General features: G+C 40.6%; 37 protein-coding genes and 4 pseudogenes. 28 read left to right on the top strand and 13 right to left on the bottom strand.

Translation table 11 applies throughout. The features are described 5' to 3' along the window. Nucleotides 1–278 precede the first annotated feature (278 nt). The 10 genes and pseudogenes from ACTNES_RS05845 to ACTNES_RS05800 all read left to right on the top strand — a co-directional run bounded on the left by ACTNES_RS05845 (nucleotide 279) and on the right by ACTNES_RS05800 (nucleotide 11,178). Nucleotides 279–1,523: a TM7S3/TM198-like domain-containing protein gene (locus ACTNES_RS05845; RefSeq protein WP_441038834.1), complete on the top strand. Its 1,245-nt coding sequence runs from the start codon at nucleotides 279–281 to the stop codon at nucleotides 1,521–1,523. 369 nt (nucleotides 1,524–1,892) lie between these two features. Then, nucleotides 1,893–2,663: a CFI-box-CTERM domain-containing protein gene (locus ACTNES_RS05840; protein ID WP_441038832.1), complete on the top strand. Its 771-nt coding sequence runs from the start codon at nucleotides 1,893–1,895 to the stop codon at nucleotides 2,661–2,663. Nucleotides 2,664–2,728: 65 nt separating this feature from the next. Further along, nucleotides 2,729–2,965 (top strand): hypothetical protein, encoded by a 237-nt coding sequence (locus ACTNES_RS05835; protein ID WP_296156563.1) that lies wholly within the window; start codon nucleotides 2,729–2,731, stop codon nucleotides 2,963–2,965. An 83-nt stretch (nucleotides 2,966–3,048) separates the two neighbouring features. Continuing rightward, nucleotides 3,049–3,711 carry a hypothetical protein gene (locus ACTNES_RS05830; RefSeq protein WP_441038830.1) on the top strand — a complete coding sequence of 221 codons (663 nt, stop codon included), beginning with the start codon at nucleotides 3,049–3,051 and terminating at the stop codon, nucleotides 3,709–3,711. 21 nt (nucleotides 3,712–3,732) lie between these two features. Further along, the gene (locus ACTNES_RS05825; RefSeq protein WP_441038829.1) at nucleotides 3,733–6,402 is read left to right on the top strand and encodes an ATP-binding protein; all 2,670 of its coding nucleotides are present in this window, start codon (nucleotides 3,733–3,735) and stop codon (nucleotides 6,400–6,402) included. Nucleotides 6,403–6,429: 27 nt separating this feature from the next. Then, nucleotides 6,430–7,632 carry a hypothetical protein gene (locus tag ACTNES_RS05820; RefSeq protein WP_441038827.1) on the top strand — a complete coding sequence of 401 codons (1,203 nt, stop codon included), beginning with the start codon at nucleotides 6,430–6,432 and terminating at the stop codon, nucleotides 7,630–7,632. A gap of 55 nt (nucleotides 7,633–7,687) precedes the next feature. Next, nucleotides 7,688–8,431 (top strand): HNH endonuclease, encoded by a 744-nt coding sequence (locus tag ACTNES_RS05815; RefSeq protein WP_441038826.1) that lies wholly within the window; start codon nucleotides 7,688–7,690, stop codon nucleotides 8,429–8,431. Nucleotides 8,432–8,466: 35 nt separating this feature from the next. Continuing rightward, entirely contained in the window at nucleotides 8,467–9,651 is a 1,185-nt protein-coding gene (locus tag ACTNES_RS05810) for an SPFH domain-containing protein (protein WP_441038824.1), read from the top strand. A gap of 8 nt (nucleotides 9,652–9,659) precedes the next feature. Then, nucleotides 9,660–10,328: a hypothetical protein gene (locus ACTNES_RS05805; RefSeq protein ID WP_441038822.1), complete on the top strand. Its 669-nt coding sequence runs from the start codon at nucleotides 9,660–9,662 to the stop codon at nucleotides 10,326–10,328. 223 nt (nucleotides 10,329–10,551) lie between these two features. After that, a pseudogene (locus ACTNES_RS05800) lies at nucleotides 10,552–11,178 on the top strand (TatD family hydrolase). A 113-nt stretch (nucleotides 11,179–11,291) separates the two neighbouring features. Here the strand turns inward: ACTNES_RS05800 and ACTNES_RS05795 are convergent. From ACTNES_RS05795 to ACTNES_RS05755, 9 genes and pseudogenes are all read right to left on the bottom strand, one after another. Continuing rightward, nucleotides 11,292–11,609, bottom strand: coding sequence for a DUF6618 family protein (locus ACTNES_RS05795; protein ID WP_441038820.1), 318 nt, complete (start codon nucleotides 11,607–11,609; stop codon nucleotides 11,292–11,294). Between the two features lie 29 nt (nucleotides 11,610–11,638). Continuing rightward, entirely contained in the window at nucleotides 11,639–12,406 is a 768-nt protein-coding gene (locus ACTNES_RS05790) for an ExeA family protein (RefSeq protein WP_441038818.1), read from the bottom strand. After that, nucleotides 12,348–12,992: a DDE-type integrase/transposase/recombinase gene (locus ACTNES_RS05785; RefSeq protein ID WP_441038816.1), complete on the bottom strand. Its 645-nt coding sequence runs from the start codon at nucleotides 12,990–12,992 to the stop codon at nucleotides 12,348–12,350. Before ACTNES_RS05785 ends, ACTNES_RS05790 begins: the two co-directional genes overlap by 59 nt. An 82-nt stretch (nucleotides 12,993–13,074) precedes the next feature. Then, nucleotides 13,075–13,467, bottom strand: a complete 393-nt coding sequence (locus ACTNES_RS05780) for a hypothetical protein (RefSeq protein ID WP_441038814.1) — start codon at nucleotides 13,465–13,467, stop codon at nucleotides 13,075–13,077. An 82-nt stretch (nucleotides 13,468–13,549) separates the two neighbouring features. Next, entirely contained in the window at nucleotides 13,550–13,993 is a 444-nt protein-coding gene (locus ACTNES_RS05775; RefSeq protein ID WP_441038812.1) for a DUF6431 domain-containing protein, read from the bottom strand. A 293-nt stretch (nucleotides 13,994–14,286) separates the two neighbouring features. Then, nucleotides 14,287–14,961, bottom strand: coding sequence for a sensor histidine kinase (locus ACTNES_RS05770; protein ID WP_441038810.1), 675 nt, complete (start codon nucleotides 14,959–14,961; stop codon nucleotides 14,287–14,289). A gap of 192 nt (nucleotides 14,962–15,153) precedes the next feature. Continuing rightward, on the bottom strand, nucleotides 15,154–15,999 hold the full coding sequence (locus ACTNES_RS05765; protein WP_441038808.1) for a hypothetical protein: 846 nt from the start codon (nucleotides 15,997–15,999) through the stop codon (nucleotides 15,154–15,156). A gap of 361 nt (nucleotides 16,000–16,360) precedes the next feature. Further along, nucleotides 16,361–16,963 (bottom strand): bifunctional phosphoserine phosphatase/homoserine phosphotransferase ThrH, encoded by a 603-nt coding sequence (gene thrH / locus ACTNES_RS05760; RefSeq protein WP_347028814.1) that lies wholly within the window; start codon nucleotides 16,961–16,963, stop codon nucleotides 16,361–16,363. Nucleotides 16,964–17,092: 129 nt separating this feature from the next. After that, a pseudogene (locus ACTNES_RS05755) lies at nucleotides 17,093–17,266 on the bottom strand (DUF6783 domain-containing protein). On the opposite strand from ACTNES_RS05755, the pseudogene ACTNES_RS05750 reads away from it, so the two are divergent. The 7 genes and pseudogenes from ACTNES_RS05750 to ACTNES_RS05720 all read left to right on the top strand — a co-directional run. Beyond that, nucleotides 17,204–17,413: pseudogene (locus tag ACTNES_RS05750) on the top strand (DUF6783 domain-containing protein); the annotation flags it as partial. The pseudogenes ACTNES_RS05755 and ACTNES_RS05750 overlap by 63 nt on opposite strands. A 47-nt stretch (nucleotides 17,414–17,460) precedes the next feature. Next, nucleotides 17,461–17,964: a MarR family winged helix-turn-helix transcriptional regulator gene (locus ACTNES_RS05745; protein ID WP_441038805.1), complete on the top strand. Its 504-nt coding sequence runs from the start codon at nucleotides 17,461–17,463 to the stop codon at nucleotides 17,962–17,964. An 86-nt stretch (nucleotides 17,965–18,050) separates the two neighbouring features. Then, nucleotides 18,051–19,784 (top strand): ABC transporter ATP-binding protein, encoded by a 1,734-nt coding sequence (locus ACTNES_RS05740; RefSeq protein ID WP_441038803.1) that lies wholly within the window; start codon nucleotides 18,051–18,053, stop codon nucleotides 19,782–19,784. Then, nucleotides 19,777–21,649: pseudogene (locus tag ACTNES_RS05735) on the top strand (ABC transporter ATP-binding protein). Before ACTNES_RS05740 ends, ACTNES_RS05735 begins: the two are co-directional and overlap by 8 nt. A gap of 368 nt (nucleotides 21,650–22,017) precedes the next feature. Continuing rightward, on the top strand, nucleotides 22,018–27,207 hold the full coding sequence (locus ACTNES_RS05730) for a DUF7507 domain-containing protein (RefSeq protein WP_441038801.1): 5,190 nt from the start codon (nucleotides 22,018–22,020) through the stop codon (nucleotides 27,205–27,207). 159 nt (nucleotides 27,208–27,366) lie between these two features. Beyond that, nucleotides 27,367–28,572, top strand: coding sequence for an AfsR/SARP family transcriptional regulator (locus ACTNES_RS05725; RefSeq protein ID WP_441038799.1), 1,206 nt, complete (start codon nucleotides 27,367–27,369; stop codon nucleotides 28,570–28,572). A gap of 113 nt (nucleotides 28,573–28,685) precedes the next feature. Further along, nucleotides 28,686–29,693: a GTP-binding protein gene (locus ACTNES_RS05720; protein ID WP_441038798.1), complete on the top strand. Its 1,008-nt coding sequence runs from the start codon at nucleotides 28,686–28,688 to the stop codon at nucleotides 29,691–29,693. 483 nt (nucleotides 29,694–30,176) lie between these two features. On the opposite strand, the gene ACTNES_RS05715 is transcribed toward ACTNES_RS05720, so the two are convergent. Then, nucleotides 30,177–33,509, bottom strand: coding sequence for a TRAP transporter large permease subunit (locus tag ACTNES_RS05715; RefSeq protein ID WP_441038796.1), 3,333 nt, complete (start codon nucleotides 33,507–33,509; stop codon nucleotides 30,177–30,179). Continuing rightward, a complete protein-coding gene (locus tag ACTNES_RS05710; RefSeq protein ID WP_441038794.1) occupies nucleotides 33,510–34,052 on the bottom strand; it encodes a TRAP transporter small permease in 543 nt (180 codons plus the stop codon). A gap of 808 nt (nucleotides 34,053–34,860) precedes the next feature. Between ACTNES_RS05710 and ACTNES_RS05705 the strand changes: the two genes are divergently transcribed. The 4 genes from ACTNES_RS05705 (at nucleotide 34,861) to ACTNES_RS05690 (ending at nucleotide 37,736) form a co-directional block, all read left to right on the top strand. Continuing rightward, nucleotides 34,861–35,328 (top strand): DUF3990 domain-containing protein, encoded by a 468-nt coding sequence (locus ACTNES_RS05705; protein ID WP_291808414.1) that lies wholly within the window; start codon nucleotides 34,861–34,863, stop codon nucleotides 35,326–35,328. Then, nucleotides 35,312–35,755, top strand: a complete 444-nt coding sequence (locus ACTNES_RS05700) for a hypothetical protein (RefSeq protein ID WP_216458480.1) — start codon at nucleotides 35,312–35,314, stop codon at nucleotides 35,753–35,755. The genes ACTNES_RS05705 and ACTNES_RS05700 overlap by 17 nt, the downstream gene beginning before the upstream one ends. Before the next feature lie 134 nt (nucleotides 35,756–35,889). Next, a complete protein-coding gene (locus tag ACTNES_RS05695; RefSeq protein ID WP_441038791.1) occupies nucleotides 35,890–36,024 on the top strand; it encodes a hypothetical protein in 135 nt (44 codons plus the stop codon). Nucleotides 36,025–36,104: 80 nt separating this feature from the next. Continuing rightward, nucleotides 36,105–37,736 carry an AAA family ATPase gene (locus ACTNES_RS05690; protein WP_441038790.1) on the top strand — a complete coding sequence of 544 codons (1,632 nt, stop codon included), beginning with the start codon at nucleotides 36,105–36,107 and terminating at the stop codon, nucleotides 37,734–37,736. Between the two features lie 44 nt (nucleotides 37,737–37,780). On the opposite strand, the gene ACTNES_RS05685 is transcribed toward ACTNES_RS05690, so the two are convergent. After that, nucleotides 37,781–38,014 (bottom strand): DUF2798 domain-containing protein, encoded by a 234-nt coding sequence (locus ACTNES_RS05685; RefSeq protein ID WP_291808424.1) that lies wholly within the window; start codon nucleotides 38,012–38,014, stop codon nucleotides 37,781–37,783. Nucleotides 38,015–38,215: 201 nt separating this feature from the next. Here ACTNES_RS05685 and ACTNES_RS05680 point away from each other — a divergent pair, with 201 nt between their 5' ends. The 4 genes from ACTNES_RS05680 (at nucleotide 38,216) to ACTNES_RS05665 (ending at nucleotide 40,703) form a co-directional block, all read left to right on the top strand. Beyond that, on the top strand, nucleotides 38,216–38,317 hold the full coding sequence (locus tag ACTNES_RS05680) for a VOC family protein (protein WP_441038788.1): 102 nt from the start codon (nucleotides 38,216–38,218) through the stop codon (nucleotides 38,315–38,317). Nucleotides 38,318–38,427: 110 nt separating this feature from the next. After that, on the top strand, nucleotides 38,428–38,871 hold the full coding sequence (tnpA, locus tag ACTNES_RS05675) for an IS200/IS605 family transposase (RefSeq protein WP_119235485.1): 444 nt from the start codon (nucleotides 38,428–38,430) through the stop codon (nucleotides 38,869–38,871). A gap of 30 nt (nucleotides 38,872–38,901) precedes the next feature. Continuing rightward, on the top strand, nucleotides 38,902–40,230 hold the full coding sequence (locus tag ACTNES_RS05670; protein ID WP_412653427.1) for an IS200/IS605 family accessory protein TnpB-related protein: 1,329 nt from the start codon (nucleotides 38,902–38,904) through the stop codon (nucleotides 40,228–40,230). 155 nt (nucleotides 40,231–40,385) lie between these two features. After that, on the top strand, nucleotides 40,386–40,703 hold the full coding sequence (locus ACTNES_RS05665; RefSeq protein ID WP_441038786.1) for a VOC family protein: 318 nt from the start codon (nucleotides 40,386–40,388) through the stop codon (nucleotides 40,701–40,703). 129 nt (nucleotides 40,704–40,832) lie between these two features. Here the strand turns inward: ACTNES_RS05665 and ACTNES_RS05660 are convergent, their stop codons facing one another. Then, nucleotides 40,833–42,056 (bottom strand): dicarboxylate/amino acid:cation symporter, encoded by a 1,224-nt coding sequence (locus tag ACTNES_RS05660; protein ID WP_441038784.1) that lies wholly within the window; start codon nucleotides 42,054–42,056, stop codon nucleotides 40,833–40,835. 270 nt (nucleotides 42,057–42,326) lie between these two features. On the opposite strand from ACTNES_RS05660, the gene ACTNES_RS05655 reads away from it, so the two are divergent. The 3 genes from ACTNES_RS05655 (at nucleotide 42,327) to ACTNES_RS05645 (ending at nucleotide 45,916) form a co-directional block, all read left to right on the top strand. After that, nucleotides 42,327–42,719 (top strand): DUF3783 domain-containing protein, encoded by a 393-nt coding sequence (locus ACTNES_RS05655; protein ID WP_291809142.1) that lies wholly within the window; start codon nucleotides 42,327–42,329, stop codon nucleotides 42,717–42,719. Nucleotides 42,720–42,874: 155 nt separating this feature from the next. Then, a complete protein-coding gene (locus tag ACTNES_RS05650; protein WP_291809144.1) occupies nucleotides 42,875–43,798 on the top strand; it encodes a LysR family transcriptional regulator in 924 nt (307 codons plus the stop codon). A 237-nt stretch (nucleotides 43,799–44,035) separates the two neighbouring features. After that, nucleotides 44,036–45,916: a heavy metal translocating P-type ATPase gene (locus ACTNES_RS05645; RefSeq protein WP_441038781.1), complete on the top strand. Its 1,881-nt coding sequence runs from the start codon at nucleotides 44,036–44,038 to the stop codon at nucleotides 45,914–45,916. The last annotated feature ends 234 nt before the right edge of the window (nucleotides 45,917–46,150 follow it).

Here is a 46,150-nt window from a genome sequence, read left to right as displayed (position 1 = left end):
TTGTTTTTGACAATTCAATTATACCACATGCAAGTGATTTATGCCTTTTTTATGGGTTAAAATATTGATTTTTCAAGGTTTAGCACACCAAATGGTGTGGGAAGTTTGAGTAAAAATTAATAAATCCAATGAAAAGGACCCTCGTTCCATTATAAACACTTTGAGGAATGAGAGCAAGTGATATACTATTCATTACACAAATAGTGCTATTGATGCAAAGTGGTTTACCGCTACGTTAAAAAAAAGTATAATTAAAAGTAAAGGAAAATTGAGGGGGTATGAAAATGAATGCAGCTGATGTATTGATTATTTTAGTGGGGATTTTGTTTTGCTTTTTTGGAATTCGCTTTAAGAGAGGACTACAGATAGTGTATAGTTTCTGCTTTGGAATTGCGTTTGCCTATCTCATGATGTTCATATTGGTTATGAGCAGAACGGTTGATGATATCAACGATACATTTGCTATAATCATAGCACTGGCAGTCGGAGTCATTCTGGCAGTGATTTCCTGGAAATTGGAACGATTGTTGGTCACGATACAGGTGGTGTTACTTACCTTGATAATAACAATAATCATTGTAGGAATTGCACTTCAGGATATCAGCTTTGCAGCCGCATTTGTCATTGCTCTGATAGTTTCAGGAATTATGGGATATGTAACATGGCTGTATTACAGATATGCTTTTATCTGCGAAACTGCAATTGTAGGCGCAATCATGATAAATCATGTATGGCTGTTCGGAGATACTTCAGGTATTGTATATGGATATTATGAAGGTGGAAGCGCACTTGCAGTACTATTAACCATAGCCACAGCAGTTGCTGGAATCATTGTCCAGTCGAAATCATTGAAGAACATGGAAAATACAAGCCTTGGAAGTGGCTTAAAAAAAGTAGCATTTTCATTTGAATCTGTGGCAAGTATCTTCGCGGGTGCTGATGCACAGAAGCTTGGAAGTTCCAATCTTTGTACATATGAAAAGCTGATGGTGATTGTACCAATTATTACATTTGGAGTTAATGGTTTTTTAAATAGTATAAATTATGAATCAGAAGCATATGCAATGTTTTTAATGAATACAGGGGTTTTCAGAGCATATTTAGGTGTACTGTTGGAAGGTGTGTTCATTGGAGGCGTAATTTATTTTGTCATGTGTTATGAAACTAAAGTTTCAGCTATATATCAGTTATTTTATCTGGTAAGTTTTCTTGTATGGTTCATGCAGATGAGTAGTTATGATTACAGTTATGCGTTGAGCAATGGTATTGGAAACGCACTTGCCAATATTTTAAAATATTGTATTCCGTGGATTATTTTCTTGCTTCTGGATCGATGTATACACAATGATAAAGCAAAGATTATTACGATGTGTATTGTAGCGATTTGCTGGTTTCCTGCAATTAGTGAGTTTATGTGCTATCAATATTTTTCAGTGACGGTAGATATGTACAATTGTCTTCGGTGGATTGGAATAGTGGTAACGGCATTTGGATTAATGTATTTAAAAAAAGCAAGAAACTAAGAAGGAAAAATTACGTGATATGAAAAAGCCTGGAGGAGAAAGGGCAAGACGAAAAAGTAGAATGAGAAAATTGTTTGTCGTCTTGGTTCATACTGAATGGCTGGGAAAATTACTACAATAAGGGAGATAATCTATATTTGATGCAAGGCGTATTCCAGAATGTATCTTCGGATTCTGCTAATTCTGACATAAGGTATATGTTTCAATTTATCTTGAGGTGTTTGTAGAAATGCAAGTATATATTTTGTCACGAGTATCCTTTATATGCAGTTGGTGACAGAAAAAACGCTGATGGTGCAGAAGCGTTGAAAAAAAGAGCCAATTTTGTAAAATTGTATTAAAAACCAACAAAAGTCAGGTGGTGGAGAGATGGAATTAAAAGATGCAAAATGTCCTAATTGTGGTGGACAATTGAAATTAGATCCGAATCTCGAAAAAGGGATTTGTCGGTACTGTAATACAGAAATTCTGGTTTCAGAAGCAATACATAGATACAAGGTAGAGGTTGATGGGATTGCAACTATAAAAAGTTCCATGGTTCGTGCATCTAATCAGCTAGAAGACGGAGACTATGATGGTGCTATGAAAACATTTAAGCATATCATTGAAATAGATCCGGAAAATTCTGAAGCATATTATGAGATGTTTAGATGTTCTGTGGATATAGCTGCCTATTATAAAAATAAAAACGCTGGAATGCAAAGAACGATTCCGCAATATTATGAGGACTTGTCAGAAGCAGTGCAGAAGTATGGCCGTCGTGCAGTTCAGTATGCAGAAGAACCTGAAAGGTCACAATATGCTTCAGAGGTTAATCATATTGTAGATGATATTCAGGCATATGCGAATAATCAGTCAAATTCATCGAAAGGTGGCTGCTATGTCGCAACTGCTGTTTATGGTTCTTATGATTGTCCGGAAGTATGGACTCTTCGTAGATTTCGTGACAATACGCTTGCAAAAACATGGCATGGACGATTGTTTATTAAAGTTTATTATACAGTCAGCCCAGCAGTTGTAAGACTGTTTGGAAACACAGGATGGTTTAAGAAAATAGGGCGTGAAAAGCTTGACACAATGGTTGAAAGACTGCAGAACGAAGGTGTTGAGAGCACGCCATATGAAGATAAAAAATGGTAAAGTATTTCAGAACACCTGTCGGTTCATGAATATAATCAAGTTTTTACTGTTAGGAGGAAAGAGTTATGCAGTATAAATGTGTACCAGGACCAGGAGCCTTAGCTATAAAAAAATATGAACAGATGAAAGATGCAGTTGCTGCTTATGGCGACATTATTTCTCGTGAAGCAGTTGGCGGTTGGGAACTTCATAGTATCGTTCCGATTCAGATCACGAAAAAAGCTGGTTTTCTTGGAAAACTGATAGTCGGTCTCAGTGATGATAACTTTGAACTGAATATGCTTGTATTCAAAAAAGATTAATTAAAAGAATAAAGAAAGGTCAGATGTTCAGATGCTAGGGCAGGCTTTGCCGTCTGACATCTGACCTTTTTTCAGGTGCTGTTATGAGAGAAAAACGTATTCGTATTTTAATTATAAATAATTTGTTTGTTGCAGCAGGAAGTTTTTTATACTGGAAATTACCCGTAATTCAAAAAAACAATACGAATTGGATAAGCTATTCGTTTATCATATTTTTTTTCTTATTGTCATGGATTTGTCCGGGTATTTTTAGCTATTTGTCTTTGAAACAACATTTTGTAAAATGTGTTTCATCTATGACTTCAACTGTATTTCAGATAGCATTCTGGAGCAATGGTTTAATGATGCTTACGGATTTTGCCGAGGAAAAAATCAGAATCATACTTAATATTGGGTTCTTATGTCTGACTTTTATTTTTCTTTGCCTGGATGTGAGATTTGAGACAAAACCCATATCTGGTGTTCCATCAAAAAAAGAAATAAAAGTTATTGAAAGAGTACTTATGGAATTAGAGCTTATACATTCACTTTTTCCGGAAATGAGTGAATTCGAGATAGATGAAATGAAAGATGAGCTGAATATGATTTTAAAATCGGAAAAAACATTTGTACATGGGATGGAGCAAAATTTTTTAGAAGAATGCAGAACAATCAAAAATGCGGCTCTATGTAAAGATAAAGATACTGTTGAATTACACATGGCTATGCTGCATCAACTTGTATTGATTTCAAAGCAGGAAATATAAAGGCAATGGAGGAACGGATGTATGGATCAGAAAAAAATTGCAGAACTGGAAAACGGTCAGTTTGCAGGCATTCAGATAATTGAAATTACGCAGATTCCAGATGTGAATGTTCTTAAGAGTGGCGAATACCTGCAAGGGCAGTCTATAGAGGAAGAATACAGGCGTGACTTTGGCGCACTTTTAACAGAGGTGTATCAGACATATAATGTGCTTTTAAATCGTGATGAAGAGGCGGAAATAAGTCTGGAATTATTGTGGCTTACTGAACCTGTAGAAAACCAGCCATATAAGGCTAAAATAAGGATATTTCTGATTTTCCGTTCCCTATGTGGGAAAATAGAGACTGTAAAAGAAGAGCTGGACAGGCTGTTGTCAGCCAGTACTACCAGTTTAAAATTGCATAAGTACGGATTTGAAAATTATCCGTATGAAAATCTGGAGACTGTCCTGTCTAATATTCCAGAACGAGCAATCAGATCAATTGTAAGAGATGAACGGGAAGAGTACCTGCAAAATCGTATGTTGCCTTCCTGTTATGCATATGACCGTCTGGAAGCTTTTTCACCAGATTTGAGTGGTATGATTGGAAGTCTTATTGAACATCCATATAGTGCTGTCTCATTTAGCATTATGCCTACCAAATATGATGTAACAGAAATAGCTGCTTTAACACAGTGTACGCAGATGTTAGATACTTTAAGCAAGGGTGTAATGGCTCAAGGAATAGGAAATTTGAGTTTCTCAGCTGCTGAGATTATGGCCGATACATATAAATATTATCAGAGTAATAGAAATAATGCTCTGTTTTTATACAATGTTTTGATTTGGTCTGAGGAGTCGGCGGCTGAGGATATTTCCTCAAAAGTGCAAAGCATTTTTTCGTATGATCCCACGGTTTCTGTTAATTTAAGACAGATTTCGTTGGATTTCTTAAATATAGAAATTGCTGAGAATTATATGGCACTTCCCTGGTTTGCTAGCGAATTTATATCACAAACACAAAGAAGTTCATTGGTGAATTATGGAAATAAGTACCAGAATTTCTTTCGTTTTCCATATATTGTTACAGCTGAGGAAGCTTCGGGTTTTTTCAGACTTCCAATTGGTACGCAAAAAGTTGCAGCCGGATTACCGATAAACAGATCAGATTCAGGACGTAAAACCTATGGAGAAAATCTGATCAATGCCGGCGATATTGAAATTGGTAAGTTAAAAGCAACTGTAAAAGATTCTATAGGGATTTCATTGAAAGACCTGACTAAGCATATGCTTATTGTTGGAACCCCTGGTTCTGGTAAGACAACCTTTTCAGTCAGTCTTTTAGACAGATTGTGGAAGAAACATCACGTGCCATTTCTTGTAATAGAACCGGCAAAAAACGAATACAGAGCATTAGTCCAGAGCATTCCTGACATTCAGATATTTACACCTGGAAAAAACTTTATATCTCCTTTCGTGTTTAATCCGTTTGTTCCGCCTAAAAATGTAAAACTGGAAACATATAAATCAACACTAAAAACTGCTTTTTCTGCAGCAGTATCTATGACAACACCATTAGATAAGATTTTTGAAGAAACGATAAATAATTGTTATTCGGATTTTAAATGGTTGGATACATATACAATTGATGATAGGGGAGAAATCTTCAATATATGTGATTTTATTAAATGTTTTCAGAAAACATTTGATGAAATAGGATATACGGGGGATGCCAGGAACATAGGACGTGCAGGAGTTGTCAGGCTGAACAGTCTAATAAATTTGTTTGATAATTATTATTCTATTCCAATTCAGGATATTCTGGAGAAACCAACGATCATAGAATTAGCAGCGATTGAGAACAGCGATGAAAAGGCATTGATTATATCTCTGTTACTTCTTTCGATTTTAGCATATGTAAATGCAAATTATTTTGGTGAAGACAGTTTGAAAAATGTTATTTTACTTGAAGAAGCACACGTGCTTCTTGATGCAGAAGATAATGCAGGACAGGGTGAAGCTAATCCAAGCGCAATAGCGAAAAATCTGTTAAAAAGAATGCTTGCAGAGATTCGTTCATACGGTGTAGGCATTATTATTGCGGATCAATCACCAAGAAAGGTCTCGACAGATGTAGTTGCATTAACAGATATGAAAATGGTCTTCAGACTTGTCGAGTCAACAGACAAACAAATTATAGCTGATAGTATGAACATGGATGAAGCTCAAATAGGCAGGCTTTCCAGATTAAAACCAGGAGAAGCTTTTCTGTTTTTTAACAGGTTAGAGGAGCCTGAGGAAATAATTACTCCGGACTATAGATTAGAAAACAACATTTCCATAACATTGTCAGACGAAAATGTCCGGCAGTTAACTACATATTGGAAAAATCGCAGAGAAATGTTACGACCTTACCCAGAATGTAGTTACATTAATACATGTAAAGAGGGGTGCGACTATAACAGGAGAATATTAGCAAAAGAAATTGCAAGAAGAATATTTAATAAATACTTTAAGGTTGGGATGAAGGATTTTTCACCTTTGCTAAAAACATTTGCATCTATAACAAAAATTGTTAAAGCTGAATTGAATGGAGAGGAGTTTTCACCGGAACTGTTTTTGTGCGTTAAATGTCAGTTATGGAGAAAAATTCGTTATGGTACTGACATTCCAATTAAAAATATACAGATAAAAAACTCGCTTATGAAATAAAAGTATATTGAAAAAAGAGGTAGATATATGGGTGCTGAATTTGACGAAGGTGCAGATTTTTCTGGAAATATGGACTTGGGAAGCGATTTTTCTGAAAGTATAAATGACACGGGAGAGATTTTTGAAAGCCCGGAGGTATCAGAATATGCAAATACAGAGGAGTTTTCGGATGATATAGGGGAAGATATTTCTGATGAAGGAATGGAAGATGCATTTGAGTCCTCAGAATATGAAAATGATGCTACAGATGAAATATCAGAAGATATAGAAGAAGCTGACGATGCTTTGGATGATGAGATAGCAGAGGAAATCCCTGAGGACATCGAAGTAGAGGAACAGTTATCAGAAGATGACAATCTGGAAGAGGAGACTATATATGATGATAGTGATGTAATGAAAGAAAATAAGACAGCAATGCAAGAACTTTCATCATATATGAATGAACATAATTATGGACCAAATGATTTTGAGGAATATTCACAGGATCCAGAGTGGCAGAGACTGCATAAGGAGGCTTTTCCAGACTGGGAGGGAAGACTGGACATTTCAGTAGCAGAAGATATGGAAGAAAGTGATATTGCTATGAGTAGTGATGAAATAGCGGAGGAAATCCCTGAGGACGTTGATGATGAGGAACAGGTTGTAGAAGTTGATAATATGGAAACAGATACAGCTTTGAATAATGAGATGGATGGAGAAGTGGTGCAAGAAATCAGAGATAATGAAGATCTCGGACAAGATCTATTGAATAGATTTGAAACGTGTCAACACAAAAATGGCTCAGATTATTTCGTGAAGGGAGATAATTACGAGCAATTCGAAAATGATTATTATTCAGGTAATGGAGCTGAGTATACTGTTTATGATACACCGATAGAAAAGGAAGTTTCACCAAGTCAGATAGAAGGAATTCATCTGGGAAAAGAGGAGATAGAAAATCCATCAGTTTTTTGGAGACAACATGAAAATGGTGGTACCGCTGAAAGCTTTCAGAAAATTGCCAGCCATATACCGGAGGTCAGAGAACGACTTGAAGCGGGTGCAACATTGGATGATCTGGAGGACGATCCGGTGTTGGCGGATTGTGCCGGAATTTATTTCAGAAACAAGCCGGAAGTTATAGAAAGAAATGGGTATTATGAATTCAACAGCAATGGACGTCATCGAATTATGGCGGCACGAAGCCTGGGGTATGATATTCCGGTAAAAATTGTTGGAAAAAGGTCATGATTACAATAATTTATAAAATCGTTTTGTGATTGCAAGATGAGGTGATATGTAAAGTATGTCAGACTGGGAAATGGATAACGAATTTTCAGATATAAACAATGAGATGCTGGATGCAAGTGAATCAGAACTTTCAGAGAAGAACAGTGATATGTTGGAAATTCCAGAGGATACGGAAATTGAAGAGGAACAATTGATGGATTCAGAAGAAGTTACAGAAATTCCAGAGGATACAGACGATGAGCAAAAAACACTGTTTACAGAAGAAGAAATTCAGGAAAATATAAGAAGAACTCCTATTAATAATGGTGAATGGAGCGGAGAGCGTGGTGAAACATTGTGGATTCCGGCAGACGACAAGGTACAGGAACTCTTAGAACGGTATGAGGTAGGTGGCATTGAATATACAGATGGAATTCCGGATTTCAGTAAGCTGTCAGCATTCGAATACAATTTAAATGAAGATGAACTGAAAGAAAAAAATTCAGTGCAATTTCAAAGCTGTAATGATGGACTTTCGGATTATTTTTCAGATTTGGCAGATAGATATACTGGTGAAGAGTGTGATGATCCATTGAAAAATGCAGAGTATAAAGAAATATTAAAAGATACATTTAAATGTGATGAGAGTGAGATAAATAATATCCAGATAGCTCTGGAGCAGAGAGAAAAACCAGAGGGATACACATGGCATCATGCCGAAAGGGAAGGTGTTATGCAACTGGTGAAAACAGAAATCCATAATTCCGGCAGACATCGTGGTGGACAGGTAATCTGGAGTGGTGGTAATGAGAATCGATAATTGAAATTAAGAAACTTAAAACAGGAGGAATTAATATGGCTTTTTTTAGATATAATCCAAACGAAGTAGCATATGTTGGAGGGAAAAAACACTGGACGGATGTTATAAAGAACAGTGGTCCAGGAGAAATGCTTATATGGCGCCAGCCGGAAGAGGATTTTAATACAAATTCAACGCTAGTCGTTATGCCAGGAGAGCAGGCTTTTTTTGTTAACGGTGGTGTTGTAGAACAAGTATTTGAAGAAAGTGGAACTTATAAACTGAATACACAGAATTATCCTTTTATAAGTAGATTAAGAAATTCATTTTCTGGTGGAATCAGCACGTTTAACTGTATTATTTATTTTGTAAGAAAAGCTCACAGTGCGGAAATATTTTGGGGGACTAGTTCACCGCTTCAGGTGCGAGATAAATTACTGGGAATTGCTACGAAGATGAAAGCAAGAGGATCCTACAAGGTTTCTGTTGAGAATCCAGTGTTATTTATGGAAAAGTTGGTGGGAAATAACGTATCATTTCAGTCTCAGGAAGACCTTAATAGGTATTTTATGAATGAAATGCAGATGGGAATCCGGTCAACACTTACGAAGTTTTTAAATACGATTAAAATAGAATTGCTTGGAATCGAAGAGTATATTGTTGAGATTGCAGATGCTGTTTATCCTCTTATTCAGAAAATGCTGGAAGAGTATGGATTGAAATGTGAAAAATTTGTTATTGCTGCGTTGGAAATTGATGATGATGAACTCAGAAGACGATATGATGAAATTGGAATGGAAAAAATCGATAAATTACGCAACGCAACGGCTGATAGTGAAGTCGTAGATACATTAGGAGAAAAATGGAAAATATTACAGGCGGCAAGTATACTGAAAGATCTTGCAAATAATCCTGGTGCAGGGGGTGTAGCAGCAGGAGGTGCGGGTATTGGTATGGGAATAGCAGCCGCTGATATTTTTGGCGTTCTTGCACAGCAATTGATGGCACCAATGAATTTAGATAATACTCAGCGAACATCGACCCCATCTGATTCACGATGGACTGTAGGACCTGGCCGTTATTCAGTGAAAAAAAATGCAACAGAAAAACGACGGGAAAATGATGAATCCAAAAGAAGCCCTGTGGAAGTTTTAGGCGAATTGAAACAGATGTTGGACATGGGATTTATTACTAAGGAAGAATATGAGATCAAAAAAAAGGAAGTATTAAGTAGAATGTGAGGAGCATTATGAATAAAAAATCAGGACTCTGGATTGCATTAGATTCGGTTTTTATTATTGTATTTAATATTATTTTTTTTACAATGATATATGATGCAGTTTCGGCTGCAATATGGATTACGTATGTTTTTATTCATATTGCATATGCAATGCTTGTAATTACTCCATTACTGACACGGAAAGGGAAACATGCACATCTGTTTGGAACAACTATTGCGGCAGTCTCTTCGGTGTATTTTATAGCTGTTCTGATCATAGGTATAGTTTGTATTGCTGTTCGACCAGATACGGTAAAGTGGATAGTTATTGTTGAAATTATATTCCTGGGAATATATGCGGCTATTTTACTGATAAATATGATTGCTAATGAGCATACGGCAGATATTCAGGAAAAACAGGATATTCAGATTCAACACATAAGAGGATGTTCGGCCAGGCTTAATTTGTTGATTTCACAGGTTGAAGATAAGAAACTGCGTAAGAAGATACAAAAAGCATATGATGTCGTACATTCGAGTTCGATTAAGAGCAAACCAATTGCTGGAAAATATGAGTTGGAAGTGCTCACATTACTTGAAGCGGTAGAAGAAGCAATAGAAACAAGCAATGTTGAGAGTGCAGAAAAAGCTCTGGATTCTCTGATAAAAGCTGCTCAGAAAAGAAATTCGTTGGTATAAACCAAAATGTTTATCGATTCTCATATACAGTTAATACATTTTATGTATGAATCCACAGTTCCATGTATTATGGGTTCTGATGACCAAGACGGGATTTAGTACATGGATAGGGAGTAAATGATAGGAAGATTTGCAGGTAGAGGCATTCGGGGGTCATCGAACCGGGAATAGAGTTGGAATCCAATTATAAGATTCTGGAATTAGCTGATAAGTATTCGAATTTTTGTATCCTTCAGTAGGAGTGCATCCAACTCGCACAATACATACAAAATGGACAAAGAGAAAAAAGCTTGTCAATCTGGCGCATAATCCAAACACAATTGCTATTGGTGAGAACGAGCTGGATTATCACTATAAAAGAATCCGGCAGCATAGGATTAGGCAGAAAATGTGGTTTATATGACATCTGAAGCTGGTATATGCGAACAATCTACCATTGATCTTACATATAAGAATTGTTGATGAAGATGTCATAAAAATTCTCGGGAATTATAAGAATAAGTTGAATAGTGGAATATATCACTGCTTTAACCAGGGATTGGACATTGCAGATACTTATACAAAAGAACTGAGGTTTATGCTGGGAATAGGCGGGGCTCTTCTGCAGGACAATTATGAAAAACTTGAACAAACTGTCGGACAAACCCCGTTGGAGTATTTGATCTTGGAAACAGACGGTCTATATGTAAAACTGACAAAACCTGAAAATATAACGGGTAAGAAATGGAAAAAGGCAAGAAATATCAGTTTGATGATACCTGATGTGGCAAGGAAAATTGCCAGATTAAAAAATATTGATGTGTCGGACGTGGAGCGAATCACAACTGAGAATGTAATAAGGTGTTGCTGATTTCTCAGTTTGTCACTAATCAGATTTGCTCCCATGTCACAGATTGGCTAAGTTTTGTGTCATTGGCATTTTTGTGCAATCCGGCAGATTTCCTGCCGGATTATCTGTTTCATTTACAATGTTACATATGAGCTGAGTACTTCAAGTGCTTTTACGATACTGATGATGTCCACCTTTGACAGCTCCGGATCGTCCTGTTCAAGGCGTTCCCTGTTCCAGAAGCAGTCCGACAGGGACGATATTTCTGTGCCAATCCCCCAGTTGGGAATACACAGATACTTTCCATATGCATGTTTTCCTACCAGCAGATGGAAAGTGCTTCCACGGACGGTCACCTCAAACTCATTTCTGTTTATGTTTAATGGACGGATATGACCGGTCCAGTTTTTTTCATTGCTGTCCGGATCACTGCACTGGTAATAGGATCCCATATCAGACATCACCTCCCAGCATTTCATGTTCAATGATATATATAACGCACCAGATGTTCATCGATCAGGCGTTTTCCCTGCTGGCTGGCATACATCAGGCTCTTTTCGCAGATGCGGTTGATACGCCGCGGGATCCCGGTAGATTCTTTATAGATATCGTCCAGTGCCCTGTCTGTGAAGATATCCTGCCTTCCCCCGGCATAGACCAGATGTGATAAGATATATCTTTCGGTTTCTGCCCTGTCAAAGTGTGGCAGGACACAGTTGATATCAATACGCTGCCTTACTGCCGCATACCGTTGCAGCCGGAGCTTGTCCCACAGTTCTGTCTGTCTTGCCAGTATGAGCGCCATGGGACTCATGGAATCGAATCTGTAATTCAGTAGAAAACGGAACTCCTCGATCGTTTCCTTTTCCAGGAGATGTGCTTCGTCCAGGATGCAGACAACTTTCTTTTTCTGTACACCCCGGATGATCTCCACTTCTTTCTGGAGCTGGCGTTTTGCATCCCCTCTGTAAAACTTCGATTCGATCCCCAGCTGGTCCAGCATACTTTTATAAAACCAGCGTGGGGTCAGTTTGGAATCAGGGAGGGACGGGTTCTTATCACAGAAAGCGCCTATCTTAAGAGGATGCACCGTAAAAGGTTCCATACCATGGTAAGAGACCGTCAGGATTTCCGGCACCATGGGATCATATGCGATCCCGACGGTGCAGCCGATCAGGGCAGGGCGGGTCTCAAACTTCTTTCCCCTGAAACTGATGCCATGCACCTTTGTCCACCAGACGTTCCTCATGGTGCAGGAAGGCTTCCGCAACCACAGAAGTATCCAGAAAAGTAAGCGGCCTGGTATCGCGGTTCCATTCCTGGACTGGGAAGATCCCTCCTTCCGGCACAGGTACCCCCATGTTCTCATAGTATTCCCGGATCCCTGCGTGCGGGGAAGTATGGTAGTATTCTTCCAGATAGTTGCTCCAGTGACGGTTCAGTCTTTCCAGTGTCTGGATGTTGTGCACTTTTACTTCCGCCAGAAATTTATCTACGATCTGATGAAACTTTTCACATTTGCCCTTGGATTTTCCGCTGCGGACAGGGGTATGTCGGATTGTGATCCCCAGTCTGGACAGGGAAGATCTCAGCTGTCTGGCAATGTACTGTGAACCGTTGTCGAAATAGCAGGCATCAAATTTTCCTGCCTTGAGTATGGCTTTATGGAAAGTATCTTTCACGATGGATTCTTCCTGGTTATCATAAAACCTTGAATGGAGTACGTAACGGGAATGGTCATCAATGGCTGAGGACAGATACGTCTGTACCATTGCACCGTTTTTTCCAATGGGGAATTTGATCCCATATTTAATATCCCCCTGTATCAGCATCATCCGGTGTGGCTTACAGAAACGTTTGGATGAACTGTTCCGGGCATCCCGGTACATCTGCAGCTGTTTCTAGCCGAATCCGGCATTATAGAGATGCCTCTGCATGGTGGAGCGTTTCAGCGTCCCTGCAGGTGCCCAGCCTTCCAGTTCCAGGATGTATGATCTGGTTTACAGACCGTGTCGGGACTTCCCTTTTCAACTGGACTGCCTGTTCCAGGATCTCCTTAAAGTTATCCGGCAGCTTTGCGGAATTCTGTTTCGGACGCTCTGCCGGTTTCAGTCCGGAAAATCCCTGTTTTTTGAAAGCAACTTCATAACGGTACAGGCTTCGCAGGGAGATCCCGTTCCTGGATGCGATATCCTCCCTCATCTGGAGACGTTTTGCCGGATCAAGGGAGCCTTCCAGTAATGGTGCGATCAGCGTGTAGCGTTCCAGGGCTTTCCCGTCGCGCCATTTGTTATCTTTGGTTGTATTCATAGTTATGATTCCTCCTTTGAGAGGAACTTACCATATCTTTACGGATGACAGCAAAACAAAGCCGGTGCATAGGGAAACTGTATCACGGGACAAGAAAACCACCGGAATCATAGATGAACCTCAGTATTGTTTCCAGCCAGGTATACAGAGAACTGCGTAGCATTTTAAGCAGCGGCATGCCGGACATCAGCAGTTCTTCACTGAATCCCGGCAGACGGTGGCCGACAGACCTTAAATAACCATCTATCCTTAACGTATTCTTCATCAGCCAGTGATGCCAGTGGTGCATGGTCATCTCACAGGGATAATCCGCAGAATCTTTATCATATGGGGTAACCTGCCCATTCAGGACACCGTATATGACTTCAGCAGTGTAATGTTTGTATGGGACCAGAAAATCCGGCAGTTCCCGGTGAAGGATTCCACATTTCGTGCATTTCATCCGGCGGATGATACAGACATGACGTTCATGTCCTTCCTGTAGCAGGATCCTTTTGCAGGAATCCCTGTAGGAGAGTTCTTCCATACAGACTGGACAGTAGGATATGGCGCTGCTTTTAATTAAAAATATCGTCTTCCTCATTGTACGAAACAGAATAATCTGATATAATAATCATGGTTTCAAAACCATGATCCCAGAGTATACGTCTTGTCAGGAGGAGGCTCTGGGATTCCTTTCTTTACTGTATTAATGACAGTATACAGGGTAACTCAGAGACAGGCAACAAGGTCTTTGTATTGCCATCTAAAGTTGCCATCAACATAAGGGCATTCAGATAGGATATGAAGCGACACATTTGATAAGCGACGGTATTTTGATTAAACCTCAGAACTCATTCCCACCATCACTATGGACTCAAATGTCCCGCCATTATCAATCCACTGGCAGGTGCCGTCGTACCTGTCGACAATATCTTCAATGATCGCAAGACCGAAGCCATGAGACCAGGAATCGGTCTTGTTTGTTTTGTGATCAAACTTTTGGGCAGAATCTTTGCTATTGGTCATATGTATCGCGAGAAAGTTGGCGTTCTGTTTCGCGGTAATCTGGATAAAGGGACTATCTGAGTGGGACTGCTGGCAGGATTCAATGGCATTATCCATCAGGTTAAAAAATATGCTACTCAGATCACTGCTTTTAATGCCTGTTTTTTCTGGCAGAAGTAGCTGAAAGTTGGTCTGGATGCCATGCTGTGTGGCAAGATGGCGTTTGCTGTCCAGAACAGCGTTGATCAGGTTGTTGTTGCATACCGGGTGAAAGCTTTCCTGTCGGAATCCGTTTGTGAGTGCGTCCAGGTAGGCGGTAGCTTTTTCGTAATCGTGAGCTTCCATCATAGCCCGGTAGGTCTCAAGCTTCTGTTTGATGTCCTGTTGAAGGGAGAGAGCCCGTTGTCTGTACTCTGCAAGAGTATGGTTTTGTTCTTCCTTAAGTTTCTGCTGTTGCTCCAGTGCCAGAAGTTCAGCCGTCTGGCGGGCATCCTTTATTGCGTCCATGGTAATCGAAAAGAGAAAATAAAAAGTGCCTGTGATTGACAGAATGCTGACTATGAGTAGGAATAAATTATAGGACGAACTGGAATCGTATATTGCACTGTAGTATATATGGATTATGCACAATGCCAGAGTCACAGAGATAGAGAGGCATTTAAATGTTTTTTTCTTTTTCATAGGTGTTTTCCTTTGTGATTATTCAGAAATATTGTGAAGATATTTAACAGCTTCTTCGTGTTTCCCGATTTTCATTAGATAATTCATAGAAAGAAGATGATTTTCAATATCATGATTCCATTTTCGCAGATTTTGATATTCGTCAGTAATAGCATCGAAAAACTCCAGCTGGTCCTTCAAAAGTTCAATTTGTTTTTTGCGCAGGATCCGATTCCTTTCCTGAATTTGGACATTTTTTAATCCACGCACGAAAATCGTAACAATGGGAAGGGATAATGTTAGAAAAATGATAAAACGCAGCTTAGATTTTACCAGATAATCATAAAATATGGAAAAAATAATGAAAAACCAATAGATAGGAAAGAAAATCTGGGCAAAAAATTTAATGCTGTAATATCGTATAAAAATACTGGAAAAATCTGAAAGCGATTTAAACATAAGAGTGCCGACGGTGAGCATAATAGAGAACATGATTACCAAGTCTGTGGATGAAGTAACAGAATTCATGCTGATGTAGGTTTTGGAAGAATGAAAAAAAAGCTTCTGCATGCTGACATACAGAGACATTACAAGCATTTCCATCAGTGCGAAGATGCAGGAACAGAGAACATAGGCAAGCAATTTCTTTCGGATGGAGCCGTAGTGAAAGAGAACGATTGACAGAATATTGGTGAGCTGAACAAGAATAGTCGGAATTCCAACCGAAAAGATTTTGCGTCCCACTATTACGATAACAATATAGAGAAGAAGAATCAGCAGATAAGTTTTAAGAGGGGAAAATTTCTCCTCCATAAGTTGTTTGCAGAAATAAAATACCCATACCGAATAAATCAGGGAGGTAAAAATAATTACTTTATCATACATAAGAAATGGAACTCCTTTATATTTGAAATTTTATAAAACATATTCAGTATATCATAATGAACATAATAAAATACCTGGTTTATGGGCAAATTCCGAAAATGTTATACTGGAAGATAATAAATAACTAAGACTTTTCATGTCCAAAAAGGGATTCGAACCTTGCTACGAGTTTTATTTTCGTAGCAAGGTTCAACATACCTTATTGCTGTGGGAAGTTTTAGTTATTTTCTATTAGGCTAATGAAGTTCCCTGTTTTAACCGAATCAAGTAAGTTCCCTGCTTCAATTGCGAAGAGCAATAAGCAGTGGGTGGGGACTTGCGAAATGCAGTTACAAGCAGGGAACTTTATATTAATGCTGTTTTATTTCATGGCATTCTTAATAGCAGCCAGCAGTTCATCATATTCTTCATAAGCCGGAATCTCCGGATAATCTGCCTTGATCTTATCTGTGCTGCGGAACAGGAATCCTGCTTTGCTTGCCTGGATCATACCGAGGTCATTGTAGGAATCGCCGCTTGCGATTGTATCGAATCCGATAGACTGCAGAGCCTTTACGGTAGTTAACTTGGATTGCTCGACTCTCATCTTAAATCCTGTGATCTCGCCGTTATCTGCAACTTCAAGTGTATTGCAGAATAAAGTCGGTCTGCCAAGCTTCTCCATCAGAGGTGCTGCGAACTGTGTGAAAGTATCGCTGATCAGAATTACCTGAGAGAAAGAACGAAGTTCATCCAGGAATTCTTTTGCACCTGGAAGTGGATCAATTTTTGCGATAACCTCCTGGATCTCTTTTAAGCCAAGTCCATGCTCTTTCAGAATTCCAAGTCTCCAGTTCATCAGCTTATCGTAATTCGGCTCATCGCGGGTAGTTTTCTTTAATTCCGGGATTCCGCTTGCCTCTGCAAATGCGATCCAGATTTCCGGTACCAATACGCCTTCTACGTCAAGACATGTAATATACATAATGATAGTTCCTCCTCTTGTCTGTTTGTCAGATGCTGTTGCTATGATAGTTGACAGTCACTGACTTTTGCGTTTTATCGCTGTGCTTAATGAAAATATCTTAACATATTCTTATCAGGGTTGCAATTATTAAAATGGAATATACTGCCAGATTTCCAGCAGGTCTTCGCTAGAGTGTGTCTGAAAAATCATTCCCGCAATCTGCACGCCCCACTTTGCGGGATATTTCACCCGAATTCAGTTGCCGTAGCCCGCTACGGCGCCCTCATCCGGGCAAAATATCCCACAAATTGTGACGCACATCTTGCAGAAAGCCTTTTTCAGACACGCTCTAATATCAAACGCTATGTAATATATTTCAGAAGTAATTTTTCTCAAAAAGAAGTTGACAATTCATATACACGTTCCTATAATAGTAAAAAGTTAGGATACGAACTATTAGGATGTTAACTAATTTAAAAGCTATTAAATTTATCAGCTTAAAGGAGGTGTGAAGTGTGGATGAAGAATCGAAAATTAAAGTAGAAGATATGCATATGGGAAGGCTGATCGGTATTCTTTCTCATCAAATGGTCAGAAACAGGAATAATCCGTCAGTTGTAATGGAATCAGACGAACTCACTGCGATGCAGAAACATGTACTGAAGTTTATTCTTCTGGAAACTTTACACAGTGACATTTATCAGAAGGATATCGAAGAGGAATTTCAGATACGGAAATCAACTGCTACGGGGATCCTTCAGCTGATGGAGAAGAAAGGTTTTATTTACAGGGAATGTGCGAAGCAGGATGGACGTCTGAAGCGGATCGTACCTACTGATAAGGCGAAGGACATTCTTCCGGCGATTCTGGAGCATATCGATGAGACAGAACGCTGCCTGGAAAAAGGAATTCCGAGGGAAGATGTAGCTTTGTGTAAGCGAGTGCTGTGGATGATGCACAGGAATCTGGAAGAACTGCAGCGAAAACAAGGCTGCGATTCAAAAAAACGTGAAAAGTAAAAGATATAACTGTTCAGTATTTTCGCAGGCAGTCAAACTGCTGAACAGTTACATAAAATTTATAATTAAGGAGGACATCGACAAAGATGAATAAGAAACTTTTACGTTCAGTCCGGGAATACAAGAAGCAGTCTGTACTGGCTCCGGTCCTTGTAATCCTGGAAGTACTGATGGAAGTTCTGATTCCTCTGGAGATGGCGAAGATTATCGACGTAGGTATTGCAAACGGAGATATGAGCTATATCATCCAGTGTGGAGTCATCCTTGTTGCAATGGCAATGCTTTCCCTGTTCTTCGGCGTACAGGCCGGAAATATGGCAGCAGTTGCAGCAGCAGGATATGCAAAGAATTTACGACACGATATTTTTTATAAGGTGCAGGATTTTTCCTTCAAAAATATCGACCACTTTTCAACCTCAGGTCTGGTCACACGACTGACCACTGATATCACAAACGTACAGCAGGCATATATGATGAGCATCCGTCTTCTTGCCAGAGCACCGTTTATGATCATCCTGTCATGGATCATGACACTGACGATCAACAAACCGATCGCAATGCTTTTCCTGATAGTTGTTCCTGTTCTTGGCGGTACACTGATCTTTATTGCGAAAAAGGCACATCCGCATTTCATCAAGGTATTTGATGAATATGACAATCTGAACAATTCCGTTCAGGAGAATGTAAATGCCTCACGTGTAGTTAAGGCTTTCGTAAGAGAGGACTATGAGATTGAGAAATTCCATGGAATTTCCAGATATGTTTATGATTTGTTTACCAAAGCAGAGAAAATTGTTGCATGGAACTCACCGGTTATGATGTTTGCCATATATACTGTAATCATTATCATTGTTGCGATCGGCGGAAGAGGAATTGTTCTCGGCGGCATGGAGACCGGTGAGCTGACAAGTATCATTGTCTATGCACTTCAGATTCTCATGTCCCTGAACATGGTAACCTTCGTGTTTGTTATGATCATGATAGCAGAAGCATCTACAGACCGTATTGTAGGGGTTCTGGATGAAGTTCCTGAAATGCAGGATAAAGCTGATGCAGTGAAAAATGTGGCAGATGGTTCTATTGACTTTAATCATGTAGATTTCAGCTATGCAGGAGAGGGAGGAAATCTTTCTCTGAAGGATGTAAACCTTCATATTAAATCCGGGCAGACAGTAGGTATCATCGGCGGAACCGGAAGTGCCAAGTCTACCCTGGTGCAGCTGATTCCCAGACTCTATGATGTCACAAAGGGTAATGTCCAGGTAGGCGGCGTGGATGTACGCAATTATAATCTGGAAGTACTTCGTGACCAGGTTTCCATGGTACTTCAGAAAAACGTACTGTTTTCAGGAAGTATCTATGACAACATTCGCTGGGGTGATGAACATGCCAGTGAGGAAGAGGTTCAGCGGGTCTGTAAGCTGGCCCAGGCAGATGGATTCGTCAGTGAGTTCCCGGATGGCTACGATACAATGATCGTTCAGGGCGGTAACAACGTATCCGGCGGTCAGAAGCAGCGTCTGTGTATTGCAAGGGCTCTTCTCAAGAAACCGAAGATCCTGATTCTGGATGACTCTACCAGTGCAGTAGATACAAGAACAGATGCCCTGATACGTAAGGCTTTCCGCGAGGAGATCCCGAACACAACAAAGATCATTATCGCACAGCGAGTTTCTTCTATTGAAGATGCAGATCAGATCATTGTACTGGATGACGGTAAGATCGCAGGTGTGGGTACTTCAGAAGAACTGCTGAAGACAAATGATATTTACAGAGAAGTATATGAATCACAGGTCAAAGGAGGCGGAGACGATGAATAAGAAGAAAAAACTAGATCAGAATACCATCCAAACTGCCAAAAGACTTCTGAAATATATGACAGGAACCCATAAGATACAGTTTATCATCGTATTTATCTGCATCTTTATCAGTTCCGCAGCAAGTATTGCAGTATCCCTGTCCCTGAAATTTCTGCTGGATGACTTTATCATCCCGCTGATCGGACAGACAGATCCGAATTTTGCAGAACTCTATAAGGCACTTGCAGTCCTTGGCTGTATTTTCGCACTTGGTGTGATTGCAACATTTATTTATACCCGAATGATGGTTTATATCGGTCAGGGTGTGCTTAAAAGTATTCGTGATGATATGTTCGAGCATATGCAGACTCTTCCAATCCGTTATTTCGATCAGAATACAAACGGATCTGTCATGAGCCTCTATACCAACGATACAGATACCCTGAGACAGATGATCAGTCAGGCGATCCCGCAGGCATTGATGGCACTGTTTACGATTGTGGTTATCTTTATTTCCATGTTATTGTTAAGCCCGCTGCTTACGATTCTGGCAGTTGTGATCATTTTTATTATGCTGAAGGTAACTAATAAGATTGGTTCCAACAGTGGTAAATATTTCATCCGTCAGCAGGTATCTCTGGCAGATGTGACCGGTTTCGTGGAAGAACGAATGAATGGTCAGCGTGTGGTAAAAGTTTTCAACCACGAAGATAAATCAAAAGAAGAATTCGACAAACTCAATGAAGCACTCTTCGAGAGCTCCGCAAATGCCAATAAATACGGAAATATGATGGGACCTGTGATCGGTAACATCGGTAACCTGCAGTTCGTACTGACAGCAGTACTTGGGGGACTTCTCTCTGTAACAGGTGTGGGCGGCATCACCCTCGGTGTTATGGCTTCCTATTTACAGTTCACCAAGAGCTTTACCCAGCCATTCATGCAGGTGGCACAGCAGTTTAATGCCATTGTTATGGCACTTGCAGGTGCAGAACGTATCTTCAGGCTCATTGACGAGAAGCCGGAAGAGGATGAAGGTTATGTAGAACTTGTTAATGCAAGAAAGGATGCCAATGGCAATATCACAGAATGCAAAGAGAGAACTGGCATGTGGGCATGGAAACATCCACATTCCGCAGATGGCTCCGTTACTTATACAGAACTTACAGGAGATGTCCGCTTCGAAGACGTGACATTCGGATATAACCCGGACAAGGTTATTCTGAAAGACATCAGCCTCTTCGCCAAACCTGGTCAGAAACTTGCTTTCGTAGGTTCCACAGGTGCAGGAAAGACAACCATCACTAACCTGATCAACCGTTTCTACGATATTCAGGAAGGTAAGATCCGCTACGATGGAATCAACATTACAAAGATTAAAAAGGACGACCTGAGACGCTCTCTGGGAATCGTACTTCAGGATACTCACCTGTTTACAGGAAAACATCCGCTATGGAAAACTGGATGCCACAGATGAGGAAGTATACGAGGCAGCAAGACTGGCTCATGCAGACCAGTTTATCAAAATGCTTCCAAAAGGTTACGATACCATGTTAAGCGGAGACGGTGAGGAACTGTCCCAGGGACAGCGCCAGCTTCTCTCCATTGCAAGAGCAGCAGTAGCCAATCCGCCTGTACTGATTCTGGATGAAGCAACTTCAAGTATTGATACCCGTACAGAGAGTATCGTACAGAAAGGTATGGATAACCTGATGAAAGGCCGTACTGTATTTGTAATCGCCCATCGACTTTCAACCATCAGAAACAGCGATGCCATCATCGTACTGGATCATGGAAAGATCATTGAAAGAGGCGACCATGAAGACCTTATCAAGTTAAAGGGAACTTATTATCAGCTTTATACAGGTAAGCTGGAACTATCTTAGGAATCTGAAAATTATTTTGTATATAATAGGGGCATGACAGATTTGACAATAAATCTGTCATGCCCCTTGAATTATGCACAAAAACATTAAATTTCCTGAAAGATTTTTGGTAAAAATTACAGCTATGAGACCTTCATGAGACCATGGCGGTATATACTGATAATAAGGTATCTATTGTGATTGAGTAAAATTATTGTATGAAACAAATGAAATATTCAGAAAAAGGAATGTTTAAAGAATATTATACATATATTACCGGTGGCAGGAAAAGTGATTCGAAAGAGTCTAAATATGCACAAAAGATTACACTAAGATACTGAGAGAATAAAAAGGCTTAGAGAATAAGCAATAGAAAGGAGAGAGAGTTTATGAAGAAGACAACGAGATGGAAAAGGATTCTTGCGATTGTGCTTACTGCTTTGATGGTATTGTGTAATCAGACCATTTTATTTGCAGATGCGACAGTGCAAGATACAGAACAGGAAACTGAAACTTATCAAGAATCTCAGCAAGATACAGAACAAGAGTCTGATATGGAACAATATCAGAATGTTGAGGAGTCAGAGAAAGATCAGACGGCAGAGGAAGGACAGCCGGAGAAAGATCAGACGGCAGAGGAAGGACAGTCGGAGAAAGATCAGACAGCAGAGGGGCAGCCAGAGACAAAACCAGAGCAGGATGCTTCAAAGGAAACTCAGGAACCTACAACTGAAAATAAGACGGTTTACTATACAGTGAGATTCCTCGATAAAGATGGTAAGGAAATTACCAGCCAGAGAATTGCAGCCGGTCAGTCTGCAACAGCGCCAGCAGCACCGGATGTTGAAGGATATCGATTTAATGGATGGGACAAAACATTCGACAATGTAACAGAGGATCTTAATGTACGGGCAATATATGTTAAAATCGGAGATAAGGTTACATACACAATTAATTATCAGTTTAGCGATGGAACTGCAGCCAGTCAGCCATGGGTTGCACAGCTTGAAGTTGGAACAGAATACTCCAACACTATTGTATCGCCGGAAATCACAGGTTTTACACCTGATAGAATATCTGTAGAATTCAGCGGAATAGTAGAAGCTGATCAGACAATTACAGTTACCTATTCAGGCGCAGAGACATCATATACAATACAGCATATGTTACAGAATGCAGAGAATGATGAATATACGCTGGATTCTAATAATACAGAGACAAAAACGGGTACTGTTGGACTGATGACAGCAGCAGAAGCAAAAACAACTTACGATGGTTTTACTGCACTGCCGATCAGTCAGGCAACGATCAATGCAGATGGCAGCACAGTTGTCAAGGTATATTATGACAGAAATGTTTACCGTCTGACCTGGGATACAGATGGCGGAAGTTATGAACAGCCTGTAGATATCAGATATGGTGCAACAATTGGCAAACCAGATAATCCTACAAAGTTAGGTTATACTTTTAAAAAATGGGAAGGCATCCCTGAAGATGGTAAAATGCCGTCACATGACCTTACAGTCAAAGCAATATGGGAAGAAAATCAGACAGCTCAGTATAAGGTTATCCACTGGCAGGAATCCCTGCAGGCTCCGGGAACTTATGAAGTAGCTCAGGATAGCGGCGGAAATGCAGCTATAGAAACTGAGACAGGAAAAGTCGGCGATGTAATCAGATATTCTCCTAAGTCTTATGAAGGATTTGAATTAGATTCTAAGAAAAGTAACGGAGATGTAAAGATAACATCTGACGGTACTGCAGTAAAGAATGTTTACTATAACAGGAGAACATATAGCATTAAATTTAAGAAATGGAATAGATGGAATAGGCAGTGGCAGGAAGATGAAAGCTTACGTATAACTGCGAGATATGGCGAAGATGTTTCTGCTCAGTGGAATGATGCAGCACATAGTCAGTATCAATGGGCAACAAGTCCAGGGGGAAATGTATATTATACATTGTTTTCAAATATGCCGGCACAAAATATTGACACATATGCTGACCAAAAGGGAACAGGCAAAAAAATTATTTATTATGTTGAAGGACTAGATGGAAAGAGAATAGAATATGCTTCTTTTGATGTTGCAAGAGACGTGACGCTTACAAAGGAAGATATAATGCCGATTGATGGATTTAGATACAAAGAGTGGCATAATAGTCAGCCATGGTCAAGGGAAAATCTCTGGCTGTATTACACCAGAAATTCTTACACCATCACTTTCCAGAACTGTACAGGAGTTAACGATCTTTCTGTGAAGTTTGAAGCTCCGCTGAATAATCTTAAACCGGCAGACGGATCTGTAGGTACACCTGCAAATGTAGAGAGTGATTATACCTTTGCAGGATGGTATACATCACCAAGCTGCGAGGACGGAACAGAATTTGACTGGAGCGGCACAATGCCATCTCATACCATTACTCTGTATGCTAAGTGGCAGGCACCGATTTATACCGTTACATTTGAAACAAACGGAGGAAGTTCGATAGATCCGATACCTGTGAAGAAGCATCAGGCTCTGGGAGATATTCCTAAGACTGTCAAGGAAAATGATGAATTCCTCGGCTGGTATACAGATCAGGGTCTGACTCATAAATATGTTGAAAGTCTTCAGATCGTAAAAGATATAACACTTTATGCAAAATGGAAAAATACAAATGTATATACTTATTGTATTGTAGCGGTAACCAGGGATAAGGACGATAATGAGACAGAAATTCAAAGAGGTTGGGAAGGTTCAGTAGTTCAGAATGGAACTGCGAATGTAACAGCTCCAGAAATTGAAGGCTATTATCCAAAAGAAACATCCAAGAGTGTGATCGTTACAAAGAATGGACAGGAGATCAAATTTGTATATGAACCTGTTGCAGAATGGTCTTATACGATCAGATATGTAGATACTGACGAAAAGGATATTGCAGATCAAGTAAAAGTTCGTACCAGAAATACAGTAGAAACTGTAGTTTATAAGGCAATTGCCGGTTATCAGTTAATTTCCGATCCTGTTGTACAGGCTGAAAAAGGAAAAACTGAAACAATTATCTTTAAGTATACAACCAATCAGGCAGTATACAGAGTTGAACATTACAAACAGAAACCGGATGGAAGTTATGCTCTGGAAGAGACAGAAAATAAAGAAGCAGCAGCAATCGGTACATGGGTAACTGCAGAGCCTAAAGGCTACACCGGATATACCTGCATTACTGACACAGATGAGAGAAGTGGTGCTGTTAAAGAAGGACTTGTATTGAAGGTATACTATAACAGAGTTGACTTTACAGTTGGAAATTATACCGGCAAGTATGATGGCACCAGACATACAGCTGAATTTACCGGAGCCGGAATAAAGGGAGATACCTACTATTACAAGACAGAAGATGGACAATGGATATCGTTTAACACGGCTTCAGAGCTTCCGCAGTATGTGGATGCAGGTTCTTATCAGATTTCTGTTAAAGTTGTAAATGATGGTGTAGAAAGTGTTCCTAAAACTGCAACAGTATCAATTCAGCCGAGAGAGATTACTCTGACAAGTGGATCAAATCAGAAGGTTTATGATAGAAAGCCACTGACAAAAGATGAAGTTAACATTACAGGTGATGGCTTTGTGGAAGGAGAAGGTGTAACCTGTGAAGTAACCGGAAGCCGGACAGAAGTAGGAAGCAGTAAAAATACATTTACTTACAAATTCAATGAAGGAACAAAGGAACAGAATTACAAAATCACTCCAGAAGAAGGAGATCTCATTGTTACACCGAGCGCAGAAACAGTAATAGTAAATATCAAGGAACATGGTGGAACAGAGAAATATGATGGAACAGAGAAACGTGTGACAGGCTACGATGTTACAAATATCAGTGATCCAAATTATCAGGTGTCAGATTTCACATTTAAAGGAAATGCAGAGGTAAAGGGAACTGATGCAGATACTTACAATATGGAATTGAAGCCAGAAGATTTCAAAAATACTAATAAAAACTTTGAAAATGTTATTTTTGTAATTGAAGACGGTACATTGACTATCACAGAGAGAAATGTAACTCTTACCAGTGCAGATGATTCTAAGTGCTATGATGGAAAGCCACTGACAAATGATAAGATTACAGTTACAGGTGATGGCTTTGTGGAAGGAGAAGGTGTAACCTGTAAAGTAACTGGAAGCCAGACAGAGGTTGGTTCCAGTCAGAATAAGTTTACTTATGAATTGAATGACGGAACAAAGAGAACAAACTATATCATTACTCCTGTGTTTGGTACATTAACAGTTTCTGATAAGGATGTGCAGGGGGTTATAACCAAGACACATACCGGAGAGAAATTCAGAGTAAATGATCAGGTAACATTTACAATTACCGTTAAAAATATTTACGCTGAGCCGCAGACAATTACCATTTCCGAGATTAATGGAGTGACATTTGACGGACAGAATGTATTTGAGAATGTTGAACCAGGTGCAGAAGTAACTGCAAAGGCAGTTTATACTATTACACAGGCAGATGTTGATAATGGATCCTTTATTAATACTGCTACAGCATTGTTTAGCAATGAACACAGCTATATTGGCACAGATACAGTGCCGACAGAGAAGACCCCAGATCCGGAGCCGATTCCAAATCCGACTCCTACTCCGGTTCCTGCATCCAGTGTTTCTATTGAGAAAACAGCTGATCAGAAAGAAGGCGGATATGCAGCAGGAGATATAATTACCTATACGATCCGTGTGGTAAATAATGGGGAGCAGCAGTTAGCTAATATTCAGGTGTCTGACCCTCTGACAGGTCTGAATGAGACAATTCCGTCTCTGAGAGCAGGTGAAGAGAAGATCTTCACAACAACATATACAGTTACAGAGCAGGATGTATTAGCAGGCAAAATTGTTAATGTGGCAACTGTAAAAGGAACAGACGAAAACGGTAAGACAGTAGAAAACGAAACAACAAAAGAACTGGTAACAGAACAGAAAAACAGTCATCTGACTGTGACCAAAACAACAACCAGCACCCCTGCAGATGGAAAGGCTTATTCTGTAGGTGAAAAAATTACTTATATAATTACAGTAACAAATGATGGAAATGTAACTGTTACAGGAGTACAGGTGACCGATGAGCTGACAGGAAATGTTGGAGATCTGGCATGGAATGTTGATTCTCTTGCACCGGGTGAATCCAGAGAGTTTACAGCTGAGTACACAGTTACAAAGGCAGATGCACAGGCTGGTAAAGTTCACAATGTGGCAGCTGCACAGGGAAACAGCAATGATCCTGAAAAGCCGGATGTGCCGGTAACTCCAGGTGAAACAGAAGATCCGGTTAATCCGGAGGTAACTCCAACAGTTACTCCGAAGCCGAGTGAAACTCCGGAACCAAGTATCACTCCGACACCGGACATTACCCAGGCTCCTGCAGTAACAAAAACTCCATCTGATCCATCTACACCGGTTAATAATGGAACAACAACAAAAACAGCAGTGAAGACAGGAGATACAACTCCGGTTGGTGCGTTTGTAGGATTATTTGCAGCAGCAGCGATCATCGCAGGAGCAGCAGTATACTTCAAACGTCGTAAAAATAGTAAATAGTTAGATAGATAAACCGCTGTAATTAAGTAAAATAACAGAAAGGGAAGTGTGCTTCTGGCATGCTTCCCTTTTTTGTGTTAAAATATTCGAAACTATAGTAATTCTCTCAAATGCATCATTTACGAGGATTGATATAAATAATACAAATGAGGATAAGATATGGAACCGGTCAGGATTAAGTTAATGGGAACTTTTCAGATATCTTCAGGAGATATAACATTAAGAGAAAAAGATATTCGATCTGTAATAGGAATTAAATTGCTGACGTTTCTGGTTCTGAACAGAAGACGGATTGTCACAATTCAGGAACTGGAGGAATTTCTGCTACGGCAGAAGACGGAAAGGAATTTTGAAAACGCAGACGGGTATGTAAAGAATCTAATATATCGGCTAAGAAAAATATTGAAAATTATAGGTCCACACACTTATATTGTAACAGGATATAAAAATTATGCCTGGAATCCGGAAATTCCCGTAATCGTAGATGTGGAGGTTTTTAAGGAACAATATGAGAAAGCCAGAAATTGTCCGGATTTGGAAAAACAAAAGATTTTATATAAAGAGATCCTTTGCTCCTGGAGACCTCTTACAGGGATCCTTACAGATGAGCACTGGATGATTGGAATTGATACGTATTATACCTCTCTTTTTCTGGAGGCAGTGAAGAGTATGGCTGGATTGCTGGAAAAAGAAAAGAAATATAAAGAGCTTGTGCAGCTATGCCGATACGCCATGCCAGCAGAACTGTTGGATGAAGATATCAGATACTGGTTGATCAAGGCATTGATTCAGCAGAAAAAGGTAAGTGAAGCGCTGAAAGAGTGGGAAACTGCTCAAAGTGTATGGAGAGAGCAGCTACAGGGATATTTTCCGGAGCGCCTGAATTCTCTGTATAAAGAAATTATGTCTTCCAGTATATCTAACGAACCAGATTTCATGAAAGTATTAAGGTCTCTTATGAAATTTACGCACGAAAAGCAAGGCGGTTGTTTTTGTGCAAGGGAAATTTTTGAGCAGTTATGTCTGTTTCTGATCGGAAGGAGCAGAGGAAGAGGAACAGAAGAATATCTGATTTTATTTTCGCTTCTTGTCGATGATATGCAAGAGCAGGAAAAGAAACAGGGGTTTATTCTGAAAAATGGGAGAAATAAATTTGTGAATGTGTTATCAAAAAAGCTTGAGTACGGAGATGTTTTTACAGAATTAGGATCAAGTCAGTATGCGGTATTACCGGCAGAATGTTCAGATAAAAAATGTAAGCAGAAAGCAGAGCGTCTGATTCGGGAATTTAAAAAGATTTATCGAAGTGCGTACATTGATATTTGTTATAAAATTATAAATTTATCTGAAGATATTCAATGCTGAAATACTGCCGAAACTTATTCCTTAAATCTAATCATACAATGAGGAGAATAGTTTTATCCAATGGAAAGAGTGTTATGTAAAGATAATTTATAACAGCAAAGGGGAGACACAAAATGGTAAAGATAGACTTGATTACCGGCTTTCTTGGTTCAGGGAAGACGACATTTATCAGAAAGTATGCGCAGTATCTGATGGACAATGGTAATAATATAGGGATTCTGGAGAATGATTATGGGGCTGTGAATGTGGATATGATGCTGCTTCAGGATCTGATGGGAGATAACTGTGAGTTGGAGATGATCTCCGGAGGGTGTGATAAGGACTGTCACAGGAGGAGATTTAAGACGAAGCTGATCGCTATGGGTATGTGCGGCTATGACCGGGTGATCGTGGAGCCATCTGGGATTTTTGATGTGGATGAGTTCTTTGATATTCTTCATGAAGAGCCGTTAAACCGTTGGTATCAGATTGGGAATGTGATTGCAATCGTAGATTCGAAGCTGGAGCGTGATCTGTCAGAGGAGGCGGATTTCATTCTGGCTTCGGAGATGGCAGATGCAGGATGCATTGTGATGAGCAAGAGTCAGGACGCATCACTCGAAGAGATCCAGGAGACGGTTGAGCATGTGAACCGGGCGTTGGAGAAGGTTCATTGCAGCAGGAGATTTCGTTGTGAAACGGATAATGTGGATACAGTTAATATTATCCACAAAAACTGGGATGAAATGTCGAAAGAGGACTTTGACAGGATTGCATCCTGTGGATATGTGATGGCAAGCTACAGAAAGCCGGAGTTCGAGGCAGAGGATGCGTTTACTTCTCTGTATTTTATGAATGTGAAGATGACTGAGAAGGAACTGCGGGAAGCGGCCGAGAAGATTTTGTCTGATCCTGAATGCGGGCGTATATTCCGGATGAAGGGATTTATGAGAGTGGATAGTGATAACGAAGACAACTCTGGAAAGTCTGCTCAGACAGATAGCGAAGGACAGCAGTGGATTGAATTAAATGCTACGAAGAATGAAATTACAATTCGTCCGCTTCATGTGGGGCAGGAGGTTCTGATCGTGATTGGAGAAGAACTGCAGGAGGATAAAATTAAATCTTATCTGAAAATCTGAGATTTGAACGCAGGTCGCGAAGTGACTGCGAATGTCCGCTTTACTTTACAAAAAGGACACTTGAAAATTCAGGTGCCTCGTTGTATAATCTACTTAGAAGATGACCGGAAGCGTGTTCTGGTTGCCCTCGGTAAATTTAATATGTGAAGAAATTAAGCATCCTACCGCCCAAAGTTGGATGCTTATTTCTTTTTATGTTGATCTATGTAAGTCAATGCCGTAAAGATTACCAACAGTAAAGTAAGAACTTCCATTGTGTTCATCGGGCATCACCCTCCTTTCGTGAAACTGGAGGGCAGGGGTCGAAACTTCGCATCCGGGTCTGTTCAATTATACTTGTTCAGTATAACGTGAAAAATAGAAGATATCAAGTACTTTGCGTTCTATATTATTAAAAATAAAACAGGGTATGAAGCTCATCGTAATCTGATGAAACTTCATACCCTGTTCGTTTATTTTTATGGAGTTTTGTAACCGTAAGGATTATTTGGTAAACAGATCAACCAGATCCTGACCGTCTTCGTAGCCCTGGCTCTTAAGCTCGTTTACGAACCATTCGTCTACGCCGTCTACGGCTTTCTTAAAGGAATCGATATCCATATCAGCTTTCTCTGTGAAGGTTACGCCGTTTTTGGATTCCCAGCGTTCTTTAATCTCATTGTCGCTGGAACGGTTGATGTAACGTTCGTATTCAACTGCCTTCTGACCGCATTCATCAACAACTGCCTGCTGTTGTGGTGTGAGGCCGTCGTAGATATCCTGATTGATGCAGAAGAACAGACAGTCATAAATTGCATCCCACATGGAACAGTAAGGCTGAACCTCCTGAACGCTTGCTGCGTCAATAGCAGGAAGTGGATTTTCCTCACCTTCAACCGTGTTCTGCTGAAGTGCTGTGTAAGTCTCTGACCAGTTCATGTTGGTGGCATCAGCACCCCATCTCTTGTAGCATTCCATCAGAAGGTTGGAACCTGCTACACGGACCTTCAGGTTCTTCATATCATCTACAGATTTGATTTCATGTTTGCTGTTTGTGATTTCGCGGAAACCGTTTTCTGCGATACCCATGCAGTGGAGTCCGTATTCGCCAAGGATTTCTTTCAGTTTTTCACCTGCTTCGCCGTCGAATTTCGCATCTGCATCGTCGTAAGAATCATAGACGAATGGAAGAGAAACAACGTTGAAACGTGGGTCAAAAGCGGAGTAGATCAGGTTGGAGTGCATGGAGATCTGAACCGGGTCCCCATTCATCAGAGCCTGAATACCTTCGGACTGGTTACCGTTGGTCAGCTGGTCAGCAGCGTAAATGTTGACTTTAACTTTGCCGCCTGTAGCTTTTTCCATCAGTTCACCGAACTTACGTCCACCGTCAGCCCATGTACTTGTCTCAGTAGTGGAGCAAGCGAAGTTCCAGGTTGTTTCCGGCCAGTCCAGATCACTGTAATCTTCCACTGTGTTGAAGGAATCCTTTGTGAAAAGATCAACCAGATCCTGGGCATCATCGTAGCCCTGGCTCTTCAGTTCGTTTACAAACCAGTCATCGATACCGTCAACTGCCTCTTTGAAGGAGTCGATATCCATGTCTTCTTTCTCTGTGATTGTTACACCGTTCTGGCTTGCCCAGCGTTCTTTGATCTCGTCATCTCCGGAACGGTTGATGTAACGCTCATATTCAACTGCTTTCTGTCCTGCTTCGTCAACAACTGCCTGCTGTTCTGCTGTGAGACTGTTGTAGATGTCTTCGTTGATACAGAAGAACAGACAGTCATAAATTGCATCCCACATAGAGCAGTAAGGCTGAACTTCCTGAACACTTGCAGCGTCGATAGCAGGAAGTGGATTCTCCTGACCTTCTACAGTGTTCTGCTGAAGTGCTGTGTAGGTTTCGGACCAGTTCATGTTAGTGGCATCAGCGCCCCATCTCTTGTAGCATTCCATCAGAAGGTTGGAACCTGCTACACGAACCTTCAGGTTCTTCAGATCGTCTACAGACTTGATCTCATGTTTGCTGTTTGTGATTTCGCGGAAACCGTTTTCTGCGATACCCATGCAGTGGAGTCCGTACTCACCCAGGATTTCCTTCAGCTTCTCACCAGCTTCGCCGTCGAATTTCGCATCTGCATCATCGTAAGAATCATAGACGAATGGAAGAGAAACAACGTTGAAACGTGGGTCAAATGCAGAGTAGATCAGGTTGGAGTGCATGGAGATCTGAACCGGGTCCCCATTCATCAGAGCCTGAATACCTTCGGACTGGTTGCCGTTTGTCAGCTGGTCAGCAGCGTAAATGTTGACTTTGACTTTGCCGCCTGTAGCTTTTTCCATCAGTTCACCGAACTTACGTCCGCCGTCAGCCCAGGTACTTGTCTCAGTAGTGGAGCATGCGAAGTTCCAGGTCATTTCCGGCCAGTCAAGGTCACTGTAATCTGCGATTGTGTCAAATGAGTTGTTGCCGTCTCCTGCGTCCTTGGAAGCTGTGTCTGAGGATGAGGATGACTGATCACCTGTATAGGATCCTTCTTTTGCAAGAGCCTTCGGAAGGAAGGTAGAGGTGATCGGGATGTATGTAACGATCAGAAGGACTGCAACGCAGGCTGCGATCATTGGCACAACTGCCTTTGAGATTTCCTGAAGAGTAACTTCCAGACCTTTTTTGATCTTGATACTGATTGCTACGAAGAGGTTTACACCTACAGGAGGAGTTACCTGTCCGATTGCAAGGTTTACAGTTGCCATAACACCGAATGCTACTACATCGTATCCCAGTGCTTTACATACAGGAAGCATGATCGGAACGAAGATGTACATAGCGGAGTTTGCATCGATGAAGCATCCTGCGATCAGGAAGATGATGTTTACGATCAGAAGGAAGGTAAACTGGTTATGTGCGATGCTTCCAAGTAAACTGGAGGCTGCATCTGCAATACCGAATTTGGTACATACAAAGGAGAACAGGGAGGCACTTGCTACGATGAGCATGATACCGCCGGTTGTCTTTGCTGAGTCTACCAGGATGTCAAACATATCGCGGATGGAAACCTCGCGGTAGATGACCATACCTACGAAGAGACCGTATACAACGGATACTGCTGCTGCTTCTGTTGGTGTGAAGATACCGCCGTAGATACCGCCCAGGATGATGATCGGCATCAGGAATCCCCAGAAAGCATCTTTGAAAGCGTCCCAGCGTTCTTTGCCTGAGGTTTTTTCTCTGGATGGTTTGATGTTATGTTTCTTTGCTTCAAGCATTACTACGATTACCAGTGCCACACCCATAAGGAGTCCAGGAACGATACCTGCCATGAACATATCTGCGATGGATACGCCTGTGATGGATGCGTATACAACGAATGCGATACTTGGCGGGATGACAATGGCGATGGAACTCGAGGTAGCCATCAATGCTGTGGAGAATGGTGCGGAGAAACCGCCCTGTTCTACCATGGCAGGGATCAGTACGGCACCAAGGGCTGCAACAGTTGCAGGGCCGGAACCGGAGATCGCGCCGAAGAAGCAGGCTACGATAACACATACGATGGCGATACCGCCTTTTTTGTGGCCTACGCAGGTATCAACGAATTTGATCAGTCGTTTGGAGATACCGGCTTTTGCCATGATGTTTCCTGACAATACGAAGAATGGGATTGCCAGGAGCAGGAATTTGCTGATTCCTGAGTACATGTTGGTTGCTACGATCGTCAGGGATGTACCGGAGTAGAGGATCGCGCATACGGAGGAAAGTCCGAGGCAGATTCCGATGGGCACACCCAGGATCAGGAATATGAAGAAGGAGATAAATAAGATTGCACTGATCATTTATTTGTCCTCCTTTTTATCTGTTGTGATTGTGTTTGCGTTGTTGTCAGTATTGTCTGTGTTTCCGGTTTTGCTGCAGAAGTCCAGGCAGAATTCGATGAAATGTAAGATCATGCATCCTGCACCGATCGGTACGAAGGACCAGAAGATCCATTCCGGCCAGTTTAATACGAAGGTTCTTTTTCCGTTTTCCAACTGAGTGATTACTTTGTCCATGCCGTATTTGAAAAGGATGGCGCTGAAGATGATGCTCAGGACTGTGATCAGGATCACAGACGGTTTCTTCAGTTTCTTTGGAAGGCGGTCTGTGACAAGTGTCAGGCTGACCAGTTCTCCTTCGCGGCAGGCAAGTGCGGCTGCCAGCAGGGTGATGAGTACGAATACCGCTACTACAAGTTCTTCTGTGAAGGACCAGGAACGGTGGATAACTTTACGGGAAAATACATTTCCCACAGTCAGCACCAGGATCAGCAGTGTGGAGATCACAAGGACGATCTTTTCTACTTCAGCCAGTGCGTTCATGATTTTTTTGTAGATTTTCATGCTCTCTACTCCTCTCAAAAATTTTGCTACTGTTTTTCGGAATTTACTGTTTTCGAAAAGCAGAAGTAGTGTTTCGGTTTCAGATCGACAGCCTGGAAAAGAAAGTATGTCTCGTGTGTCAGGGCATTTTTGACATAAAAAAAGTCCGCCCCACGCAGGGACGGACATATAATATTCCGTAACCACCCTGTTTCACCTTTGAAACAAGTACGATTCTGCAACGTACCGATATACGCGGCTCCTGTAACGGGGGGCGGCCGGGGAAGCTTACTGTGAATACGGCAATATCTGTGATGGCTGTATTCAAGGGTTCGGCTTTCCTTCTCGGGGATGATATTCGAAACAGGTCTGTCACTGCATTTCACCGGACTGCAGTTCTCTGAGGACAGGGGGACTGTTTTTACTGGTTCCCTTCGTTGAATTTATGCGTTATAGGTTTAGCTGTTTAAAAAGCTAAAGCAATTTTAACGCTGTTTGTTTTGAAAGTCAAGAGGTTTTTGTAAGTATTTGGGGGAAGTTTGTTGGTGTGGGGCGTACACAGCGTGATAAGGGATGTTGCTTCGCGCTGGCTATTGGCTGTGGTGGAAAAATGAGTTTGTTGGAAGAAATTGGGCGAAGCCAATTTCTTCTTGGGGTGGGTGCGTAGTGTGAGATTATTTTATAAGGGGAAAATTTATTTTAGAGATTAATTTTCGAATATCTTATGGATATATAAAATTGTTTTTAGATATGAGATGATATATACTTATGACATAAGTACATATAGTGATTGTGAAATATAATATTAGAAAGGGGAGAGTACAATTAGATGATTTTATTTCATGGAAGTAGAGAAATTGTCAGGTTTCCTGAGGTGAGAAGAGCGGTTTTTAATAAAGATTTTTATTTTGGTTTTTATTGTACTGTTTATAAGGAACAGGCGGAGCGGTGGGCGACCAGATATGGGAAAAAGGGATATGTGAACAGTTATGATTATATTCCGAATCCGGCATTGAAGTATTTGAAATTTGAGAAAATGACGGATGAATGGCTTGATTTTATTGTGGCGTGCAGAACGGGGAAAGCGCATACGTATGATATTGTAGAGGGACCTATGACTGATGATACAATTTTTAATTATGTACAGGCTTTTGTGGATGGGAAAATAACAAGGGCTGCATTTTGGGAGCTTGCCAAATTTAATCATCCGACACATCAGATTAGTTTTCATACGATTTCTGCATTAGATACATTAACATTTATGGGAAGTGAGGAAGTTTATGGGAACAAAAAATAATAGTAATTTATTTTATACTTGTAGTTTAATCGAATATATCGGGCGTATTCGGAAACAGAAACGTTGCATGGTTCTGGATTTGATGGGGAGAGAAACATTGGAGAGGATTTATGACTATGCGGATGTTTTTCATTGTGAACCAATCGAGAAGGTTGCATCGGAATTTATAGAAGAATGTCAGATTCCAGAGGGGGAGTTTGATAATGTTGGAGACTGTAGGTATCGTATTCCAGATTATTGGACAATCGGTGAAGTTTACGAACGGGTGATTGAAGATTGTTATAAGGATCAGGAGATTATGGAAGGGGTATGGGAAGTGTATCATTCCTGGATAGATAAAAGTATATCAGACTATAATACAGATTTTTATTATCAGTCGCGTGATTATATTGCAGAATGTTATAAAGCTGGAGAGATACTGGAATAATGATGGTGTAATCAAGTAAGTTTTCTGTTCTAATTGTAAAGAACAATAAGCAGAGAACTTACTTGTTTTGTTTATATGTTATTTTGCTTAAATATACTTTCGAAATACAAAGCATCATCAAGGGTGGTTTTCCATTGGTATTTTCTGAGGTCGGTTTTCCAGCCTTTGTCTGTGTGGATGACAGTTACGGCTTCACTTTCGAGGAGGATTTTCTGTTGGTCGTAGGTTTCGAAAGATGCAAAGATGGACAGGGAGAATTCTGCGGTTGATTATATAGTGGAAAAGGCTTACAATTTTACATATAAGGGAAGAATATAAAAGGATATTGTTGGGAAAGGAGACTGGTCATATGGGAATTTATTTAAATAGTATGTCACCATATACGTTGTACAAAAGTGAAGTGAATAGTCCATATTTTGTAGATAAGTCGCAGATGCTGAAGGAATTGATTCCGTTGGCGGAAGTTGGAAATCGTCATGTATGTGTAACGCGTCCCCGGAGATTTGGAAAAACGGTAATGGCAAATATGATTGGGGCTTTTTTCGGAAAAGATGTAGATACAGGTGATGTATTTGATTCCTTGAAGATTGCACAATTCTCTGATTATAAAAATCATTTGAACCAATATAATACGATTTATATTGATTTTAGTGTAGTTGATGATGAATGTACCAGTTATAAAGAATATATTGATACTATAAAAGAGACTCTGAAGATAGATTTAGAGCAGAAATATCCGGAGATTACATTTCGCAGGGGAAGTTCAGTAAGAGAAGATCTGCAGCGCATTTTTGCAGGAAGAAATGAACGTTTTGTGTTTGTTTTTGATGAATGGGATTCTGTGTTTCATATGCCGTTTATTACAGAAAAGGATAAGCAATCATATCTGCTGTTTCTGAAGGGACTGCTGAAGGATAAGCCATATGTTGCGTTGGCATATATGACGGGAATATTGCCGATTGCAAAGTACTCCAGTGGATCTGAATTGAATATGTTTGTGGAGTATACGATGGCCTCTGAATTTAAATTTGGAAATGCTTTTGGTTTCTCTGATGCAGAGGTTGATATGCTTTATAACAGATATTGTAAGATCAGAGAAGAACGAAATGAAGTTATAAATATATCACGTGAAGGCTTGCGCGAATGGTATGATGGGTATTTTACAAAAGATGGAGAGAGAATGTATAATCCCAGGTCAGTTGTAATGGCTTTAGAGAATAATAATTTAAGTAGCTATTGGACAAGTTCTGGCCCTTATGATGAAATATTTTATTATGTGAGACATAATATTGCTGATGTGCGCAACGATCTTGCTGTTATGATAACAGGAGAGGGTGTGAAGGCAAAGATTCAGGAATATGCAGCTACTTCTATGAATCTGACGACCAGAGATGAAATTTTGTCTGCAATGGTAGTTTATGGTTTTTTGAGTTATTATAACGGAAAGGTATATATCCCTAATAAAGAATTGATGGATAAATTTGATGAGATGATCCAGAAGGAAGCTTCATTAGGATATGTATATAGATTGGCGAAAGAATCTGAGCGTATGCTTGAGGCCACACTTTATGGGGACACGGAAACAATGGAGACAATATTGTCTTATGTTCATAATACGGAAACACCAATACTTTCTTATAATAATGAAATTGAATTATCGGCAATTGTAAATCTTGCATATCTGGCAGCAAGGGACAGGTATCGTGTGGAGAGGGAAGATAAATCAGGGAAAGGATATGTTGATTTTATTTTTTATCCGGTAGATAAAACAGATACATGTATTATTCTGGAATTAAAAGTGAATCATACACCGGAAGAAGCTATTCAGCAGATTAAAGATAAAGAATATATTCTACGGTTCCTCGGTAAATTAGGAGAAGAACCTAAATATACTGGAGAAATTTTAGGCGTTGGAATTAGTTATAACAAAGAAACTAAGGTGCATAAATGTAAAATAGAAATTCTTAGAAATAGAATTTAATCAAAAGTCAGAGGGCGAGAAATCGCCCTCTCTTTTTTGCAGAGTTATTCCGCAAATCCCTGCTGTTCCATTTCACGTTCTACTTTAGTTTCATTTCCCTGATTTGCAGATGCAAACAGGTGGCGAAATACGAAGCGGCAGAATGGTCCGACAACCAGGATCTGCAGTGGGTAGGCCATGATGAAGTTCAGGCAGATGGTCTGGAGCCAGATGAAGATCAGGTTTGAAGTGATCCCTGAGGATTCGATGGTTCCGAGCAGGCTCATCAGTGGTACCATTGTGAAAAGTGTTATTATGCACAGAGTAGATAGTGACTATGTTAGTGAAAAGAATCGACGGTTACTCTTGACAACCGGATAATTTTCTGCGTATATTGTAAAAAAATAAGATATTAAGTGACTGATAAGTCAGGTTAAAAAATAGTCTGATATAATGAGCGATAAAAAGCCACAAGGATTAGCAGAAAGGGGCAAAAAACTATGGATTTAAAGAACTATTCAACAGGGGTACAGCACATTGGAATTCCGACAAATGACATTGACAAAACAGTAGAATTTTATCACAAATTAGGGTTTGAATAACTGCGCGTCGCATTCTCGTTACTTCCAGTGATGAGTTAGACGCGCAAATTTTTTTACAAAACAACAGAACAAATGTTTACATAAACCAATACATATGGTATAATATTTATATGGAAAAAGATATATTTAATATAGATAAAAATAAACTTTCATATGGTAGGGGATATGTCTATTCCTTGCAGTATCATCTTGTCTGGTGTACAAAATATAGAAAAAAGGTTTTAAAAAACGGAATCGATACAGAATGCAAAGAAATGTTACAGAATCTTGCAGAAGAATATAAATTTCAGATCCTGGCAATGGAGGTGATGCCGGATCATATCCATCTGCTTGTGGACTGTAAACCTCAGTTTTATATTTCAGATATGATCAAGATCATGAAAGGAAATCTTGCACGCCAGATGTTTCTTGCGCATCCGGAGTTAAAAAAGGAACTGTGGGGTGGACATCTGTGGAATCCGTCTTACTGTGCCATAACGGTCAGTGACAGGAGCAGAGACCAGGTGCTTGCCTACATCGAAGGACAAAAGGAAAAAGAAAAGAAAAAAGCCTGACAGAAGAAATGATTTGTTGGAGGAAAAGAGATGCAGACCGTATCCAGCTATGGCGTAGAATTACGAAAACAGAATATCCCGGTCCGCCAGACACTGGAAATCTACCGGTCTGCGGTCTGTTACCTGACAGAAATATATGAGCAGGTGTGGGAAGAACTGGCAGAGATACCGGATGCCAAAAGGCGGTTTAATGCTGCAGAGCATCTGGTGCATACTACAAAAAAGAATCCTGCACGCTTTGATTTTGATCTTCGCTTTCCGAAGATGCCGTCCTACCTGAGGCGAGCCGCAATCCAACATGCATTGGGAAGTGTATCTTCTTACGAAACACGGATGGATCTGTGGGAAAAGTCAGGAGAAAAAGCAGGGAAACCCAGACTGGCGTATGAGAATCATGCCATGCCTGTTTTTTATCGTGATGTCATGTACAGAGAGGAAAAAGAAGGAAAAGACGAAGCATACCTGAAACTGTATGATGGTCATGACTGGAAATGGTTTTGTGTGCGTTTAAATCACACAGATATGGAATATCTGCGCAGGAACTGGTCGGGGAAAAAGGCATCAGCCCCGACACTGGAGAAAAGGCACCATAAATATTTCCTGCGTTTTTCTTATACGGAAGAAGTGACACTTACGAAGACACCGGTAAAAGAACAGATCATCTGTAGTGTGGACTTGGGAATCAATACCGATGCGGTCTGTACCATTATGCGGGCAGACGGAACTGTCCTGGGGAGAAAATTTATCAATCATCCCAGTGAAAAAGACCGGATGTACCGCACACTGGGCCGGATCCGAAGATTCCAGAGGGAACACAGCTCTGCGCAGTCACGGGGAAGATGGGCATATACGAAACGCCTGAACATAGAGCTGGGAAGAAAAATTGCAGGTGCGATCGTAAAAAATGCAGAAGAGAACCATGCAGATGTGATCGTATTCGAGTATCTGGAAATGCAGGGAAAGATATCCGGAAAGAAAAAACAGAAACTGCATCTGTGGAGAAAACGGGATATCCAGAAACGCTGTGAGCATCAGGCACACAGAAAAGGAATGCGGGTATCCAGAGTCTGCGCATGGAATACGAGCAGGCTTGCATACGATGGCTCCGGAAGTGTGTCCCGTGACCCGAAAAATCACAGTCTTTGTGTATTCCAGACAGGAAAAAGATATAACTGTGACCTGTCGGCATCGTATAATATCGGAGCAAGATATTTTATCAGAGAACTTTTAAAACCCCTTCCGGTAACGGAAAGGTCTTTGCTGGAGGCAAAAGTCCCTCCGGTAAAGCGTAGAACCTCATGTGTTTATGCAGATCTGAAAGAACTTCATTTACAAATGGAAATCTTAAAGGCAGCATAAATGCAGGCAGATATACAGCGGACTACCTGCAATGTGGGAACCTGCCATATCTGGCATGGAAAAATGCGCATAACTGCGCTGACCTAAGTTACAGGCGTATCCGCCGATATTTAGTCTGACGCCTAAAGCGTCTGGAAGCACGCGACTTCAGTCGTGTGAGGATAAAGTTTTTAATTCACACAGCATTTGAGACTGTAAATGAGGAAGCGAATGAGAAGGTCGTTTTCCTGAAGCTTGGAACTCTGGTAGTGGAGACTTATGAGAACCATGCAGCGAAAATGGAGCATGGCGCGATCGATCATGTTGCACTTGATGTAAGAGACATTGAAGAGATTTTCCAGTATATCAATGAAGCTGGTTTAAATTCTACACAAGATACCATTCATTTCCTGCCATTCTGGGAGAAAGGAGTGAAGTTCTTTACAATTGAAGGACCGAATAAGGAGAAGGTGGAATTCAGTCAGTATCTGTAAGCAGAAAAGACATTGATACATAATAAAAAGGAAGCAAAATTATGACTGTTCGATTTTGCTTCCTTTTTTTGTCTGGATGTTAAATTGTCATATGAAATATGTATTTGAAAGATTTCAGATTTCTGATGATTAATCTTCTAATTTAATCTTCTCTTTCAAAACCACACAACCCGCCATATCACCGATAACGTTAACGCAGGTAGCTCCCATATCGCAGAGAGTATTGATACTGATATAAACACCCATAACACCTGCCGGCAGGCCTGCCATAGTGGCGAGTGCTGCGAAAGATGCGATGGCGCCGCCTGGGATTCCAGGGGTTCCTACTGACAGGAGTACGTTTGCCAGAAGGATTATGATCATCATGGAAATTCTTACGTTAATTCCGCATGCATTGGCGAAGAACATGATCATGAATGACATCAGGATGGATACGGCATCCATGTTTACAGTAGCGCCAAGAGGAATGGTAATACTTGTGATCTTGTTGGATACGCCCATTTCGTCTTCCATACGCTGTTTACTGATCGGAATGGTCGCTGAACTGGAACAGGTTCCGAATGCGTTCAGAGCTGCAGGAAGCATTGCTTTGAAGAATTTCACAGGGCTTTCTTTGCCGATGAATTTCACGGAGCCGCCGTAAATGACCAGGGCAAATCCGAAGAATGCCGCATACAGGATGATCAGCTGAGTTGCCAGTGAAATGATGGTTTCTGTACCGTTGGCTTCTACAACAGGAACGATAGTACAGAATACACCGATAGGTGTGAAGTACATAACTGTGCTGATGACTTTCAGACAGACTTCGTTACAGGAATCGATGACTTTCAGAAGTGCAGTACCCTTTTCGCCGATAGCGATAAGTGTGAAGCCTACGATGACTGCGAATACAAGTACCTGAAGCATATTTCCGTTTGCGAAAGCTGCAACCGGGTTTGACGGGATCAGGTTCTTGATAGTATCCAGGATACTGGTCATTTCTGTTGCCTGGATATCGGAAGTAGCCATTTCGAATTTGACACCTTCTCCAAGATGGATCAGTCGTGGAATGATCAGTCCTGCAAGACTGGCAAGAGCAGTTGTACACAGGAAGAAGATCATGGCACCGGCTGTAATTTTACCGGTTGTACGGGCATTACCGATACTGGAGATACCCATGATAATGGAACAGAAGACCAGTGGAAAGATCATCATGTTCAGGGCATTCATGTAAATGCTTCCGATCAGACTTGTAACAGTAAGAACCGGCTCGAATCTACCTGCCAGAAACAGTCCGGTAAAGATACCAAGGATCAGACCGATAAAGATAGCGGTGGTAATATGCTTTTTATACCACGAATAGAAATTTTTCATTTGTTCCCTCCTTCATTTTCCTGATAAATATTCCAGATTTAGGAAAAAATAGCATGAGACTACTTTACCACAATAACGTGTGAATTACAATGACAGGTATTGAATCTGGCGGATTTTCTGTGATATTATGGACGATAAGAGGATAAATTGCATTTAATTGAATCAGGTAAGTTCTCTGTTTCAATTGCGAAGAGCAATAAGCAGGGGTGGGGCCTTTTATATAAGAGTTAAAAAAGTATCAAAAACCAGCAGACAGAAAGGAAAATTCAGATGAAACCAACCATTTTATTAATAAATTTCAAAGACCAGCAGAAACTCCGCAAATTAAAGATGGCGTTACTGCCATTCAAGATTCGTTTAAAAACAGTAGAGCCACAGGACTACTGTCAGCCAGTTGGCTATCTGGCGGGAGTAAAGGAGATTTCAAGAGCCGAAATTCCAATTGCGCTGATCCCACAGGAGCAGATGGAAAAAGAAATGCTGGTCATTGCTGGAATCACAGGTAATTTATTTGACCAGGTACTCTTTACATTAAGGAAAGCAGGAACACCTGTGGATTACAAAGCAGTTCTGACAGAGCATAACCAGAACTGGAGCTGCATCCAGCTTTATAAAGAACTGGAGAAAGAACATCAGATGTATCATCCGGAAGCTGGAAAATAGTATTTACATCAAAGAGAACTATTTTGTGAAAAAAGCAGATTTTCCAGAGAGATAGCTTTGAGTGTGAATCAGAGAGATAGTTGTAATTGATGCTGGAAAATTGATTAAATCAAACGATATTTTAAGATTTGCGGTCAAAAGGAGAAATTGAAATTATGACACTAACACAAATGAATTACATCATTACAATATCAGAGACAGGTTCATTGAATAAAGCAGCAGAGGCATTATATATTTCTCAGCCATCCTTGACAAATGCAGTGAAGGAGCTGGAAAAGGAACTTGGCATTACAATATTCAACCGCAGCGGCCGCGGTGTAACTCTGACTAATGACGGAACCGAATTCCTGATGTATGCCCGTCAGATCTATGGTCAGTATGAAAGTGTTCTTGAGAAATATAGCGAGGGTGGTTCATATAAGAAAAAATTCGGTGTTTCCACTCAGCATTATTCCTTTGCTGTAAAGGCATTCGTGGATATGGCGCAGGAATTTGACATGTCAGAATATGAATTTGCCATCAGAGAGACAAAAACTGCAGACGTGATCAGCGATGTCAGTACTATGAAGAGCGAAGTTGGCGTACTTTACCTCAGTGATTTCAACCGCAAGGCGATACTGAAGCTTCTGCATTCCGCGAATCTGGAATTCCATCATCTTATAGACTGTCAGGCATATGTATATTTATGGAAGAATCATCCACTGGCAAAGGAAAAGTCTATCAGTTATGACCAATTGGAAAAATACCCATGTCTGTCATTTGAGCAGGGTGACAAGAGCAGCTTTTATCTGGCAGAAGAGATTCTGTCTACGAATGAATATTCCAGAACCGTCAAAGCTTCAGACCGTGCAACTATGCTGAATCTGATGGTAGGACTAAACGGTTATACCCTGTGTTCAGGAATTATCTGCGAAGAACTAAACGGCAGTGATTATCTTGCAATTCCATTTGAGGGAGACGAGCAGAACCAGAACAGCGATATGGAGATTGGCTATATTACAAGAAAAAACTCTATTCTCAGCAAGATGGGAAATATGTATGTATCTTCCCTGCAGAAATATCTGGAGCAGAATGTCTGAAGTAAGTATAAGCATTGCTATCTTAATTTTGATAAAAAAGAAAACGACAATCTGCAATTAAGATGATTAAAGGTACTAAACAGTTACGACTGAGGAAACAAAAGAGAAAGAGTGAGAAAACCATGAGCGTTGAGAAAAAATATCAACTTTCATGGTTTTTCTTTTACCCTATTGACAAAGGCATACCCCTATACGTATAATAAGCCCATACCCACATAGGTATTTGGAGGCAGAAAGATGAAAAATTTAATGAGAAAACTGGAAGAACTGATGGAGATTGGTGGAACGAAAAAAGACATTACGTTCCTTATAATTTCCGGAATTGCTCTGTTATGCAGCATTTTTGATTTTGTGAAGCTGCCATTTGATGCATCATGGGTAGCGATTATCCTTTGCGGAATCCCAATCATTCTGGAGGCAGTGATCGGACTTGTGACAGAGTTTGATATCAAGGCAGATGTGCTGGTATCTCTGGCGTTGTTGGCGTCTGTATTTATCGGGAAAGATTTTGCAGCAGGCGAAGTTGCATTTATAATGCAGCTTGGAGGACTTCTCGAAGAACTGACTGTGGCAAAAGCGAGAGCAGGCATTGAGAAACTGGTTCACCTGACTCCACAGACAGCACGTATTGTGAATGGCGAAACTGAAAAAGTGGTTCCTGCAGAAGAGGTAAAAATAAATGACATACTTAGAGTTCTGCCAGGAGAAACCATTCCTGTGGACGGAGTGATCCTTCAAGGAGAGACTTCTGTAAATCAGGCAGTTATGACAGGCGAATCTCTTCCTGTAGATAAGAAACCGGGAGATGAAGTTTCCTCAGGAACTGTAAATCAGTTTGGTGCTTTTGAAATGAAAGCTACGAAAGTAGGGGAGGACAGTTCTATTCAGAGAATGATCCGCCTGGTACAGTCTGCAGATGCAGGGAAAGCAAAGATCGTCAGTCTTGCTGACCGTTGGGCGACATGGATCGTTGTGATCGCACTGACAGCGGCTACACTTACCTGGCTGATTTCCGGAGAAATCATTCGAGCAGTAACGATCCTGGTTGTATTTTGCCCTTGCGCTCTGGTACTGGCAACCCCGACTGCAATTATGGCAGCGATTGGTAATGCGACGAAACACGGTTTTCTTGTACGTGAAGGTGATGCCCTTGAGAGACTGGCATCTGTTACAAAGATTACTTTTGATAAAACAGGAACTCTTACCTATGGAACACCGGAAGTAACTGCAGTAAAATCTGCTCTTTCTACATATACAGAAGAAGATATTTATGCGTTATGTGCCAGTGCAGAACAGTTATCTGAGCATCCACTGGGAAAAGCAGTAGTCAGATGTTACACAAAGAAGACGAAAAAAACAGCAGCAGCACCGCAGGATTTTCAGATGATCCCGGGACAGGGTGTATCCTGTACTGCCAATGGAAAAGATGTTCTGGCAGGGAATGCCAAGATGATGGATGCACATAATATTCTGATCCCGAAACAGGTTCAGGATGAGATTGAGCAATACCTGATGAAAGGCTGCACTATTATTTATGTAGCAGTTGACGGACTGGCAGCCGGATATCTGGCTCTTTCTGATACAGTCCGTAAAGAAAGCCCGGATATGATCGACAGACTGAAAGAAGAAAAAGTACAGCCTGTCCTTCTTACAGGAGATCACGAAAATGCAGCATCTGCTATCGCAGGACAGCTTCATATTCAGGAAGTTCATGCAAATTGTCTGCCGGAAGATAAGCTGAACTGGATTGAAAAATACCAAAAGAGAAACGAAAAAGTCTGTATGATCGGAGATGGTGTCAACGATGCACCGGCATTAAAGAAAGCAGACGTAGGAATCGCAATGGGCGGTGTAGGAAGTGACATTGCTGTTGATGCAGCAGATATCGCACTTGTAGATGATGAAGTCAAAGAACTTCCACATCTGATCGCACTTTCCAAGAGAATGATGATCACGATCAAATTGAATATGACATTCTCTATGGGATTAAACTTTCTTGCAATTGTACTTGCAATTCTTGGAATCCTTAATCCGGTTGTAGGTGCACTGGTACACAATGCAGGATCTGTGCTGGTTATCATTAACTCGGCATTATTATTAAAATGGAAGAAACATTAAGAAGATATAGGAGGAGAACGAGATGATTTTTAATGTAATACCTGAATTATTCACGGAACAGTATCTGAATTAAAAACTGAACCATGAACCCCAAAATTGTCCCATACAGCCATAATCCTCCTCGATACCCCTGTCAAAAGGGTATAGTATCCCTGTGACAGATTTCAGAGCAATGATTAAGCTGTCAAGGTTCGTTAATCGCTTCTATTCCAGCTGTACATTCAATTTGCCAAT

The organism is Blautia sp. HCP3S3_D9, assembly GCF_052063845.1.
Classification (GTDB): Bacteria; Bacillota; Clostridia; order Lachnospirales; family Lachnospiraceae; genus Blautia_A.
The sequence above is the reverse complement of the archived record's forward strand: the minus strand, read 5'-3'. Positions and strand labels throughout refer to the sequence as shown.

Excerpts from the sequence above, each read along its gene's own strand:
- ACTNES_RS05845 (WP_441038834.1), top strand. The coding sequence starts at position 279 with ATGAAAATGAATGCAGCTGATGTATTGATTATTTTAGTGGGGATTTTG.
- ACTNES_RS05775 (WP_441038812.1), bottom strand. The coding sequence starts at position 13,993 with ATGGAAGAACTCTCCTACAGGGATTCCTGCAAAAGGATCCTGCTACAG.
- ACTNES_RS05730 (WP_441038801.1), top strand. The coding sequence starts at position 22,018 with ATGAAGAAGACAACGAGATGGAAAAGGATTCTTGCGATTGTGCTTACT.
- ACTNES_RS05690 (WP_441038790.1), top strand. The coding sequence starts at position 36,105 with ATGGGAATTTATTTAAATAGTATGTCACCATATACGTTGTACAAAAGT.
- ACTNES_RS05785 (WP_441038816.1), bottom strand. The coding sequence starts at position 12,992 with ATGATGCTGATACAGGGGGATATTAAATATGGGATCAAATTCCCCATT.
- ACTNES_RS05645 (WP_441038781.1), top strand. The coding sequence starts at position 44,036 with ATGAAAAATTTAATGAGAAAACTGGAAGAACTGATGGAGATTGGTGGA.
- ACTNES_RS05810 (WP_441038824.1), top strand. The coding sequence starts at position 8,467 with ATGGCTTTTTTTAGATATAATCCAAACGAAGTAGCATATGTTGGAGGG.
- ACTNES_RS05805 (WP_441038822.1), top strand. The coding sequence starts at position 9,660 with ATGAATAAAAAATCAGGACTCTGGATTGCATTAGATTCGGTTTTTATT.
- ACTNES_RS05660 (WP_441038784.1), bottom strand. The coding sequence starts at position 42,056 with ATGAAAAATTTCTATTCGTGGTATAAAAAGCATATTACCACCGCTATC.
- ACTNES_RS05780 (WP_441038814.1), bottom strand. The coding sequence starts at position 13,467 with ATGAATACAACCAAAGATAACAAATGGCGCGACGGGAAAGCCCTGGAA.
- ACTNES_RS05720 (WP_441038798.1), top strand. The coding sequence starts at position 28,686 with ATGGTAAAGATAGACTTGATTACCGGCTTTCTTGGTTCAGGGAAGACG.
- ACTNES_RS05670 (WP_412653427.1), top strand. The coding sequence starts at position 38,902 with ATGCAGACCGTATCCAGCTATGGCGTAGAATTACGAAAACAGAATATC.
- tnpA (WP_119235485.1), top strand. The coding sequence starts at position 38,428 with ATGGAAAAAGATATATTTAATATAGATAAAAATAAACTTTCATATGGT.
- ACTNES_RS05680 (WP_441038788.1), top strand. The coding sequence starts at position 38,216 with ATGGATTTAAAGAACTATTCAACAGGGGTACAGCACATTGGAATTCCG.
- ACTNES_RS05685 (WP_291808424.1), bottom strand. The coding sequence starts at position 38,014 with ATGGTACCACTGATGAGCCTGCTCGGAACCATCGAATCCTCAGGGATC.
- ACTNES_RS05650 (WP_291809144.1), top strand. The coding sequence starts at position 42,875 with ATGACACTAACACAAATGAATTACATCATTACAATATCAGAGACAGGT.
- ACTNES_RS05705 (WP_291808414.1), top strand. The coding sequence starts at position 34,861 with ATGATTTTATTTCATGGAAGTAGAGAAATTGTCAGGTTTCCTGAGGTG.
- ACTNES_RS05795 (WP_441038820.1), bottom strand. The coding sequence starts at position 11,609 with ATGGGATCCTATTACCAGTGCAGTGATCCGGACAGCAATGAAAAAAAC.
- ACTNES_RS05820 (WP_441038827.1), top strand. The coding sequence starts at position 6,430 with ATGGGTGCTGAATTTGACGAAGGTGCAGATTTTTCTGGAAATATGGAC.
- ACTNES_RS05715 (WP_441038796.1), bottom strand. The coding sequence starts at position 33,509 with ATGATCAGTGCAATCTTATTTATCTCCTTCTTCATATTCCTGATCCTG.
- ACTNES_RS05790 (WP_441038818.1), bottom strand. The coding sequence starts at position 12,406 with ATGAGGAACGTCTGGTGGACAAAGGTGCATGGCATCAGTTTCAGGGGA.
- ACTNES_RS05655 (WP_291809142.1), top strand. The coding sequence starts at position 42,327 with ATGAAACCAACCATTTTATTAATAAATTTCAAAGACCAGCAGAAACTC.
- ACTNES_RS05815 (WP_441038826.1), top strand. The coding sequence starts at position 7,688 with ATGTCAGACTGGGAAATGGATAACGAATTTTCAGATATAAACAATGAG.
- ACTNES_RS05710 (WP_441038794.1), bottom strand. The coding sequence starts at position 34,052 with ATGAAAATCTACAAAAAAATCATGAACGCACTGGCTGAAGTAGAAAAG.
- ACTNES_RS05700 (WP_216458480.1), top strand. The coding sequence starts at position 35,312 with ATGGGAACAAAAAATAATAGTAATTTATTTTATACTTGTAGTTTAATC.
- ACTNES_RS05770 (WP_441038810.1), bottom strand. The coding sequence starts at position 14,961 with ATGGACGCAATAAAGGATGCCCGCCAGACGGCTGAACTTCTGGCACTG.
- ACTNES_RS05825 (WP_441038829.1), top strand. The coding sequence starts at position 3,733 with ATGGATCAGAAAAAAATTGCAGAACTGGAAAACGGTCAGTTTGCAGGC.
- ACTNES_RS05725 (WP_441038799.1), top strand. The coding sequence starts at position 27,367 with ATGGAACCGGTCAGGATTAAGTTAATGGGAACTTTTCAGATATCTTCA.
- ACTNES_RS05840 (WP_441038832.1), top strand. The coding sequence starts at position 1,893 with ATGGAATTAAAAGATGCAAAATGTCCTAATTGTGGTGGACAATTGAAA.
- ACTNES_RS05765 (WP_441038808.1), bottom strand. The coding sequence starts at position 15,999 with ATGTATGATAAAGTAATTATTTTTACCTCCCTGATTTATTCGGTATGG.
- ACTNES_RS05835 (WP_296156563.1), top strand. The coding sequence starts at position 2,729 with ATGCAGTATAAATGTGTACCAGGACCAGGAGCCTTAGCTATAAAAAAA.
- thrH (WP_347028814.1), bottom strand. The coding sequence starts at position 16,963 with ATGTATATTACATGTCTTGACGTAGAAGGCGTATTGGTACCGGAAATC.
- ACTNES_RS05830 (WP_441038830.1), top strand. The coding sequence starts at position 3,049 with ATGAGAGAAAAACGTATTCGTATTTTAATTATAAATAATTTGTTTGTT.
- ACTNES_RS05740 (WP_441038803.1), top strand. The coding sequence starts at position 18,051 with ATGAATAAGAAACTTTTACGTTCAGTCCGGGAATACAAGAAGCAGTCT.